At 67.0% G+C, this 47334-nt stretch carries 28 protein-coding genes; 10 read left to right on the forward strand and 18 right to left on the reverse strand.

All coding sequences use genetic code 11. The features are described 5' to 3' along the window. Positions 1–12: 12 nt before the first annotated feature. The 3 genes from VF167_14715 to VF167_14725 form a co-directional block, all read right to left on the reverse strand. Positions 13–2211 (reverse strand): glycogen debranching N-terminal domain-containing protein, encoded by a 2199-nt coding sequence (locus VF167_14715; protein HEX6926671.1) that lies wholly within the window; start codon positions 2209–2211, stop codon positions 13–15. A gap of 18 nt (positions 2212–2229) precedes the next feature. Further along, on the reverse strand, positions 2230–3288 hold the full coding sequence (locus VF167_14720) for a glycosyltransferase family 4 protein (protein HEX6926672.1): 1059 nt from the start codon (positions 3286–3288) through the stop codon (positions 2230–2232). A 270-nt stretch (positions 3289–3558) separates the two neighbouring features. After that, complete coding sequence (locus tag VF167_14725; GenBank protein ID HEX6926673.1) at positions 3559–4281, reverse strand: hypothetical protein; 723 nt, start codon at positions 4279–4281, stop codon at positions 3559–3561. Between the two features lie 358 nt (positions 4282–4639). Here VF167_14725 and VF167_14730 point away from each other — a divergent pair, with 358 nt between their 5' ends. From VF167_14730 to VF167_14740, 3 genes are all read left to right on the forward strand, one after another. Further along, the gene (locus VF167_14730; GenBank protein ID HEX6926674.1) at positions 4640–5515 is read left to right on the forward strand and encodes an NAD-dependent protein deacetylase; all 876 of its coding nucleotides are present in this window, start codon (positions 4640–4642) and stop codon (positions 5513–5515) included. Between the two features lie 130 nt (positions 5516–5645). Further along, positions 5646–8987 (forward strand): PAS domain S-box protein, encoded by a 3342-nt coding sequence (locus tag VF167_14735; protein ID HEX6926675.1) that lies wholly within the window; start codon positions 5646–5648, stop codon positions 8985–8987. 105 nt (positions 8988–9092) lie between these two features. Beyond that, positions 9093–10808, forward strand: a complete 1716-nt coding sequence (locus VF167_14740) for a tetratricopeptide repeat protein (protein HEX6926676.1) — start codon at positions 9093–9095, stop codon at positions 10806–10808. A 272-nt stretch (positions 10809–11080) separates the two neighbouring features. Here VF167_14740 and VF167_14745 read toward each other — a convergent pair whose 3' ends face one another. After that, a complete protein-coding gene (locus VF167_14745; protein HEX6926677.1) occupies positions 11081–13516 on the reverse strand; it encodes a TonB-dependent receptor in 2436 nt (811 codons plus the stop codon). 197 nt (positions 13517–13713) lie between these two features. On the opposite strand from VF167_14745, the gene VF167_14750 reads away from it, so the two are divergent. Beyond that, positions 13714–14607 (forward strand): PIG-L family deacetylase, encoded by an 894-nt coding sequence (locus VF167_14750; protein HEX6926678.1) that lies wholly within the window; start codon positions 13714–13716, stop codon positions 14605–14607. A 168-nt stretch (positions 14608–14775) separates the two neighbouring features. On the opposite strand, the gene VF167_14755 is transcribed toward VF167_14750, so the two are convergent. Beyond that, positions 14776–16404, reverse strand: a complete 1629-nt coding sequence (locus VF167_14755; protein HEX6926679.1) for a beta-N-acetylhexosaminidase — start codon at positions 16402–16404, stop codon at positions 14776–14778. Positions 16405–16790: 386 nt separating this feature from the next. Here VF167_14755 and VF167_14760 point away from each other — a divergent pair, with 386 nt between their 5' ends. From VF167_14760 to VF167_14770, 3 genes are read left to right on the forward strand one after another with little or no spacing between them, the layout of a single operon-like run. Then, positions 16791–17852 carry an ABC transporter permease gene (locus tag VF167_14760; protein ID HEX6926680.1) on the forward strand — a complete coding sequence of 354 codons (1062 nt, stop codon included), beginning with the start codon at positions 16791–16793 and terminating at the stop codon, positions 17850–17852. A gap of 22 nt (positions 17853–17874) precedes the next feature. Beyond that, positions 17875–18948, forward strand: a complete 1074-nt coding sequence (locus VF167_14765; protein HEX6926681.1) for a substrate-binding domain-containing protein — start codon at positions 17875–17877, stop codon at positions 18946–18948. Then, on the forward strand, positions 18945–20450 hold the full coding sequence (locus tag VF167_14770; GenBank protein HEX6926682.1) for a sugar ABC transporter ATP-binding protein: 1506 nt from the start codon (positions 18945–18947) through the stop codon (positions 20448–20450). The genes VF167_14765 and VF167_14770 overlap by 4 nt, the downstream gene beginning before the upstream one ends. A gap of 85 nt (positions 20451–20535) precedes the next feature. Here VF167_14770 and VF167_14775 read toward each other — a convergent pair whose 3' ends face one another. From VF167_14775 to VF167_14785, 3 genes are all read right to left on the reverse strand, one after another. Next, positions 20536–22443 (reverse strand): gamma-glutamyltransferase, encoded by a 1908-nt coding sequence (locus VF167_14775; protein ID HEX6926683.1) that lies wholly within the window; start codon positions 22441–22443, stop codon positions 20536–20538. A 99-nt stretch (positions 22444–22542) separates the two neighbouring features. Beyond that, positions 22543–24174, reverse strand: coding sequence for a hypothetical protein (locus tag VF167_14780; protein ID HEX6926684.1), 1632 nt, complete (start codon positions 24172–24174; stop codon positions 22543–22545). A 201-nt stretch (positions 24175–24375) separates the two neighbouring features. Further along, entirely contained in the window at positions 24376–25341 is a 966-nt protein-coding gene (locus VF167_14785) for a hypothetical protein (protein HEX6926685.1), read from the reverse strand. Between the two features lie 352 nt (positions 25342–25693). Between VF167_14785 and VF167_14790 the strand changes: the two genes are divergently transcribed. Together VF167_14790 and VF167_14795 are read left to right on the forward strand one after the other, a co-directional pair. Continuing rightward, positions 25694–26470, forward strand: coding sequence for a TIM barrel protein (locus VF167_14790; protein HEX6926686.1), 777 nt, complete (start codon positions 25694–25696; stop codon positions 26468–26470). A gap of 278 nt (positions 26471–26748) precedes the next feature. Then, a complete protein-coding gene (locus tag VF167_14795; protein ID HEX6926687.1) occupies positions 26749–29019 on the forward strand; it encodes an adenylate/guanylate cyclase domain-containing protein in 2271 nt (756 codons plus the stop codon). On the opposite strand, the gene VF167_14800 is transcribed toward VF167_14795, so the two are convergent. From VF167_14800 to VF167_14835, 8 genes are all read right to left on the reverse strand, one after another. Then, positions 29016–29504 carry a hypothetical protein gene (locus tag VF167_14800; GenBank protein HEX6926688.1) on the reverse strand — a complete coding sequence of 163 codons (489 nt, stop codon included), beginning with the start codon at positions 29502–29504 and terminating at the stop codon, positions 29016–29018. The genes VF167_14795 and VF167_14800 overlap by 4 nt on opposite strands. Before the next feature lie 480 nt (positions 29505–29984). Beyond that, entirely contained in the window at positions 29985–31157 is a 1173-nt protein-coding gene (locus VF167_14805; GenBank protein HEX6926689.1) for a sialidase family protein, read from the reverse strand. 275 nt (positions 31158–31432) lie between these two features. Further along, on the reverse strand, positions 31433–32584 hold the full coding sequence (locus VF167_14810; GenBank protein ID HEX6926690.1) for an AGE family epimerase/isomerase: 1152 nt from the start codon (positions 32582–32584) through the stop codon (positions 31433–31435). Between the two features lie 59 nt (positions 32585–32643). Further along, positions 32644–33570, reverse strand: a complete 927-nt coding sequence (locus VF167_14815; protein ID HEX6926691.1) for a dihydrodipicolinate synthase family protein — start codon at positions 33568–33570, stop codon at positions 32644–32646. Positions 33571–33618: 48 nt separating this feature from the next. Continuing rightward, the gene (locus VF167_14820; GenBank protein ID HEX6926692.1) at positions 33619–36258 is read right to left on the reverse strand and encodes a sodium/solute symporter; all 2640 of its coding nucleotides are present in this window, start codon (positions 36256–36258) and stop codon (positions 33619–33621) included. Between the two features lie 4 nt (positions 36259–36262). Then, a complete protein-coding gene (locus VF167_14825; GenBank protein HEX6926693.1) occupies positions 36263–37738 on the reverse strand; it encodes a RagB/SusD family nutrient uptake outer membrane protein in 1476 nt (491 codons plus the stop codon). A 38-nt stretch (positions 37739–37776) separates the two neighbouring features. Further along, positions 37777–40959 carry a TonB-dependent receptor gene (locus tag VF167_14830; protein ID HEX6926694.1) on the reverse strand — a complete coding sequence of 1061 codons (3183 nt, stop codon included), beginning with the start codon at positions 40957–40959 and terminating at the stop codon, positions 37777–37779. 124 nt (positions 40960–41083) lie between these two features. Next, positions 41084–41785 carry a FadR/GntR family transcriptional regulator gene (locus VF167_14835; protein ID HEX6926695.1) on the reverse strand — a complete coding sequence of 234 codons (702 nt, stop codon included), beginning with the start codon at positions 41783–41785 and terminating at the stop codon, positions 41084–41086. A 117-nt stretch (positions 41786–41902) separates the two neighbouring features. Between VF167_14835 and VF167_14840 the strand changes: the two genes are divergently transcribed. Continuing rightward, positions 41903–43813, forward strand: coding sequence for a pyrroloquinoline quinone-dependent dehydrogenase (locus VF167_14840; protein HEX6926696.1), 1911 nt, complete (start codon positions 41903–41905; stop codon positions 43811–43813). A 159-nt stretch (positions 43814–43972) separates the two neighbouring features. On the opposite strand, the gene VF167_14845 is transcribed toward VF167_14840, so the two are convergent. Both VF167_14845 and VF167_14850 read right to left on the reverse strand, forming a co-directional pair. Then, on the reverse strand, positions 43973–45184 hold the full coding sequence (locus VF167_14845; protein HEX6926697.1) for an ABC transporter permease: 1212 nt from the start codon (positions 45182–45184) through the stop codon (positions 43973–43975). A gap of 1 nt (position 45185) precedes the next feature. Next, positions 45186–46496: an efflux RND transporter periplasmic adaptor subunit gene (locus VF167_14850; GenBank protein ID HEX6926698.1), complete on the reverse strand. Its 1311-nt coding sequence runs from the start codon at positions 46494–46496 to the stop codon at positions 45186–45188. Positions 46497–47334 lie beyond the last annotated feature (838 nt).

The raw sequence follows: 47334 nt of genomic DNA on the forward strand, positions 1-47334 counted from the left end.
CCCCCCTCTCCTTCAGTTCAGCTCGATCCTCACCTGCAGCGGCGCCCCCTCCAGAGAAAGCAGATTGGCCAGGGTCCGGTCGCGGTGACGGCGGAAGCGCAGCGCGATCCGGGAGCCGCCGATGCGCAGGTTGGTAAGGGTCAGCTCGCGCATGAAGCCCGGCAGCCGCGGATCACGAATGTGCAGCAGGCGCTGCCCGGCGTCGGGAAAGATGCCGAGCACGCCCTGCAGGAGCATGAAGAACGCCCCCGACGCCCACGCCTGGGGCGAGCAGCTCACCGGATAGAGCACTGGCCGCAACCCTCCCGACCGCTGCATGCCGCAGAACAGCTCCGGCAGACGATGCGCCCGCATGTGGATGGCCGCCTCGTGCAGCGCGGTGAGCACCGGCAGCGCCCGGTGCGCGTGGCCGTAGAGAGAGAGCCCGAGCACCACCAGCGCGTTGTCGTGCGGCCAGATGGAGCCGTTGTGGTAGCTCATCGGGTTGTACACCGGGTGCTCCGCGCTCAACGTGCGAATCCCCCAGCCGCTGAACATAGAGGGCGCGAGGAAGACATCCGCCATCCGCGCAGCCTGCTCGTCGGTGGGGACGCGACTCCAGAGCAGGTGCCCGGCATTGCTCGTGACCGTCGGCAGCGGTCTCTTCTCCCCGTCCAGGGCCAGAGCAAACGTCCCCAGCTCCTCCAGCCAGAATCTCTCCAGGATCCGCTCGCGCAGGTTCGTGGCCTCCCGCCGGAGCCGTTCCGCATCCGTGCGGCGTCCGAGGGCCTCGAAGAGCTGCGCCATGCGGAGCTTCGCGTCGCAGACATAACCCTGCACCTCGACCAGGGCGATCGGGGGGACCGGTAGCCGGCCATCGGGGTAGGGCACGCCGTCTCCCGAATCCTTCCAGCCCTGGTTCACCAGGCCGCGGTCCGAGGTGCGCGCGTACTCCACGAACCCGTCCCCGTCGAGATCGCCGTACTCGTCGATCCAGCGCAGCGCCCGCTCGGCGTGGGGCATGAGCTGCCGCGCCAGTGCCTCGTCGCCGGTCCAGCGCCAGGTCTCGTGCAGGAGGATCAGCCAGAGGGGCGTGGCGTCGACCGTCCCGTAATATGGTACGTGCGGGATCTCGCCGGAGCGCGCCAGCTCACCCCGTCGCAGCTCGTGCATGATGCGCCCGGGCTGCTCCTCCGTGTACGGGTCCTCCTTGACCCCCTGGTGACGCGCGAGGTACTGCAGCGTGTCGACCGCGATGAGGGGGTTGAGCGGCAGCGTCTGCAGCGAGGTGATGATCGAATCGCGGCCGAACGCGGTCGTGTACCAGGGGATGCCGGCGGAGATGATGTGCTCGCCGTCGGCGTGGATGTAGAGCGACCGAAGGTCGTTGACCGACTGGGCGAGGGTCGCATTGAACTCCGCGACGTCGGTGCTCCACCCCGAGCACTGCGAACGCCACTCCGAGTACTCGCTCGCGAGCCGATTGCGCCTCTCCCGAAGGGGAGACGGTGCGCTCCTGCTGGTGCGCGCCGGACCCGGTGAGACCTCCCACTGCAGCACCTGTCGTACTCCTGGCTCCAGCCGCAGCGTCCACCGCGCTCCATTCTCGTCCAGCGTGGTGGGCGGCGACTTGAAGGAGACGTGGGAGTACACCGTCTCGCCGTCGAGCCCCTGGTAGGAAAACTCGAGCAGGCGACCATTCAGCACCCGCGGACGATAGAACTGCCCCCTCTTCGGGCGCTTCCACCCCCGCACCTCGAAGATGTCCGCGAAGTCGCTGCCGAGGTCGAGCCGAACCCAGAAGTCGACCGGCCGGGTGAGGAAGTTGGTGATGGTCACCTGCTCCGCGAGGTGACCCTCGACGACGATCTCGCGGCGAAGGTGGATCACGTTCTTCGGATCCCAGGGGTCGCCCCCTAGCGTCTGATCGGTGACCGCCAGATCGATGCGCGCCTCGTACGGCCTGCTGGTCTGTGCCGAAAGGAGTACGGGCTCCCCGCCCGCGAAGCGCAGCATGTAGTGGCTGAGGATGCGGGTGTCGTCGTGGAAGAGCCCGAGACCGCAACGGCCTGGAGGGGTGACGTTTCCGTTGCGGTCCAGCAGGAGAAAGAGGCGGTTGTGCTTGAGAACGAGGGCATCCTCGACCGGCGCCTGGTGAGCGCAGTCGATCGAGGAGTAGCCCACCGCCTCGGTCATCGAGATCGGCGTACGTGCTTTCGTCTGCGTCGACATGTAGCGCGTTCACGATGATCAGGCGATGCGGATCCGCTGGCGCCGGGCCGCGGCAGCCGCGCTGATGAGTCGCTGGTAGAGCGCCTCATGCTCCGCCACCATGCGCGATCGGTCGAACCGTTCGACAGCGCGGGCTCGACAGCGCTCGCGGTCGAAATGATCGACGGCACCGCCGGGGCGGATCAACTCTACCATCTCATCCTGGTCACGGGCGATGAATCCGGTCACCCCCTGCTCCACCAGCTCCGGTACGCTTCCGCGGGCAAAGGCGACGACCGGGCATCCCGAGAGCATCGCCTCGATCAGAATCAATCCGAAGGGCTCGTCCCACTCGATCGGCGCGAGCAGCGCTCGGGCATCGCGCAGGAGCGGCACCTTCACTCCCATGCCGACGGGCCCAAGGTAGTGGACGTGCGGGCGCGTAAGCCGCGGGATCACCTCCCTCTCGCCGAACTCGCGGTCGACAACGTGAACGTCCCCCCCGACGCGGATCTGAACACCCGCTCGTTCGGCGACGTCGATAGCCGTGTGCGGCCCCTTTACCCTGGCGAGGCGTCCTACGAAGGCTACGTAATCACCCGGCGTGCAGGTCCACTGGTACTTGTCCGGATTGAGCCCGTGGTGGATCACGTGGACATGCGGAAGCGGCACCTCGCGCGACCGCTGGTCGGCCGAGATCGCCACGTAGTTCACGTCCGGGAAGTAACGATAGAAAGCCGAGAGCTGCTCGTCACGGTCGTGGTGGAGAGTGTAGACGAGCGGGATCTCCGGGATCAATCGGGAGATCGCGAGCGCCACGGCCGAGTGGCCGTGAATGATATCGAAGTCGCCCTCCTTCGCTTTCTGCATTGCCCACGAGACGTGGTTCAGGTCGGTGAGCAGCTCGGGGGGCCACTGGGCCTGGGGGTAGAGAGACTTGAGCTCTGCGCTGGTTTGCGAGTCGCCCGTGGCGAAGAGGGTGACGTCGTGTCCTCGCTCGATCAACCCTTCCGTGAGCTCGTGGACCACCAGCTCCGTGCCGCCATACTCTCGCGGAGGGACGGACAGGAAGGGAGTGGAGATCATCGCAATGCGCATAGCGGTACTACCTCCTTCTTCTTTCCTCTCTCCTTTCGCTTTCGGACAATGAAATGGACGGGCCCGCAGGGCCCGTCCGCCGCAACAAATCCGAATGCATCCTCGATGCCACCCGAAGGCCGGCCGTAGCGACGCATTCCGTGCCCGAAGCGGCAGAGCTGCTGCCCGTTCGGCAGGCGCCCTGGTGAATCGGATTCGCTCGCCCGGGCGGCGACGGCAGGCCATGCAGTGCCCTGCCGCCGCAGTGTCTGTTGAGTCGAAGGCGCCCCGTCAGCTTTCCGTGATATCCCCCCGCTCGAAGACGTAACGGGTGGACTCGCTGCTCGAGTCGTGACCTCCGCTCTCCTGAGCTCGGAACTCCTCGTGAAGCTCGGGCTCGACCTCCTCGGAGGGCCGGCCGTCGAAATCGGGGTTCCTGCCGGCCACGTAGCCCACGGAGGGCGCGGGCCGGGTCTCCTCGTAGCTCATTCCCGAAGACGGTGCTGCGACCTGCCCGAAGTGATCCTGAGTCGCCTCGTCCTCGCGCCGGGATGTGCCGCGGCGCTCTTCGGCGGCCTTGCGCCACCATCCGCCCAGCCTGCCCGCGATGCTCCCGAGCACCACCCCGGTGGGATGGGAAATCGCCTGCAGCGCTTCCCCGAGCTTCTCCGCGGCGCGCTCGGTCCCGCGCCCGATGGTCGGTGCCGCGCGGGTCAGCGCCTCACCGGCTCGACCGATCGAACTTTCGGTGCGATGTGTTACGGTCTGTCCGAGCTCCACGTTCGTTTCAGCATCGCGCACGAACTCCGCCGCGCGTGAGGCACGTTCGCGCGCGCCGACCACTACATGCCGACCCACCTCCGTCGCGCTCGTCGCGCCGGCAGCCAACCCTTCTTTCGCCCGCCCCAGCTTCTCACGGGCCACCTCGCGCGCCCGCTGCATGCGTCCGTGCCCCTCGTCCGTCCCCGGTTCGCGGTAAGAACCTGCCATCTCGTGCCGCTGGTCGTTCTCCATCACGCCTCCTCCTGAGGATCGGGTCGCCTTCCGTCGCGATCGCCCTGGCAAGGCGCATGTCTCATGCCACTTAAATTGTTTGTGCATGTACATTTACGATTTTTGTAAGACGGCTCACGAAGGATCGATCGTGATCGATCCACTGAGCTGGAGAGGGCGGATTCCGGGGCGGCGCTGCCGGAAGAGGCCCTTGCGGGAAGGTTGCCGCGCGGCCGTACCAGAGTTCCAGCGCACTCCCCATTGACAGATCTCGTCGGATCGGAGGAATGAGAGTAGGAGGATCGGGGGGGAGGCGTCGCGGAGGTCTTGCGGCGATAGGCGCTGGTGTTCGAGGTCCCCGGCCGGTTACCTTTAAGGCATGGATCTGCTTACCGTTTCCCGTGCGCAGGGCGACGTCGAGGCGCTCGCGGATCATCTTCGCGACCGGCGAGTGGTTGCCCTGGTCGGCGCGGGATGCAGCACGGAATCCGGCATCCCCGACTACCGCGGTCCCGAGTCGATCAAGCGGGAACGGCGGCCGATCCAATACCAGGAGTTCGTGGGCCGCCCGGCGGCCCGGGTGCGGTACTGGGCGCGGAGCATGATCGGCTGGCCGCGCATCCGCGCGGCGCGGCCGAACGCGGGCCACTTCGCGCTGGCGGCGATGGAGGGGTCGGGCCTGCTCCACGGGGTCATCACCCAGAATGTCGACGGCCTCCACCAGGCGGCGGGGAGCCGCCGGGTGGTGGAGCTCCACGGCTCCCTCGACCGGGTGCGCTGCCTGGACTGCGGTGGGGTGGTTTCGCGCACGCAGTACCAGTCACAGCTGCTCGACCTCAATACCGCCTGGATCGAGCGCTTCACCATCCAGAGCGGGCCGGGGGATGCGGAAGCCGCGCCGGACGGCGACGCCGAGCTGCCGGCAGAGGCGATGGAGCAATTCGCTGTCCCGCCCTGCGATCACTGCGGTGGGGTGATGAAGCCGGATGTGGTCTTCTTCGGGGAGAACGTGCCCGCGGAGACGGTGGCCTCCGCGTGGGAGCTCTTCGAGGCGGGCGACGCGCTGCTGGTGCTCGGCTCCTCCCTCACGGTCTACTCCGGCCGGCGCTTCATCTACCGCGCCCAGAAAGAGGGCGTGCCGATCGCCATCGTGAACGTCGGTCCCACCCGCGCGGACGAGGCTGCCGTGGTGAAGGTGGAGGGTCGGACCGGCGAGGTGCTCCCGCGGCTACACCACCTGCTCCTCCAGAGCTGAACCGCCACCATCAATATCCTTGCCTGGCGAACGCCCCGATTTAATGCTTGATTGGGGCCGGATGACTTCCCTTTCCGGAACCTCCCCGCCGTCCGCCACCCATCCCCCTTAAAGGAAGTCCTGCAGTCGGATGAACGGACCTGGTCGTGCTAGTGGTTCGCCTCGGCCGGCAGAGCCCACGCGTTCCCTCGATCCGCAGGCGGATGCCCTGCGTCGGTCGGAGGCTCGCTACCGCACCATCTTCGAGATGGCTAGCGACGCCATGTTCGTTCACGACGCGGAGACCGGTGCCATCGTGGACGCGAACCGACAGGCGTGCCGGCTGGTGGGATGCTCGCAGGCCGAGCTGACGGCCAGCGGTCTCCTGCGCATCGCCAGCGGGGGCGAATACGACGAGGATCAGGCCCTGGCGCTCATCCGGAAGGCGGCTGCGGGTGAGCCCCAGCAGTTCGAGTGGCGGGTCCAGAACCCTCCGGGTCGGCACCGCTGGGTGGAGGTAAAGCTCCAGCCAATCGATTTGCTCGGCCGCAAGCACGTGCTGGCGACCGTCCGCGACATCCACCAGCGAAAGACGGCCGAGGAGGAGCTGCTGAGAGCTCGAGAGGAGCTCGAGCGCCGAGTGGAGGAGCGTACCGCCGCGTTGGCTGCGGAGGTGGCGGAACGGCAGCAGGCCCAGGCCGAGCTGCAGCGGCGGGAAGAGCACTTCCGCCTTCTGATCGAGAACTCCTCCGACGTGGCGAGCATTCTCGATCCCCAGGGCATCAACGTATACCAGAGCCCGTCCGGGGAGCGAGTCCTCGGCTACAAGCCCGAGGAGGTGGTCGGGACCAGCACGTTCGAGCGCATCCACCCGGACGACCGGGAGATTGCTCGCCAGGCCCTCGGTCGGGTGGCCGCCAACCCGGGACGAATCGAGACGGTCGAGCTGCGCTACCGGCACAAGACGGGGGGCTGGCGGATCCTCGAGGCGAGCGGCCGCACCCTTCTCCCCGACTCACCGCGCGCCGGCATCATCATCAACGCGCGCGACGTGACCGAGCGCCGTCGCGTCGACCACCAAGTCCGCTTCCAGAAGGCGCTCCTGGAGGCGCAGGGGGAGTCCTCCCTCGACGGGATCCTGATGGTCTCGCCGACCGGGGCGATCCTCTCCTGCAATCGGCGCTTCCGTGAGATCTGGGGGATTCCGGACGAGATCCTTGAAAAGGGTTCGGCCGAGGCGGCGCTGAAGCAGGTCGCCGACCTCCTGGTCGATCCGGACACGTTCCTGGAGCGCGTGCAGTACCTGTACGATCACCCGGAGGAACAGAGCCGCGACGAGCTGGTGCTCAAGGACGGCCGTGTCCTGGATCGCTACAGCGGCCCGGTGCGTTCTCCCGACGGGGAGATCTACGGGCGCATCTGGTTCTTCCGCGACATCACCGAGCAGCGCCGGGCGGAGGAGGCCCTGCGCTGGAGCGAACAACGCTTTCGTTCGGTGGTGGAGAACGCCTCCGACCTAGTCACCCTGCTGGACCCCGAGGGGATCGTCCTGTACCAGAGCCCGGCGCTCGAGCGCACCTACGGATATCGGCAGGACGAGCTGGTGGGGCGCAGCGCGTTCGAGCTCCTGCATCCGGACGACGTCGAGCCGGTGATGAGCCGCCTCGCCGATCTGGTTGCGCACCCCGGAGAGACCCGTTCGGCCGAGTTCCGCTTCCTCCACAAGGAAGGCCACTGGGTGCATGTGGAAGCGGTCGGTACCACGCTCTCCCCGACCACGGCGGCGGACGGGGTGGTGGTGAACAGCCGGGACATCACCGACCGGAAGCGCACTGAGCTGCGATTACGGGAGACGACCCGGTTTCTCGAGAATCTCATTGCCTCGAGCCCGGGGGTGATCTTCCGCGGCTCGGGCAAATCATTCCACACCACATACATCAGCCCCAACGCCGAGGCCGTGCTCGGCTTCTCCGCCGAGGAGTTCCTGTCCGATCCCGACCTGTGGCTGGAGCGCACCCATCCGGACGATCGCGAGCCGGTCACGCGGAAGCTGGGCGAAGCCATGAACAGCGGAGCGGTGCAGCTCACCTACGAATACCGGTTCCGCAACCGCCGCGACGAATATCGAAACCTGCTCGCCAGCGTGCGCTTCGAGCGAGACCCGGCTTCCGCGGACATCGAGGTGCTGGGTTATACCTTCGACGTGACCCCATTGAAGGAGGCGGAGGCCGCGCTGCGGGCGGCCAAGGAGGAGGCGGAGGCGGCGCGCGAGGTGGCGGAACAGGCGGACCGCGCCAAGAGCGAGTTCCTCTCGCGCATGAGCCACGAATTGCGCACGCCGATGAACAGCATCCTCGGCTTCGCGCAGCTCCTGGCGCGTCGCGATCTCCCACCAGACCAGGCGCGCAGCGTCGATCACATCATCCGTGGCGGGCGCCACCTGCTGAACCTGATCAACGAGGTGCTCGACCTCGCGCGCATCGAGGCGAACCGGCACACGCTCTCGCTCGAGCCAGTCCACGCTGGTAGCCTGCTGAGCGAAGCGTTGAGCATGATGCGGCCGACGGCCGCACAGCACGGCTGCCACCTGGACGAGACCGTTCCTCCCGAAGCGGACCGGTACGTCCGCGCGGACCGGCAGCGGCTCACCCAGGTGGTGCTGAACCTGCTCTCCAACGCGATCAAGTTCAACCGCGCAGACGGCCGGGTCTGGCTGGTGGCGGAGGCGCGCGAGGACCCGGACGGGGGTGGCGTCCTCTCCATCGGCACGTGCGATTCCGGCATGGGGATCCCCAGAGCCCGCATGGCCGAGCTGTTCCTTCCCTTCTCGCGCCTGGAGGCGGACGAGGCGGGGATCGAGGGTACGGGCCTGGGGCTGACGCTCTCCCGCCGCCTGATCGAGGCGATGAATGGGCAGATGCGAGTGGAGAGCGAGGAAGGGGTGGGGAGCACCTTCTGGATCGACCTCCCCGTCGCCGCCAGCCCTCTGGTCGAGCTTCCGACCAAGGAGACCGCCGACGGGGCAGGTGATGTGCGACCGGCCGGGGGGCAGCCGGCAACCATCCTCTACATCGAGGACAACCTCGCCAACCTCAGCCTGGTCGAGACGATCTTCGACGACCGGCCCGAGATCCAGCTCATCCCTGCCCTGCAGGGCCGTCTGGGGCTGGAGCTGGCGCGGCAGCATTCTCCCGACCTGGTCCTCCTCGACCTCCACCTTCCCGACGTGAGCGGCGAGGAGGTGCTGCGACAGCTGAGGGCCGACCCCGCGACCCGGTCGACTCCCGTCGTGGTGGTCAGCGCGGATGCCACTCCGAGGCAGATCGCGCTGCTCAAGCAGTCGGGCGCGATCGAGTACCTGACCAAGCCCATCGATATCGACCGATTCAGAGAAGTAGTCGACCTTGCCCTGGCGGCGCGCGAAAGACCGCGCAACCGCGACACATCGCCGGGGCGCAACGCTACATCCTCCGGAGGTGAGACCGCCGAGTGACGAAACGACTGTTGAATCAGCAACGTTGAGCCGGCGCGAGGTTCACGACTCGGACGTTCGGCGTGACTCGCGCACTGGAGTGAAACCCACGCCACTGAGGCCACTATGTCACAGTCACAGCGATCCTCCTTGTTCGCGGTCTGTGGTTTGGTTCTCGTCGGTTCAGCTCTGTTCTCCACATTCGTCGCGGGCGCCCTCCCGGCGCAGGAACCCGCTCATACGAATCACGCGAATGAACCCGCGGCCACGGCGGACACGGTCCCGCTGTTAACCAACCTGGGCGATCATCACTACCCCATCTCCAGCAATGTCCCCCGCGTACAGGAGTATTTCGACCAGGGATTGAGGCTCTATTACGCCTTCAACCACGCCGAGGCGGTCCGCGCATTCGAGCAGGCCACCCGCCTGGATCCCGAGTGCGCGATCTGCTACTGGGCGATTGCCCTGGCGTACGGGCCTAACATCAACGCCCCCATGGATTCGGCGTCGGGGGTGGCGGCGTACCAGGCGATCCGTCGCGCGCAGGAGCTGCAGGATGGGGCTGGTCCGGTCGAGCGCGGGCTGATCGCCGCCCTCGCGACCCGCTATGCCGAGGTGCCTCCCACCAACCGCGCGCCGCTGGACAGCGCCTACGCCCGCGCGATGGGAGATCTGGCGGCTCAGTACCCGGACGACGCGGAGATCGCGACGCTACACGCCGAGGCCCTGATGGACCTTCGTCCCTGGCAGTACTGGATGGACGACGGCTCACTGCAGCCGGGCACGGACGTGATCCTGGCGAACCTGGAAGGGGTGATCGAGCGCAACCCGCGTCACCCCGGTGCGTGCCACTTCTACATCCACGCGGTGGAGGAAGTGGAGCCGGCGCGCGCCGTACCGTGTGCGGAGCGCCTGGCGGCGCTGATGCCCGGTGCGGGGCACCTGGTGCATATGCCGGGTCACATCTACATCCGGGTGGGGCGATACGTCGACGCCATCCAGGCCAACGTCCACGCGACCCACGCGGACGAGACGTACATCCGCGACCAGGCACCCGCGCCGGGGATCTACACCCTTGCCTACTACCCGCACAACTACGACTTTCTCGCCTTTGCCGCGAGCATGGCGGGTCGTCGGCAGCAGTCGCTGGAGGCCGCGCGGAAGATCCCCTCGCTGTTGCCGAGCGAGTTCCTCGGTACGCCGGGGATGGACTTCATGCAGCACCACCTCACCCGCCCGTTGCAGGTGGCGGTGCGGTTCGGCGAGTGGGAGGAGATCCTGGCGTCCGAGGCGCCCCCGGAGAACCTGGTGCACGCTCGGGTGATCTGGCACTACGCGCGCGGGCGGGCGATGCTGGGGCGAGGTGATGCGGCGGGTGCGGAGCAGGAGCTCGCGGCGCTGCGTGCTGAAATGCAGCGGCCCGAGACTGAGGGAATGCGACTCGAGTTCAACGAGGCGCGGCCGGTGCAGGGGATCGCCGCGGCGGTGCTCGCCGGCCATATCGAGGCCGCGCGCGGCAACCACGACGCGGCCATCGAGCACCTGCGCGAGGCCGCACGCCTGGAGGACAGCCTGGTCTACGGAGAGCCCCCGGAGTGGACCGTCCCCGTGCGCCAGGAGCTAGGCGCACTGTTGCTCGTCGCCGGCCGCGGAGAGGAGGCGGAGCAGGCCTACCGCGAGGACCTCGCGCGCTTCCCCGACAACGGCTGGTCGCTGCACGGCCTCGCTCGCGCCCTCGAAGCCCAGGGCCGCACCGCCGAAGCCCAGGAGGCCATGGCAGCCTTCCGCCGCGCGTGGGAGGGAGCGGACGCGCAGATAGCGGTGGCCCCCAGCGCAGGGTGAGAGCGAGGTACTGTTAATTACGAATTACGAATTACGAATTACGGTTAACCGCATAGGCTACAGAGGGTTACACAGAGAGCGCAGAGGATTTGGGGCGCTGATCATTCGCGATAGGGCATGTGAGATCGGGGATGGTCTTCTCACCCAAAGTCCCACATTTGATCTAACCCGCATTTGATCTGACGCCGTCTTCCGCGCTCTCTGTGTAACCCTCTGTGGCCCCTGCGGTTAGGTTCTAGGGCTCGATGTAATTCGTAATTCGTAATTCGTAATCAATCCCCATCCCACCCGCCGCGCCCGCGCCACCCCCTCTCCCCGCCGCCCCGGCCGCGGCCGCCGAAGCTGTAGGAGAGGCTCAGGGAGGCGCGGCGGATGCTCACGCGCTCGCGGCCGCTCTCGCGGAAGCCGCGGTCGAAATAGGTGACGGAGGGCCGGTAGAGGTCGAAGGGGTCGGTGACGTTCAGGTTGATGCTGGCGCGGCCGTCCAGGAAGCGCTTGCGCAATCCGGTGTTGATCATGACGGTGCCGGACCTCCGGCCCTGGGCGAACTCGCGCGGCGGGTCGTAGTTCATCGTCCCCTGCAACGTCAGGCTGGACCCCACCTGGGCATGCAGGTTGGTGCGCAGCGACCAGCGGGTGGAGCTTCTGCGGTGCTCCTCCTGCAACCAGGTGTCGTCGCGCTCCTCGCGGCGTCCGTTGAGGTGGATGGAGCCGCCCAGCCCATGCCAGTCGCGGATGGACAGCGAGACGGAGGTGCCATAGGAGGAGCTGGAGGCCAGGTTCTCCCAGGTAGTGGTGGAGACACCCAGCTCGTCGACGGTCTTGTGCTCGGTGAACTCGTTTTCGTTCCGTTGATAGAATGGAGCTACCCGCAGGGTGGCAGGACCCCGCCTCCAGCTAGCGTCGAAGCTGAACGAGTGGGTGTACTGCGGTTCGAGGTCGGGGTTGCCGACCCGCCGGTTCATGGGATCGGTCGATCGGTTGGTCGGGTTGAGCAGGTTCGCCGACGGGCGCCTCACCCGCATTGAGTAGGAAGCGCGCAACCGGGAATCGCGGCCGAGCTGATAGGTGAGGTTGGCGCTCGGGAAGAAGCTCAGGTAGTCGCTCCCGAACTCCAGTCCGTCCACGTTCAGGCGGTAAGAGTCGTCCGTGCTCTCGGCGCGGACGCCCAGCTGCGCGCTCAGATCCCCGAAACGGCGCATGGCGGTCAGGTATCCGGCGTGCACCCGCTGACGCTGGGTGAAGCCGCGATCGATCAGCTCCATGTCCTCCTCGGGTGACCCGTCGATCCCGATCCGTCGGAGCTGCCCATCGACGCTTTCCCCGAGCTCGGCCTGGTAGCCGACCTCGATCTGCCCGCGCTCTCCCACGGGGCGGCTGTAGTCGATGCGGATGCCGGTCTCGTTCTCGTTCTCGTTCTGGTCGTCGAGGGTGAGCTCGATGGCTGGATCTTCCTCGGCGAGCTCCTCGAGCAAGCGCTGACGAATGAGGCTCTCCTGCAGGTCGCGGTTGCGCTGGTACTCGACCTCGACCCGTAGGTCGTGCCCCCGCGGCTCGAAGTCGTGCCGCAGGTCGAAAGCGAGATCGACGGAGTGGCCACGCGAGTCATCGGCCGCGATGCGATCGTACTGGTCGGTGATCGTACGATCGACCTGCATCTCCGTGTAGCTGGTGGTCCGATCGGCGTCGAAGAGGTTACCGTTGAAGCGCGACTCGACCGTGAGTCGAGTCTGCTCCGAGAAGGAGTACTCGACCTCGAGGTCGACATTACCCGACCCGCCGGAGCGATTGGAGAATGTCTCCTGCTCCAGCAGGGTGACGGGATCGGCGAGCAGATTCTCGCGCAACTCCGCGGAGCTGGTCTCGGTGCGGGTGTAGCGCGCCGAGGTGCCGGCCTGCACGGTCAGGTCGCCGGCCATGTAGGTGGCCCGTGCCCCGGTTCCCAACTCGCCGCGGGTGCCGACGTTGGCGAAGACGTTCCCGGTGAGTCCGAGCCGGACGCCGCGCTTCAGCACGATGTTCACGATGCCGCCCGCCCCCTCAGCCTCATAGCGCGCCGAGGGGTTGGGCATCACCTCGATGCTCTGGATGTTCTCGGCGGGGAATTGCTGGAGGAAGAAGGCGAGCGATTCGCCCTGCATCGGCGCTGGCCGACCGTTGATGTAGATGGTCGGCGTGTTGCCGCGCAGGGTGACCTCACCGTTGATGTCGACCTCGAGGTCCGGGACCTGGGCCAGAGCGTCGGTGGCCGTACCGCCGGCCGCCGCCGGCATGGCATCCACCGCGTAGATGTCGCGGTCGGGGGCATAGATGACAGGCTCGACCGGCGCGGTGACCGTCACCTCGTCGAGGGTGACCGCCTCCAGGCTCAGCGGCACCCGACCCAGGTCGACCACCGGCGTTGCGACCGCGGTCGAGATGGTTCGTTCCGCGCGGGCGAAGCCAATCAGGCGAAAGCCAATACGGTAGCTCCCCGCGGGCAGGCCCGTGATGGTGAACCGCCCCGCGGAATTGCTGAGGACGCTCGCGACCACCGCCGAATCGGCAATGGTATGCGCCGTCACCTGTACATTGGGGAGCGGCTCCCCCGTGAGGGCGTCGTAGACCGTACCGGTGACGGTGGTTGGAGCCTGCGCCAAAGCGACGGTCTGCGCCACCGCCAGCAGAAGAGCCACCAGGCAGGCCTGCCGAAGGAGTTTATCGATCACGAATTCCGAGGTTCACGAGATCAGGTTGATTCCTGCTCTATATGACAGGGATGGTCGGGTTGGCGTTGGGTGGGGTTTAATGCTCTGGCGCTTCCGGAGAGAATGACCTAAACATCCTCCCATCCCCCCTCCGCCCGGTGGCTCGACCATTTCCGTGTGTTGAAGCCCTTTCGTCCTCATCCCCAGGAGCCCTCCCCATGCGAAGACCGGCCGTGTTCGCGATCCTTGCGATTCTCGCCTTCGCCGCCATCGACCTCCCCGCAGCACACGCACAGGCCCAGCGTCCACTGCGCATCATCGCCTTCGGGGCGCATCCCGACGACAACGAGCTAAGGGCGGCGGGGATCGCTGCCATGTGGGCAGCGCGCGGCCACCAGGTGAAGTTCGTGGCCATGACCAATGGCGACATCGGGCACTTCTCCATGGCGGGTGGGCCGCTGGCAAAGCGCCGGCGCGCGGAGGTGGAGGAGTGCGCGCGCATCCTGGGGATCGAGACGGAGGTGCTCGACATCCATGACGGCGAGCTGATGCCGACGCTGGAGAACCGGCGCACGGTGGCGCGCCTGATTCGGGAGTGGCAGGCGGATATCGTGCTCGCGCATCGGCCCTACGACTACCACGCGGATCATCGCTACACCGGTGTGCTGGTGAACGATGCCGCAGTGATCGTGGCCGCGCCCTTCTTCACCCCCGACACCCCGCCGGTCGAGCGGAACCCCGTGATCCTCTACTACTCGGACTCCTTCCAGAAGCCGTATCCCTTCGAGCCGACGATGGTGGTGGGGATCGACGAGACCGCGGAGAAGAAGTGGCAGTGCATCTCCGCCATGCCTTCTCAGTTCGGCGACGCCGATTCCTGGCAGGCGCGCACCCGCCCCGACGTCCCGAGCGGCGATGCCGAGCGCGCCGCCTTTCTGCTAGAGGGCGTCAAAGAGCGCAGCGCTGCCGTAGCCGACCAGTACCGCGACCGCCTCGTCGAGCTCTGGGGCGCGGAGGTGGGCAACAGCGTGCAGTTCGCCGAGGCGTTCGAGCTATCGGAGTACGGGAGGCAGGCGACGGAGGAGGAACTGAGGGAGATGTTCGGGCAGTAGCGACGAACTACGAACTACGAATTACGGGTGGTTGCCAGGTTTGCAGCCAACCTCCAGGCGCGCCGGCGCTGTCCCACGCAGTCGTTAGGTCCGGAAGGCGACCCGCCAGCTCGGCCTCTACTCGACTGGCAACTCCGTAATTCGTAATTCGTAATTCGTAATTCCTCCCTACCGCCAGTCGATCTCCGGGGCGCGATAGTAATTGATCCCCAGTATCCTCCAGCGCGGCGCGTGGGCCGCCAGCCGCGCCCGGTAATCCTCCCAGTTCCGCTTCGCCTGAGGGCTCCAGGCGATCTCGGCCACACCGGGGAGGCGCGGGAAGGCCATATACTGTGCGGAGGGAAGGTTACGGAGGGTCTCCGCCCAGAGCGGCGCCTCGACGCCAGCAATGTTCTCCTCGCTCAGCTCGTCCAGGAAATTCGCCGGGTCCCAGTCGTATGCCTCGCGCACGTCCGTTAGGCCAGCCCAGCTGAGCCCCAGCTCCGTGTGCTCGTCGTACTTCATGTCCAGGTAGACGCGGGAGGCGGGAGAGACGACGATCTTCGCTCCCTGCCGCAGCGCGTTGGCCACCGATTTCCCGGCCCAGAGCTGGACCAGGGTGGTTGAGTCGAGGCGCGCTTTGCTGATCTCGTCCCACCCTACCGCGCGCTTGCCGAGGTCGGTGACCACCTGATGCACGCGCCCTACGAAGCGGGCGTACTCCTCGTCGGTGAGCGCCTCGACCTCGTCCCCGCCGATATGGAGGTAGTCGCCGGGGGTGAGCTGGGCCAGCTCGCGCAGCACGTCGCCGATGAGCTCGTAGGTACCCGGGTTGTCGACGCAGAAGGTGCTGAAGCCCACGTCCGTCCCGGTGTAGAGGGCCGGCGGACGCGTCCCGCAGCTCAGTTCCGGGTAAGCGACCAGCGCCGCGTTCGTGTGGCCGGGGAGGTCGATCTCCGGCACGATGGTGATGAAGCGGGACCGCGCGTAGCGCACGATCTCCGCGTAATCCTCCTGTGTGTAGAATCCCCCCGGCCCACCTCCCACCTGCGTGACGCTCCCAACCTCCGTCAGCCGCGGCCGGGAGCGGATCTCGATGCGCCAGCCCTGGTCATCCGAGAGGTGCAGGTGCAGCACGTTGATCTTGTAAAGCGCCAATCCGTCGATGTACTCCTTGACCTCGTCCACCGTGAAGAAATGGCGCGCCACGTCGAGCATGGCGCCGCGCCAGGCGAAACGGGGCCGATCGACGATGGTCACGGCCGGCACCGTGATCGTGGCGTCGCGGAGCGGCCCGTTGTAGTCGTGCTCGATCTCCGGCGGAAGGAGCTGTCGCAGCGTCTGCACGCCGTAGAAGAGGCCGGCCGGCGCGGCGGCGGTCAGCTCAATTCCCCCCGCGCTAACCTCCATCCGGTATCCTTCCTCCCCGAGGGAGGCATCCCCGCCGAGCCGCAGGCGGATGCTCCCCTGCGCCGGAACCTCGGCCACGGGGTGGATCGGGAGGTTGAAGCCGGTCGACGGCCGGAGCAGGGCCGCGAGGTATTCCCCGACCGATGCGGCCGCTGAATCGGTCGTCTCCACCCCGATTGCCGTCTCCGCGCTGAGCGTGAATGGGGGGCCGCCAGTGAAGTCGAGCTGGGCTGGAGTCGGGATGATGGCGTGGGCGGGTGCCTCGGCGGTGATCGTCTCGGCAGGGGCGGGCGCCGCTTCATCCCCTGGGGATGGCGGAGCAGCGGGTTCCACGCGGGCGGCGGGTGCGCAGGCGAGGAAGAGAAGGGCGGCGAAGGAGTACGTGCGCGCACGGCGGATGTCGTGCATGGCAGCGGGCCTGGTTCGCATTCGTGGACGCGGTTTGGGGATTCTGAAAAGAGTTGATGTCCAGGACACGCACGGGCGGCCAATGCGGAGGTAAGGCGTTGTCGGCTGAATGTTGCCGTCGGCCGCATAAAGATCAATGTGGCTGTGAACGACACGCCGGCAAGCAGTCGCCACGCGGTCTCAGGAGTCCGCTGTAACTCAGCCATCCCAACGGTGTAGCATGCTCCACATCGACTTGCGGTCCGGGTCGAGCGGAGTACAATAGACGCCAACCCGGGCGCGGGCCATCGCTCGCCGGAGCCAGCCACCAGAGGCCCGCGCCATCCGACCCGACCATTCCCGATCCATCCTTGTCCCGAACCGAATTGCTGTCCGGACCCGCACCCGTGCGCAGCTCCCTGGGCCGCCACGCGCGCCGCCTGCTCGCGACCCAGGAGCTGGGCCTGGTGCTGGTGATCGTCGCGCTGCTCATCCTGCTCACCTCTCTCGCGGGATCGCATTTCGACCGGCGGTCCGGCGAGATGGTGAACTCCTTCTGGAACTCGTACACCCTCCTGCAGACGGTCACCGACGCGAGCTTCTTCGCGATCATGGCCGTCGGCGCCACGGTGGTGATCATCTCGGGCGGGATCGACCTGTCGGTGGGCTCGATCTACGCGCTCGCCGGTGTCAGCATGGCGCTGATCTACCGGGCCGTGGGCCCGATGGACGCCTTGCCGCCCGTGCTGTTAGGGCTGGCGGTCTGCCTGGTGGTGGGTACGCTGGCGGGCCTCCTGAACGGGGTGATGGTGGTGGGATTGCGCGTCCATCCGTTCATCGTGACCCTGGGAACGATGTGGATCCTGCGCGGCATCGCTTTCGTGGTGAGCCGGGCGGAGAGCATCCTGGTGCCGCAGGCCGTCACCGCCGCGGTCAGGTCGCCGCTCGGACTGGACCGGGCGCTCACCCCGGTGCCGATGCTGGTGATGCTCCTGGTCACCGCCGCGGGGTCGCTATACCTGCTGCGAACGGTGATGGGCCGGCACATCTTCGCCTTCGGGGGAAATCCCGAAGCTGCCCGGTACTCCGGCCTGCGACTCGACCGGATTCAGGTAGGCGTCTACGTTGTCTCGGGAATCACGGCGGGGCTCGCCGCCTTCCTGGGTGTCGCTTACTACGGCTCCGCCTCCTCGGGCGATGCGACCGGCTACGAGCTCTATGTGATCGCCGCCGCCGTAGTGGGCGGGGCGAGCCTGGTCGGCGGTAGGGGGAGCGCGCTCGGGGCGATGCTGGGCGCCTTTCTCATCATCCTCATCCGCCAGTCGATTCGCACGCTGCACTTCGACCAGAACTACGAGTGGATCATCATCGGCTGCGCGATCATCGTGGCGGTGGTACTGGACCGCTGGAGCAGCCACGCGACCGCTCGTCGGCTGGCGCGCGCCGCTCGAGCCGGCGGCACCGCCTGAACGTCAACTCACCGGGAGAGCCATGAAGAAGCGATCGATCGGAAATTGCGCTGCAGCGCTGCTGTTCTGTGGCCTCGTCGCCGCGTGCGGGGGCGGCGATGCGGGCGGTGAAGGAGGGGGCGACCAGTCCCTGGACGCGGCCCTCGGCGGTGACGGCAGGCTCACCATTGCGATGATCGCGAAGAGCTCCACCAACCCCGTGTTCCTGTCGGCGCGCACCGGGGCGGAAGAGGCGGCGGCCGACCTCTCCCAGGCGCGCGGCGTTCCGATCGAGGTCGTCTGGCTCACACCGCCGCAGGAGGACGGTCAGGTTCAGGCGCAGCGGATCACCCAGGCGGTGAACGAGGGAGCCGACGCGATCCTCATCTCTGCCTCCGATCCAGGCAAGGTGACCACGGCAATCCGCGACGCGGTCAACCGCGGAGTCCTGGTGATGACGTTCGACAGCGACGTCCCCGATTCCGGCCGCTTCGCCTACTACGGGGTCGACGACATCGAGACCGGGCGCCGGGTCATGCAGGAGCTGGCCGCGCAGATGGGGAGCGAGGGCGGGGAGATCGGCATCCTTGCTGGCAACCAGAACGCTCCGAACCTGCAGATGCGCGTCAGGGGGGTGCGGGAGGAGGCGGCCAACCACCCGTCGATCCGCATCGCCGGCGTCTTCAATCACATCGAGACCCCGCAGGACGCGGCGGCCGAAGTGATCCGCGTGATGAATGCCTATCCCACCATTAGCGGCTGGGCAATGATCGGCGGCTGGCCACTGTTTACCACCGCCTTGCTGGATGAGCTCGATCCTGAGCGGGTGAAGATCGTGGCGGTGGATGGCCTTCCGGCGGAGCTCCCGTACGTCGATCGGGGCCTCGCCCCCGTGTTGCTGGCGCAGCCCGTCTACCAGTGGGGCTACGTCGGGGTGGAGACGATCGTGAAGAAGCTGCTCGACAACGAGGATGTGCCGGAGCGCATCCCCATGGAGCTGGTGCGGGTGACGAAGGACAACCTCGGCGACTGGGCTCGTCAGCTTCAGGAGTGGGGCTTCACCGACGTCGATCAGAAGTACCTCGCTCTTCCGTCCGCGGACAGCGCCGCGCAGTGAGCACGCCAGCGGTTCGCTTCGAGGGCATCACCAAACGTTTCCCCGGCGTACAGGCGCTCACCGACGTCTCCTTCGAGATCTCGGTGGGCTCCTGCCACGCCCTGTGTGGCGAGAACGGCGCCGGCAAGAGCACGCTCGGCAAGCTGCTCGCGGGGATCCACAAGCCGGACGAGGGGAGACTCTACGTCCAGGGGAAGGAGGTGCGGTTCGAGAGTCCCCGGGAGGCCCTGGCGGCGGGGATCGGGATGGTGCACCAGGAGCTCGCCTTCTGCGAAAACCTGTCGGTCGCGGAGAACCTCTGCCTCGGCTCGCTGCCGACCCGGCGTGGCCTCCTCTCGCGGTCGGAGATGGCGAAGCGGGCAAAGGCCATGCTGGCGCGCATCGGTACGCGGCTGGACGTCACGCGTCCGGTCGGCGAGCTGACGGTGGGCCAGCAGCAGATGGTGCAGATCGCCGCCGCCGTGGGCAGCGGCGCGCGCATCCTGGTCTTCGACGAGCCGACCAGCAGCCTCAGCCAGCACGACGTCGAGCACCTCTGCGCCCTCATCGACAGGCTTTGCGCCGACGGGGTTACCTGCATCTACGTCTCGCACCGGATGCCGGAGATCTTCCGCCTCTGCGACACCGTGACCGTGCTGCGCGACGGGCGGCACGTGGCCACGAAACCGATCAGAGAGGTGGATGAGGCGCAGCTGGTCGAGCTGATGATTGGCAGGCGCCTGGCCGAGTACTTCCCCGGACACGCACACGCGTCGGACGGGCCGGTGCGCCTGCGCGTCGAAGGCCTCTCCAGCCCAGGCAAGTTCCAGGACATCTCATTCACTGTGCGCGCCGGCGAGGTGGTGGGGCTGGCGGGCCTGGTCGGCGCCGGCCGGTCCGAGGTCGCCACCGCGATCTTCGGGTTGGACTCGGAGGCGCGGGGACAGCTATGGATGGACGGGGAGCCGATGCCGATGGCCGGGGCGAAGAACGCGATGCGCCGGGGGATCGGGCTGGTTCCGGAGGATCGAAAGCGCGCGGGGTTGGTGCTGGGGATGAGCTGCCTGCACAACTTCTCCCTGCCCAACCTGGAGCGGCTATCGCGCTTCTCCTGGATCCGGCGGAGAGCCGAGCGCTCCGAGGCGGAGGCGCACTTCGGGCGCCTGCGAGTGCGCACCCCGGATGCTGACTTCGTCATCGCGGGGCTATCCGGAGGGAACCAACAGAAGATCGTGCTGGCGAAGTGGCTCGCAGCCAACGTAAAGCTGCTCATCCTGGACGAGCCGACCCGAGGCGTGGACGTCGGCGCCAAGGCCGAGATCCACGGCATCATAGATCAGCTCGCCTCTCAGGGAACGGCGGTGCTGCTCATCTCCAGCGAGCTCCCCGAGCTCATCAACCTCTCCAGCCGCATTCTCGTGCTGCGCGAGGGCCGGTTGGTGGGGGAGGTACCCCGCGAGCGCGCCACGCAACCCACCCTGCTGCGCCTCATGGCCGGGCTCGAGGTGGGGGCGGCCGCTTGACGGCACCCGATTGCGCACCGCGACATGTCGGGGCGTCTTCTGACGCGATCCTCCTTCCTCGCGGCGCGATCTCCCGCCCCGAGATCTACCAGGCGATCCCGTAATCCTCCCCGTGGTTGCTGGAGCCACCCCACATGGTTCCGTGCTCCCGATCGAAGAAGATGGCGTTGATCGGCCCCGAGGTCCGCTCTTCGAAAGTGAGCGTGTACCCCATTTTCCGTAGCTCGTTGCGGACCCAGGGCGGCGTGTCCTCCTGCAGGAGGAGGCGGCCCGGCTGGATCTCGTGCTGGCCGAAGGAGCCGCGCATCTGGAAGGAGTTGACGTTGGGCGCCTCGACCGCCTCCTGCACGGTCATCCCGAACTCGACCACGTTCAGGAAGAACTGCAACAGGTTCTGGTCCTGGCTGTCGCCGCCCTGCACGGCGAAGGAGAGGAAGGGCTTGCCGTCCTTCAGCGCCATGCTCGGCGTCAGCGTCACCCGCGGCTGTTTGCCGGGCGCGACCACGTTGAACGGGTTCTCGGCCGGGTCGGTGACGAAGCTCTGCATGCGCTGGCTGAGCCCGATCCCCGTCCGGCCGGCGATGACCGCCGGGATCCACCCACCCGACGGGGTGATGGAGACGACCCATCCCTCCTCGTCGGCCGCTTGTACGCTGGTGGTGCCGGCGTAGAAGGCCTCCTCGGTGGTCATTCCCCGCAGTGAGGTGGTGGCGGTGTCGGCGTCCTGCTTCTGGTCGTGCGCCGGCATGGGGGTGGCCCCGGCCGCTCCGGGAGGCGGGATGATCGCCGTCTCGTGCCAGCGCTCCAGCAGGTCGGTATAGGGGTTGGTGTCACCCTGGTAGGGGTAAGGGTCGCCCGGACCGGCCCCCGGGTCGTTGCGCACCCAGTCGATCTGCTGCGCCCTCGCGCGGGCGTACTCCTTCGAGAGCAGGCCCTCGATCGGTTCCTCCGGGGGCACGGCGGGGTCGCCGTAGTAGAAGTCGCGGTCGGCGTAGGCGAGGTTCATCGCCTGGTACAGCGCGTGGATGTAGCGCGCGCTGTTGTAGCCCATCGATTTCAGATCGAAGTTCTCCAGGATGTTCAGTGCCTGGAGCATGACCGGCCCCTGCGTCCAGTGGGTGAGCTTGTAGACCTCGATCCCTTTATAGGTGGACGAGACCGGCTTCTCTAGCTTGACCTCCCAGTTCGCAAGGTCTTCCAGGGTGATGAGGCCGCCCTCCTCCTGCACGCCGCGCACGAACTCGCGCGCGATGTCACCGCGGTAGAAGCGATCGTAGGCCGCCATGATCGCTTCCTCGCGGGAGCGTCCCTGCCGCAGCGCCTCGCGCTCCGCCTCCACCAGCTTCATGAGCGTGGCGGCGAGATCGGGCTGTCGGAAGATCTCGCCGGGGTAGGGGGCCTCCCGCTCCTCACCCAGGTGGGGCAACATGACCGCGGGGGAGTAGCGCCACTCCTTGATCCACTCCTTCTCCCGCTCGATGGAGTTGGCGGTCTCGGCGTCGATGGGGTAGCCGTTCGCGAGCTGGATGGCGGGAGCGAGGACCTGCTCCAGCGACATGGTGCCGAAGCGGGCCAGCATCACCATCAACCCGCCCGGCGTGCCCGGGGTGGTCGCCGCGAGGGGGCCGTACTCCGGGAGATAGCGCATGTCCCGGGCGAGGAAGAATTCCGGGGTCGCCCCGGTGGGCGCCACGCCCATCGCGTTGATCCCGATGACCTCGTTGGTGTGGGGGTTGAAGATGAGAGCCTGCGTCTCCCCGCCCCAGCTCAGCACGTCCCACATCGTAGCCGTGGCCGCCAGCATGGCCGCCGCCGCGTCGACCGCGTTGCCCCCTTGCTGGAAGATCATCGCTCCCGCGGTCGCCGCCAGCGGCTTGCCGGTGATGGCGACCCAGTGTCTCCCATGCAGGGGTGGTTTCTGCGTCTGCTGCCCCGGGAGCTTGGTGGGAAGAGTGAGGATCAGCAGGGCGGCGACCAGACCGGCTCGGAGCATGGTGGATCTCCCTGGATGATTTGCGGTCTTGAGGCGGGGGCACGAACGCCTCAAAGAATGAGGGCAGGGACGCCCGCGGCGCCAGGGGGTGGCACGGCGCTATTCTCCGGCCGAAGCGAGGAACCGATCCGCCTCGCGGGGCTCCGGCCGGGTGGCGTCAGCCTCCTCCATCAGGGTCCGGAGGGCCGTGTAGTGCGCGCGGGCCCGTTCGACATTCCCGGCCGCCTCGGCGGCTCGGGCGGCGCCGAACAGGGTGCGGGCCCGGTTGGGCTCGCGCTGCAGGGTGATCTCATAGGCGCTCAGCGCCTCCGCGGGGCGGTCCAGCTCGAGCAGGAGATCGCCTTCCAGTTCCCGCGCGGGGAGGATCGGGCCCGGGGTGACCGGGTGCTTCTCCACACTCTCCTCGACCTCGGCGGCTTCGCGCGCCAGGCGCAGCGCCGCTTCGTCGTCGCCCAGGGCGTGGGCGACCCACGCCTCACCGGCCAGCCGCTGGGCCTGGACCACGGTGGCCCAGTAGCTGTCGCCGCGCTCGCGCAGGGTGGACTCGAGCTGCGCCAGCACCGCCAGGTCGACCTGCGCGGCGTCAGGATTCCCGGAACGCGCCGCCCCGATCGTCCGGGCGAAGCGCGTCACCCCCTCGACAAAGGGGAGGGCGTCGACCGGGACGCGGAGGGAGGCGGCCGCCGCCCAGTCGTTGCGCTCCAGTGCGAAGCGCGCGGGCATCGCAGTGAAGTTGTAGCCGAGCAGCCCGGCGTAGAAGCGGTCGGGGTTCTGCACGGCGCGCTCGACGACCTGCCGGGCCGCCTCGTCCTGCCCGAGCTGGAGGTGGGCGTAGACCAGGTAGTCCATGGGGTGAACGGCCGCGTTCGAGTCCGGCTCCGCGCGCGCCGATCGAGCATTGGTCTCGATCGATTCGTGCCAGTCGCCCAGCCGGGTGAAGATGTGCGAGGGCATGTGCAGCGCGTGCGGGGCCGACGGCGCGATCTCGGCGTATGCTCTCGCCGCGTCGCGTCCGCGCGCCGCCAACGCCGGTGCATCGTAGGCGTGAATGAGGTAGTGGGCCAGTCCGGGGTGGTCGGGCTGGGCGTCGAAGAGCGGCTGCATCATCTCCGCCGCGGCGAGCTGGCGGGCGAAGGTGAGGTCGTCGGGTGGTGAGTTCGCGATCATTGCGCGCCCATAGAAGATCGCCGCCTCGTGGTCCTCGGGGTGGGCGGCGTACAGGGCGGCGAGCGCCTCCTCCTGAGCGGTGATGCGCGAGCCGAAGTCGCGATCGGCCGGACCCGAGTAGTAGGCGACGACCGCATCGGCATACATCTGCTCCCGATGGGACTGCGACGCCGCCAGTCGATGTGCCTCTTCCGCCGCTTCGAGGCCGGCGCGGAGCGCGTCTTCGGGGGGCACCGCGCGGGTCATGGGGTTCCCCATCAGCGTCATGGCTAGGCCCCAGTGCGCCATGGCACAGGTGGGATCCGCCTCCGCAAGTTGACGAAATGCTTCTTCCGCCACGGTGAACCAGAGGGAGTGAAGCATGGCGACCGCCCGGTTCAGCTCGTCCGCTACCTCCGCCGCACAACTGGAGGCGAACGTGACGGTGCCGAGTGTCTCCGGATCACCGGCGGGATGATCGTGTTCCTGGGCCCCGGCGACGGGGACATTGAAGAGGACGAGGAGGACGGCGGCGGTCGCGACCTGGTGGGCGCGGCCACGGGCGGAGCGGGGGAGGAGAGACATGGCGAACCTCCGGAGCTGCGGTGGAGGCCGGCGATCCGGGCGGAGGGGTACGCGCCCGGGGGTGTGAGCGACGCTCGATCGAGGATGAGCGCGCTGGATCAAAGGATGTGTGTCGTGCGCGGTGGGGGCAACGATCATGCGACGGCAAGACGGATCCCACCGCAAATGTTCTCGCGATGGGATCCGTGCGGGACGGGGTTGCTACCAGGAAGCGAAGTTCCCGCAGAACGATGCCTTGTCCGTTCCGCGCAGTGACTGCAGCGGCTCCACATACGCCGCATTCATGACCGCCCGCGGAGCGAAGTGGAGCTTCCCGTTGGCGTTGGTCACGAAGATCTTGCCGAAATGGTCGATGCCGAGCGCGTGGCCGTTCTCGTGGATGGCGACCGACTGCAGATCGATCGCGTCCACGGCACTGGGGTCATTGCCCACCCAGAAGTAGCCGAGGTTGTACCAGATCTCGGCGAGCGCCGCGTCGGCTCGGCCGTTGTTGTCGATGTCGGTGGCGTTCCCGTTGTCGTCGACGAAGGCGTAGGTGAACGTGACCCCGAGCACCTCCGGCGGCATCAACATCCAGCCCGCCAGGATGATGTCCGCGGCCCAGTCCACTACCAGGGAGTCCTCGACCACGATAGGGGGTGTTCCGTCGTCGGGCACGCGCACCAGGTCGACCTCGCCACAGGGGAGTGCTTCCCAGGGTTCGAAGGTGGAGGCGAGGAAGTCACCGAGGTATTCGACGCCGGGGAAGCTCGCGCGAGTGAAGGCGAAGGCCGCGCTCTCGTCGATCAGGTAGGTGAGCTCCTTCCCCGTTGCTCCGCGTCGCGGGTCGCCCGGGACCCAGAAGATGGACATCCGCTTCGTCCGATCGTTGGCGAAGATGGTCGTGCCAACGTCGGCCGGTGCGCCGGGAGCGAGTAGCAGGTCGGCGCTCTGCACGCGCAGAGTCGCTCCGCTCGCGGTGAGCCTGGCGTTGATCTCCGCCAGGCGGTTCTCGAAGAAGCCAGCGACCTCGCCGGTCGCCTCCGCGGGCACCGCGAGGAACTCCGGGTTCAGGGCACGAGCCAGGTTCGGATCGCCGGGCACCAGCCCCGTGCTGGGGAGGTCCGAACAGGCGGCGAGGACGAGGACGCCCGCAGCGGTCAGCGCGGCACTTCGGATCGGGTGCATCGAGGACTCCTGTCGGTCGGTGGGGGAGGAGGGCTCCCGACAACTGCGCTCCGGAAAGAGCGGCAGGTAGATGGCGACAGCTCGGGAGGGCTGGAGTGTCGCCTGCGTCACCCTGCGCCTAAAACGTACGTTTGTCAAGGCGCTCGGCGAGGCGTCGGCCTCGAGCGGGAAATGCTGGATTTTCGCGCCGCACCGTCCCAGACTAAGAGGAAGATCCTACCCACTCCCAACCCCCAGGCGAGATCCTGCGATGCGGCGTAGACAATTCCTTCGTTCCGGGGTCGCGGCAGGAGCCACGGCCCTCGGCGCCCTGAAACTTTCCCCTGTCGAGGCCCTGGCCGAGGAGATGCGCATGACCACCGGTTCCGGTTCGGCGGGCGAGATCAAGCAGTCGGTATGCAAGTGGTGCTATCCGGACATCCCGCTCGACGAGTTTGCCGCCGCGGTCAAGCAGATCGGCATACAGTCAGTGGAGCTGCTCTCCCCGGACGACTTTCCTATCCTGAAGAAGCACGGCCTGATCTGCGCAATGGTGAACGGCCCCAGCGCAATCAACAACGGTTGGAATCGCCTGGAGAACCACGACCGTTTCGTCCCCGCCTTCGAGGAGCGCATCCGCCAGGTGGCGGAGGCCGGTTTCCCCAACGTGATCTGCTTCTCCGGCAACCGGGACGGGATGGACGACGAGGAGGGGCTGGAGAACTGCGTGGTGGGGTTGCGGCGGATCCTTCCCACCGCGGAGCGCTACGGCGTGACCATCTGCATGGAGCTGCTCAACAGCAAGGTCGACCACCCCGACTACATGTGCGATCACACCGCCTGGGGGGTCGAGCTGGTGAAGCGGCTCGACTCAGAGCGCTTCAAGCTGCTCTACGACATCTACCACATGCAGATCATGGAGGGGGATGTCATCCGCACGATCCGCGAGAATCACCAGTACATCGCGCACTACCACACCGCCGGTAATCCCGGCCGCCACGAGCTCGACGAGTCCCAGGAGCTCTACTATCCCGCCATCATGCGGGCCATCAAGGAGACCGGCTTCCAGGGTTACGTGGCGCAGGAGTTCGTGCCCACGCGGGAGCCGCTGGTGTCGCTGGCGGAGGCGTATCGGGCGTGTGATGTGTGAGGGGGCAAGGTGACAAGGTGACAAGGTGACAAGGTGACAAGGTGGCAAGGTGGCAAGGTGACAAGGTGACAAGGTGAGGGGCGGGGCAGGCTCGCCTGTACCGGCAGGCCGAAGGCAATCTGGATTCCGGCAGCTTCGTTCATCCGTGCACCCGTTCACTTGTCACCTTGTCACCTTGTCAGCCTGTCACCCCCTACCCGGCCCCCCACCGCCGTCCTCCTTGTCTCCAGCAGGCTGCCGACCAATCTTACACCCAGCCTCCCGCCACCCCTCCGCACATGGGAAGCTCCACTCCGTCGCAGCGTCGGCAGCTGGTCGCCGTCTGGTTCGCGGACATCGTGGGCTTCAGCGACCTCGCCTCCGCCAACGAAGATGATGCCGTCCGGCTGGTCGACGCCTTCCAGGCCTGCGCCTCCGAGCACGTGCAGCGCCAGGGCGGGCGCATCGTCAAGTACGTGGGCGATGCAGCGCTGGCGGAGTTCCATAGTACCGAGCAGGCGGCCCACTCGGCCTGCGACCTCGTTCAGGATTTCGTGACGCGCTTTGGCGCCCAGCTCCGCGTAGGACTCCACGTTGCGGACGTCGCCGTCGGCAAGGACGAGGATCTGCTGGGCGACGGGGTGAACCTCGCGGTGCGGCTGCAGGCGGAGGCGGATCCGGGCGAGGTGGTGGTCAGCGAGGATGCCTGGCGCCAACTGCGGCAACGCGAGGGGTTCACCTGGGAGGAGATCGGCGAACGCCGCGTGCGCGGGCAGGTGGAGCCGGTGAGGCTCTTCCGCGTGCGTCTAGCGGAGGAGCCGGTCGTGCCTTCCGAGCCCCGTCCGCCCGACGCCCTCGACCGCGCCCGCCGCGGTTTCCGACGCCGCGGCGGCTCGCGCCTCCGCCTGCCGGACGCGCGACGGATGACGGTGGGAATCGCGACCGCCGTGCTCATCGGTGTTGCCGGGCTCGCAATCAGGGCGCGATCCGATGGATGGCTCGCCGCCCTGGGCGGGTATGGCGGCTCCTCCGACCCTTCCGCGGACAGCCTCGCCGACATTCCTTCCTACGATCCGACCCGCATCGCAGTCCTCTACTTCGACGACTACAGCGACGACCAGAGCCTCGGTTACATGGCCAGTGCCGCGACAGAGGCACTGATCAATTCCCTGGACGACGTGGAGGGGCTGACCGTCGTCCCGGAGGTCGCGGTCAAGCCTTTCCGTCACAGCGACATTCCACTGGACTCCATCATCTTCGCCCTGAAGGTCGGGACCGTCATCGACGGGAACCTGACCAGGTCGGGCGATCGCATCCGTGTGACGGCGCAGCTGATCGACGGCAACTCCGGCGAGCAACTGGGCAGCGGCAGGCTGGACTACGTTGGCACCGACGTGCTCGAGCTGCAGGAGAAGGTGGTCGACCTGCTCGGCAGGGTGCTTCGCTCCCAGCTGGGGCGCGAGATCCGGATGCGGGAGATCGAGCGCTCGACGGATAGCCCGCGCGCGTACGAAGCATTGATGCGGGCGGAATCGTACCGGGAGGAATATCAGCGGCTGAGGCGATGGGACGACGAAGCCGCTCGGCGCGCCCTGCATCGGGCCGACACCATGGTGGCTCGCGCAGAGTCGCTCGATCCCCGGTGGGCGGAGCCCGTGATCCGGCGAGCCTGGTACCTGCGGGATCTTTCCATTCTGGAGGGACCGCTTCCGGGATATCTGGATGACTACTGGAGTGGGCAGGCGCTCACGCACGCCGAGCGCGCGGTAGCCCTCGACGGCGCGGCGGCGTACGAGATTCGTGGACTGCTTCGGTTCGGTCTGGCGATGAATGCGACGGGGGAGGAGCGCCAGCGACTGTTCAGTCAAGCGGAGGCCGATTTGAGGGAGGCCACGGCACTCGACGAGAGCCGCACGGTGGCGTGGGTGAAGTTGAGCGAACTGCTCGTAAGCCAGGGACGCTTCTCCGAGGCCGTCCTGGCGTCCGAACGGGGAAGTCGGGCAGACGCCTTCCTGAGCAACAACGTCGACGCCCTTCACCAGGCCTATTACAGCGCTCTGCAGATTGGAGCCACCGAAGAGGCGAACGATCTATGTTTGCAGGGCAGGGTGCGCTTCCCCACCTCCGCCGACTTCGTGCTCTGCCGCCTCTTCGCGTTGGCGTCCTTCCCCGAAGTCGAGCCTGACCTCGCGCACGCCCAGGCGCTGGTGGACACGCTTGCGCAGCTCGTTCCACAGGACGATCAGAGCGTGTTTCGTGCTTACGGTATCATGCTCAGCGCCGAGGTCGCAGCTCGTGCGGGCCTGCGCGACAGCGCGGAAGCGCTAATTCGTCAGTCCCGCTCGGTAAATGATTTCCCTATGCTCAGCTATAACGAGGCGCACGCGAGGCTCTTGCTCGGCGAGCAGCAGGAGGCCGTGCAGCTCCTCGAAAAGTGGCTCGAAGTCGATCCGGACACAGCGTATCTGGCCGGCGACTGGTGGTTCGAAGGGCTGCACGACAACTCCCGCTTCCGCGCGCTCCTGGGCCGCCACGACCCCCGGTTAATACCCGGGTCGCGGCCACGCTAGGCCGGTGTGCGACTCGCAACGTCGAGCTGGCGTTCGAGCGCGAGCAAGTCCAGGTAGGCTGCGTCCGCCACCTCCGCAGCCTGCCGAAGCTGGGCGGTTGCTTCCTTCAGGTTGGCAGCCTGGGTGCTGACCGCCTCCCGCGTGATCAGCCCCGAGCGGATGATTAGCTTGGGGTCTACATACAGCGCCTGCCCCGGGGCGTCGGTCAGCTGGGCGAATACCCAGAAGTAGTACTCCTCCGGAGCGTGCCGCGTTTTCCCGGTGTCGGTCGTGTGTGTCGAGCCGGAGAAGTAGCGCTTGTTGCCAGTGAAGGGCACCTTGTTCATGTCGGGAAACCCGACGCTCCACTGACCGACCGGCGGATCCGCCCGCCAGATGACGTTGTCCCCAGGGCCCGCCTCGAAATTCTGCTCCTTACCATCCTGGTCCACCACCTTCAAACCGTTGTCCACGATACGGATGGTGAGCGTGATCGTGTCAGGCATGGGGCACCTCCGGAGGTGGGATTGTTAACAGCGCCGCCCAGTGGGAGCGGCCGGCGGGGATGTCACGGATCGACCAAAAACGGGCAGGTCCGCGGGTGCGGATTAGCGGTCGAGAAAGGAGGAGCGGCAACGACGCCGGCGTGAAAGAGGAACTACCCGGGGGTGTGTGCAGAATGTTGGGGCCAAGATGCGCTAAAGCAAGGATCTCGCGCGGGCACAAGACGGCGCAGAGGAAGGAGTGTGAATTGCGAATTGCTGGACGGCAATTTTGATTTTTGCTTGTATCCTCACCTGATGAGCGCGTCATGCTGAGCAAAGCGAAGGATCGCAAGCCGAAACCGTGCCTTCCGGCGATCCTTCGCTGTCGCTCAGAATGACATTGCCCGCATTACCCAATTCAAAATTACAATTCAGAATTGAGCGGCGGTTATCCGCAATTCGTAATTCGTAATTCGTAATTCGTAATTCGTAATCGTCGTCTCACCCGCCACGAGTTTCTCCCAGCGCCCGCACCCGCGCGTCCAGCTCCTCCATCCGGAGGTGGACGGTGACGATGTACGGCTCTTCGCCCTCGGTCCAGTGGCCGTAGGTAGTGGCGACGATGGTTCCGTCGGGTAGCAGCTCCAGCGCCGGATAGGTCGAATCCCACTGGCGCTTGTTGTCCATGATGCGCACGCGATACTGCCCCTCGCGCCCCTCGAGCAGGTCCTCGTAGGTCCCCACCCAGGCGAGCCAGTCGCCTTTGGTCGGGGACTCGTGGCCCATATCGCGGAAGGAGATGAAGAGCCGCCCGTCGGGCGTGTAGATGGCCTGGTGACGGTCGCCGGTGAGCGAGCCGGGCAGCTGCACGGGCCTGCTCCAGGTCTCCCCTTCGTCGTTCGAGAAGGTGATGAAGGAGTTGAAGGTGCGGCTGTTCTCGCGCAGCAGCATCGCCAGCTGCTTCCCATCCGGAGAGCGGATGAGTCCTGGCTCGCAGAGGTCGGCGAGAGAGGCGGTCACCACCACCTCCGGCTCTCCCCAGGTGAGCCCCCCGTCTGTCGAGCGCGTCTTGTAGACCACGAATTGCCCGGCCTTGCCCGAGTTCCTGAAGAAGCGACCGTCGTCGTGGAAGAAAGCCAGATAGTCGCCGCTACTGGTGCGCACCAGGTCGGCCATGGCCACGATCCCTCCGAAGTCGCCGATCGGCTCCAGCGGTGTCCACGTCTGTCCGTCATCTTCCGAGTAGGACATACGGATCGGATAGAGCCCCGAGAACATGATCAGCCGACGCGTGCCGTCCGGCGCCACCACGCGGTAGATCGTCGGCGTCTCCTGCGAGGTGGCCCAGTTCTCCGGGACGGGCAGCCGCTCGCTCCAGCTGTAGCCTCCGTCGGTGCTGCGCTTCAGCACGACCGGCCCCTTTCCATGCCCCTTCGGATAAACCGCCAGCATCGTCCGCCCGTCCTCCAGCAGCACCGTGGTGGGATGACCGAGGTACTGCCCCGGCTCCCGGTCCACGATCACCTGCAGCTCCGTTTCCCCCGCCAGGTCGATCTGCGGAATGCTGAACCCCCGCGGCGGATCTGCGCGGTCGTACGGAGGAGAGGGGAAGGAATCCGCGCCGCCTGCGCAGGCGGAGAGCAAGAAGGCGAAGAGAACGAGTCTGGCAATCATGGCGGTGGTGGTTGGAATTACGGATTACGAATTACGAATTTTGGCATTCGGGAAATTGAAACCACAGAGGTCACGGAGGACGGCGCAGAGGTCGTAGAGGTTTGGCTCTGCCTGGTGAAGAGCGATAACATTTAATCCATTGTTAATAAATAACTTAATAGATATACGACTTGTATTCGATCTGAATGTTATCATCAGACTTCCTTCCTCTGCCCTGTGTGCAAACCACCATGACTTCTGTGGTTTGCCAGTAATTCGTAATTCGTAATTCGCGCTTACTGACCAGCAAGCGCTTTCCAGCAGTAGAGCAGCATGCGCGGAAGGTGGAACGGTCCCTTCCACACATTCCCTTTGAGGCGCACGGAGAGGCTGCCGTCACGGTGGAGGTAGCCGTACCATTCGCCGTATTCGGGGTCGGGAAAGTGGGCGAAGCTCCAGTCGTGGACCAGGCGATGCCAGCGGGCGTAGCGCTCCTCGCCGGTGAGCTGATAGGCGAGGAGGGTGGCGATGGTCGCTTCGCAGTGGGGCCACCAGAACTTCATATCGTGCCAGTATTCCTGTACGGGTAGGCCTCGCAGGTCACGGTAGTAGAACAGCCCACCATACTCGTCGTCCCAGCCGCGCTCCCACATCCAGTCGAGCATCTGCGTGCCGAGGCGGATCAGCTCCGGATCGCGACCGCGCAGCTTCGCCTCGTGCAGGATGAACCACGCCGCTTCGATGGCGTGTCCGGGGTTCAGGGTGCGGCCGTCGAAGTGGTCGATCAACTCACCCGTCGGGCCCACGCTCTCCATCACCACCTCGAGCTCCGGCTTCACGTGGTAACGCCGGATCTCCTCGATGCAGCGGTCGATCTCTGCCTCGCAGCGAGGGTCTCCGATGGTCTCCCGGATCACCTGGGCCAGGTTGATGGTGATCATCGGCACGCCGATCCCGCGCATCGGGCGCACACGAGGATCGACCTTGGGCTCCAGTAACCCGGGCGTGGTAGTGTAGCGCAGGAAGCTGCCGAAGATCTCCCGCGCCCGTGACGCGGCGGCTTCGTCCCCGGCGGCCCGGGCGTACGCCGCGAAGGCCGCGGCGGCGAAGGCCTCGGAGAACACGTAGCGACGCTTGCGCAGCGGACGTCCCTCGCGGGTCACCAGGAAGAACATCTGCCCGTCGTCGTCGAAGCCGCGCGCCTCGAGGAAGTCGAGCGTGCGCCGGGCCTGCACCAGCCACTCCTCCCGCGGCTCCACCTCCGAGTAGAGCGTCGCCATCATCCAGGCGAATCGGCCCTGCTGCCAGATCCCTTTGTCGGTGTCGATCACGGTGCCGTCCCTATCGAGCGCGGTCATGATCCCCCCGTGCTCGTAATCGACGCCGTGGCGAAGCCAGAAGGGGATGCAGTCCGTGAGCAGGGTGTCCCGATAGAGATCCGCGAGCATCGCTCGCTCTTTGGCGGATAGCCCGCCGCCATCCGAACCTACGGCCGCCGCATTCGTGCTCACCGCAAGCGCCCCCAGTCGAAGAAGCCGATCTCCTCCAGCTCCGCGCGCATCCGGGCGACGGCGTCGGCGGAGAGCGGGTCCTGCGGGAGGCGGCTCGGGCCGCAGTCGAGCCCGATCAGCGACATCACCGCCTTGAGGCCCGAGCGGCCACAATGGCGGTAGATCACGCGCACCATCTCGCCCGAACGGGCCTGGAGCTGCGCCGCCTCGGACAGCTCGCCGCGCTGGACGTGCTCGATCATCCGCAGGTAGAGCGGCGCGGCGAAGCAATAGGTGGAGCCCACGGCGCCGCGAACCCCGAAGGCCAGCGCCCCGAGCAGCATCTCGTCCACCCCGAAGACCACGTCATGCGCGCCGTGGTCGAATCGCTGCGCCACCTGCAGGTGGTGCAGGCGGGTGTCCGAGAACTTGATCCCGGCCATGTTGGGGATCCGCTCCGCCGCCAGCGAGAAGAGCTCCTCGAGGTCCGGGTCGACACCGGTGAGCGACGGGATGTGGTAGTAGTAGAAGGGCAGCTCTGGCGCCCCCCGGGCGATCTCCGCCAGCGAGTCGACCAGGGCCCGCGTACTGCCGGGTTTGAAGTAGGAGGGCGGCATGGCCGAGATCGCTTCGGCGCCGATCTCCTGCGCGTGCTCGGCGAAGCCGCGGGCTTCTGCGAGGCTGTTGTGCCCCACCTGGACGACGGTGCGCAGACGCCCCTTTGCCGCCTGCACGTAGGCCGCGGTTACCTCCCGCCGCTCAGCGGCGGAGAGCGAAGGTCCCTCCCCGGTGCTCCCCACGATGTACAGTCCGCTCACGCCGTCCGCCTCGAGCTGATCCACCAGGGCGGGAACGAGGTCGAGGTTCAGAGACCCGTCGGGGTGGAGTGGCGTGAAGGTGGCCGCGATCAGGCCGCGGAGGCGTCGTTCGGGGGGGAGGTTCATGTTCCCGGCAAGCAATCGTGACTGTGATCCTGAAGGTGTCTGCGCCGGTCAGGCGGTGTAAATTCCTGCGGTCTGCGGCCGCCCGGTCTCTAACGGATCGCCCGCTGCTCTGCGCAGCGTGTAAATGGTCAGCCCGTCGAGCGAGCGGGAAGGGCCGCCGGTGAGCACGCTCACTACGTACCCGACCACGACGCACACGATGATTCCCACGGCCGCGTAAAGGAAGAAGTGGACGGGAGTGTAAGTCCTCACCAGGTAAAGCACGACTGCGCTGGTGAGGGCGCCGACCAGGGCACCGGTCCCGTTCGCTCGCCGGGTGAAGATCCCCAGGACGAAGAGACCCGCAAGCCCTCCTCCGAAGAGGCCAAGCATCTCCAGGAACACGTCCCAGAGCGAGCCCACCTGCCAGGTGGCGAGCACTACTGCGCCTCCCGTGGCGATGACCCCCAGCAGCACCGACAACGAGCGCGCCAGCCATAGGCGCCGTGTGGCAGAGGATTCCGGCACGAAGCGGCGGTAGAAGTCGGTCACGATCGCCGAGCTGACGCTGTTCACGCTGCTGCTCAGCGTGGACATGGCCGCCGCGAAGACGCCGGCGATCAGCAGGCCGGAGATTCCGGCCGGCAGCTCCTGCACGATGTAGTGCGGGAAGATGGTGTCGGTCGCCAGCGGAGGTGCCAGCCGCTCGGGGTGCTGCTTGTAGAAGACGTACAGCGCCGTGCCCAGGCCGAAGAAGATGAACGCCGCCGGGATCGTCAGCAGGGCGTTGGTCCAGATCGAGCGCGCCGCCCCGGCCTCGTCGCGCGTGGTGAGGTATCGCTGCACTACCGCCTGGTCCGCCGTGTAGGGGACCAGATTGCCCAGCAGGTTGCCGACGAGCACCACCCAGACCGCGGTGGTGGTGTAATCCCAACTCCAGGTGAAGGTGTGGAACTTACCGTTCTGAGCCGCCGTGGAGATCAGGCCGCCCAACCCTCCGTCCACGGCGGTGATCATCAGCACCAGGCTGAGGAGCGCACCCCCTACCAGCACGACCACCTGCACCACGTCGGTCCATACCACCGCCTCGATCCCGCCCGCGGCGGTGTAGAGGGTGGTCACCAGCCCCATGAGCAGGATGGCCACGTAGAGGTCGAACCCGGTCGCCGCCGCGAGCGCCAGCGCCGGGAGCAGGATGACGATTGCCATCCGCCCGAGCTGGAGAAGGATGAAGGACAGGCTTCCGAACAGTCGCACGGGCAGGCTGAAGCGTCGCTCGAGGTACTCGTAGGCTGTCTTCACCCGCAGCCGGCGAAAGAAGGGCAGGTAGAGGAAGACGACGATCGGCGCGACCAGCACGATGCTCGCCTGGCCCAGGATGTAGACCCAGTCGGTGTCGTACGCCTTGGCCGGGATGGCCATGAAGGTGATGGCGCTCAGCTGGGTGCCGAAGATGCTGAGTCCGGCCGCCCACGGCGGGATGCCTCTGCTCAGGAAGAAGTCGTCATCGCTCTTGCCGCGGCCGGCGAAGTAGAAGCCCATCCCCGCCAGCCCCACGAAGTATCCCGCCAGCACGAGATAGTCGAGCCCCCCGAAGCCAGCCTCTCGAGTGTCCGCAGGCCGCTGCGTAGCGGCGAGGATCACCGGCGTGCGCACGCCCGGCCGGATCTCGCCGCTGGGAATGACGATGCGTCCTCCCCACGCCACGGTCGGGGTATTGACGTGGGCCGCGGGCAGGCTGTCGCCCCGCACCCAGGTGTTGGTGATCGTGTGATAGAGCAGCGCCTCCCGGCGAAATCCCGGGTGACGGTCACCCAACTCCTCCGTGCCACCGACCAGCGACCCATCGTTACCGCCGAAAATCATCAAGTGCGAAGGTCCCAGGGGAATCGCGGGAGAGGGTGCGGCGGCCACCGGCCAGGGCAGGTCCGCCAGACGCTCCCACCCCTGGCCGGGCCGGTACCGATAGGCATCCGTGAGGAAATTGTACGAGATCCCGCCGGCGGCGTCGGAATGCGGCTCCACTCCGCTGAAGAGGTAGAAAGCGCCGTTCAGCGAAGCAGCCACCGCGTCGTACCGCGCCGGCCCCGGCCAGGGCTCCAGCCGGCGCCAACCCGCCGAGGGGTTGGTCAGGTCCAGGCTCCAGAAGGTGCGCTGCGCCACCGAGTCGCCAGGGGCACGCACGCCACCCGCGATGTACAGCACCTCTCCCACCCGCGCACCGCTCGCGAAGGCGACCGGCTCGGGGAGCGGCGGCAGACGCTCCTCCGCCACCACCCGCCCGTTCACCCACCTGAGCGAGAGAACATCGGCGAAGTGCTCCTCGGCGTTCCCGCCTCCCAGGCAGAGGACCTCGTCCCCCACCGTGAAGGGTACCGCATACCCACGCGGCTGCGGCAGGGAGTCGCTCGTGTGCCACCTCAATTCCCCTCTGTCGGCGGAGGAGAGCGCCCAGGTGGCACGCGTCCACACCTTCGTGCCGCCGCTGAGCAGGGGCACGGGGAAGTGCGCTCCCCCCGCGACGACCAGGGCGCCGTTGGAGACTCCGGCGCACGGTCCGGCCACCCCGAGCGGTTCAGGTAGCTCCGCCAGCTGCTCCCAGCTGTACCACCCCCTGCTGGCGGGAGCGTCCTGGGCGCGCGCGTGATCGACCGTGCTGCCGAGGCCGATCATCAACGCCATTACGGGGGCGGTGAAGAGAGGACGCACGGGCTCAGTATCCGGGGTTCTGTTCCAGGCTCGAGTTGAGGCTCAACGTGCTCTGCGAGATCGGCCAGAGCAACAGGTGATCCTGGCCGGCCCGGTTCTGAAGGCTCGGGACGAGCTCGAACGCCTTGCCGAAGCGTACCAGATCCCACCAGCGCTTCCCCTCGAAGGCGAGCTCCAGCAGCCGCTCCCGTAGGATGGCTGCGTCGTTCTCCTCCTGACTGCCGCTGGTGAACCGGTGCTGCTGGAAGGCGTCGCCGTACGCCCGCTCCCGGACCATGTTGATCTCCGTGGACGGATCCTGGCCCAGCCCGTTCCTCGCCTCGGCGATCATCAGCAGCACGTCGGCGTAGCGGTACAGGATGACATCGTCGAGGAAGCGCCGGGCGCCCGCCTCCACGAAGCCCCTGAACTTGGTGACCGCCGAGGCATAGAAGGTCGAGTCTCCGTTTTCGTCGAGCGTGTACAGCTCGGCGAAGGTGGCGTCCTTGCGCGCGTCATCCTCACTGAACTGATCGCGCAGTACCTGGGAGGGAGCCCACCGGTTCAGCCCGCCTCCCACGCCAATGAGCTCCCTGGATTCGGGATCGACGTTGACGGGGATCTGGTCGTCGCGCAGGTACATGGAGTTGGCATACATCTCCGCCGACTCCAGATCCTGGAAGCGGACCGCCATCAGGATCTCCGCGTTGCCCTTGTTCTCGTAGCGGAAGATGTCGTCGAAGTCCTCGAGCAGTGCCACGTCGGCGTCCTGGACCTGCTGCAGGGCCTGCAACGCGGTGTTCAGGTCCGCGGCACCCCCACCCCCCCGCTTCGCCGTCCACAGGTAGACGTCTCCCTTGAGCGCGTTCACCGCCGCGCGCGACCACTGGCAGCGGCAGTCAGTGAATCCGTCGTCGGGGAAGAGCGCCAGCGCCTGCTCGAGGTCCGCCTTGATGAGGTCGAAGACCTGGCTCACCTCCGCGCGCTCGCGGAAGGCGCTCTGCTGGTCGTATCCCTCCGTGGGCTCCGTGACGATCGGAACGCCTCCCCAGGTGCGGGCCATGATGAAGTACACGTACGCCCGCATCGCATAGGCTTCCGCCAGGATCGCGTTCCTCTCGGCCTCGCTGCCGAACTCGACCTCGGGTACGTATTTGAGGATGAGGTTGGCGTCGTGGACGACGGTATAGAGTCGCAGCCAGTCGGGGCCGGCGCTGGTCGCGTCGAGGGTGTTCAGGAAGTAGCGCTCGCGCCCCTCGGAGGCCTGCAGCCCGTAGCTCAGCTCCTCGCTCCGCGCGCCTCCCCAGATGTAGAGGTTCTGGCTCGCCTGGTCGCGGAAGCGGGTGTACATGCCGTACAGCGCGCCCCGCGCGTCGTCGGAGGTCTTCCAGAATGAGTTGACGGTGATGATGCTGGTGGGATCCACGGCCAGTTCGTCCGTGCATCCCGCCGTGAGCAGAAGCCCGCAAGCCGCGAGTGCGGCAGTGATTGCGCGTTTCATCGGATGGCTCCGTTCAGAAGCGGCTGGTAGACGGTGCATCAGAACCCGAGGTCGAGACCGATGGCGAGATTACGCGGCAGCGGATAGCGGCCGCTGTCGGTCCCGCCGTCCTCGGGCAGCAGCCCCTTGTAGGCGGTGAAGTAGTGCAGGTTGCTACCGGCCAGGTAGATGCGCGCGTAGTCGACGCCCAGTCGCTCGAACCAGCTCGCCGGGGGACGATAGCTGAGGGTCACCTCACGCAGGGCGAGGTAATCGCCCTTCTCGTAGTAGTAGGAGGTCCCTCGATTGTCGCGGAAGATATTGTTCTGCGCGAGCTGGTCGGCCCAGTAGTAGCGTGGGATGTCCGTTTTGTCGCCCGGCTTCTGCCAGGAGCGGAGCACCTCCTTGGACATGCCGATGTCGCCCTGGGTCTGGCCGTTGAGCGCCAGGAGGGTCTGGTTGAAGATCGTGTGGCCGGTGGCGAAGTCCATCCGCACCAGCAGGTCCAGGTCCCCGTAGCCGAGTTGGGTGCTGAACCCGCCCGTCCATTTCGGGAAGATGTTGCCCACGTAGACCTGGTCGCGGGTGTCGATGATGCCGTTCTGATCGAGGTCCGCGAAGATCGCGTCGCCGGCTCGCTTGTGCTTGTCCTCGCGGGGGACGAGCATGTCCAGCGGCCCGGCGGCGGCCTCCTCGTCGGTCGAGTAGACGCCGAGCTGCTTGTAGATGTACAGGTCTCCCAGCCGCCCGCCCTCCTGCAGGCCACCTCTCCACACGTAGTCGCCCACGTCCGGGTCGTAGACCAGGATCCCACCGATCCGGTTGCGCTCGTTCCCGTTGTCCGGCAGGCGCAGGATCTTGTTCTGATTGGTCGCGGCGTTGAAGGCGACCGACCAGCGTAGCGGCGCACCGGGCGGCAACACGTCCACGCTCGCCTCCACCTCGTAGCCGCGATTCTCCAGTGACCCCAGGTTGGTGAGGATGCTGGAGAAGCCGGTGGACTGCGGCAGCGCCAGCGAGGTCAGCAGGTCGTCGGTGACGCGCCGGTAGTAGTCGAAGAGGACGGTGGCGCGGTCGTCGAAGAGCCCCAAGTCGAAGCCGACGTCGAAGGTCCGTGAGCGCTCCCAGCGCAGCTCCGGGTTGGCCATCCGGTTGTTCAGGATGGCGGCGTTGCCCGCGTACCTGGAGCCGACGTCGTACTCGCCCTGCGCGTGGAAATCGGAGAGGCCGCTGATGTTGCCGCTCGTGCCGTAGCTGGCCCGCAGCTTCAGCGTGGAGAAGGCGGGCGGCAGGTTCGCCCAGAAGCTCTCCTGGTGCAGGTTCCAGCCGGCCGAGATTCCGGGGAAGAATCCCCAGCGGTTGCTCTCTCCCAGGTTGGACGCACCGTCGTAGCGGGCGGTGAGGGAGAGCAGGTACTTCTGCGCAAAGTCGTAGTTGAGACGTCCGAAGAAGCCGATGATGACCTGGTCCGTCGCCGTGCTGGAGACGGAGGTCGGCTCGGAGGAGGCGTTCAGCGTCGGGATCAGGTCGGTGGAGGCGCCGCGGCCGGCGGCGGAGAGGCCATACAGCTTGCGATCGTAGTAAGAGGCGCCCCCCTTGATCTCGACATTATGACTGTCGCCGAACAGGTGATCGAAGGTGAGGACCGCGTCTGCCTGCCGCTGCCAGTGCGTGCTGTGCGACGCCGAGGCATCGCGCGAGTCGACGAACTGCGTGGGCGTGTTGAAGTAGGACATCTGGAAGCGGTTGTCGATGCCCTTGGTGGTGTAGAGCGCCACGGAGGGCTCGAGCGAGAGGCCCGGTACGATGTCCCAGATGCCCCGCAGACCCAGGCTGAAGCGGTCGAAGCTGTTCTTCGCCTTGGTCCGGCCCAGGTGGTACAGCGGGTTGCCGATGCTACGGTTCTGACCCGGCGCGAGGGTGCCGTCCTCATAGTACAGCTTGGCGGTGGGCGGCAGCGCCAGCGCGCGCTGGAAGATCTCGAAGTCGCTGAAGACGCGGTTATCACTCGAGTTGCTGAACCCCAGGTCGCCGTAGAGGGTGAGGTTGTCACGGGCGCGGACCCGCCCGCCCATGTCGAGGGTGAGGCGCTCGTACCCGGTGGTGATCGCCACCCCTTCATCCTTCAGGTAACCCACCCCGAAGTTGTATCCCACGCTCTCGGTCCCGCCGGCGACGGAGAGGTAGTGGTTCTGGGTCAGGGCGTCCTGGAAGAGCACGTCCTGCCAGTCCGTCTCCTTGAAGATGATGGTCTTCGAGGGGTCGAGCGGGTCGGGCATGCTCTCCCACCCCTCGTTCAGCTTGTGCTCGTTCTCGGGGGTGAGATACTGGGGAGTGAAGGCGGTGCGGTTACTCAGGTCGTTGCCGACGCCGGAGCCCGTAGGCAGGTCGAGCCGCGAGCGCCGCGAGGGATCCAGCTCCGCGGTCGCCGCGATGCCCAGGCGGTTGAAGTAGATGTAGTCGCGGGCGGAGGCGAGCGGCAGACGCTTCGCCAGTCCCGAGAACTGGAAGCTGGTCGAGTAGTTGATGCTCGGCTCGCCCTGGCCCTGCTTGGTCGTGACGATCACCACGCCGTTGGAGGCGCGGGCGCCGTAGATGGCGGTCGCCGCGGCGTCCTTGAGCACCTGGACGCTCTCGATGTCCAGCGGATTGAGGTCGTTGATGTTCGGCCGGATGATCCCGTCGACGATGTAGAGGGGAGTCGATCCGTTGGGGTTGTTGATGGAGGTGCCGCCGCGCAGGACGATGCGGGGTGCCTCTCCCGGCTGCCCGGTGGTGGACTGCACACGCAGCCCAGGGATCGTGCCCTTCAGTGCCGACGCGGGTGTGGCGTAAGGGATGTTCCGCAGCGTGGTGGTATCCAGCTTGGAGACCGAGGTGGTCAAGGTCGCGCGGCTCTGTTCACCGTAACCGACCACCACCAGTTCCTCGAGCTGGGTGACGTGGGGTGCCAGCACCACCTGCAGCATGGTGCGGCCTTCCAGGGCGACCGACTGCTCCTGGTAGCCGACGCGACGGAAGACCAGCGTGGCGTCGGGCGCCGTAGTGAGGCTGAAACGGCCCAGACTGTCAGTCAGAGCGGTGGTGGCGGTTCCCTGAACCGTGATGGTGACCTCGGCAAGGGGCTCGCCGGTCGCGGCTGACGTTACCGTTCCGGCGACGTTCTGCTGTGCCCGCGCCGGCAGCACGAGGGTGAGGAGCAGTACCGGCACCGGGCACGTCGCACGAAGCAGAGCTCTCATAGTCGACCTCCGCTGAGCATCTCCCGGGAGACCAGGAGAGGGAGAGTGAATGGACGACCGAATTCAGTGCATTATGTCCAACATATAATACGCCTGAGGGCGCTGGCGTCCCGATTTGAGGCGCTCAGAGCACCCGCCGAAAGTGGTTCTCCAGGTGTATCCGCATTCCCTCGCGGAAGCGCTCGGGGGAGCCGCTGCGAAGGATCTCCACCAGCTCGTGGTGGGTGACGAAAGGGGCGTCCGCCGGGCCGGGTTGCTCCAGCATGCCGCTGCGATGGACATAGCCGAAGACTGGCAGCAGCAGCGATTGAAAGCGTTGCAGTGTGCGGTTGCCTGAGATCTCGTAGAGCTTACCGTGGAAGCGGACCTCGAACTCCTGGTCGAAGACCGCGCTCGAGCCCTCCTTTTCCTCCGCGACGATGTTTTCGAGCTCCTCCAGCTGCGCGGGGGTCATGCGCGCGAACAGGAAGTCGGCCATGCCGACCTCGAGCACCAGGCGGATCTCGAAGATGTCGCGCAGCGTGTCCTCGTCGAGGATCTGCGGGTGGAGCATGCGCTCCAGCGGCGTGAGCACGTCCGGATGGGTGATGACGCTGCCCTTGCGCTTCACCGATTCGACCAGTCCTATGGCGCGGAGCCGCGTGAGCGCTTCGCGCACCACCGTGCGGCTGACGCCGAAGGCCTCGGCGAGCTCGACCTCCTTGGGCAGCGGATCCCCCGGCTTGAGGTCGTTGCTGGCGAGGAGCTTCAGGAGCGCCAGCTCCACCTCGTCCACCCGCGAGAGGTTGGCGAGCGGCTTGATGCGATCGCGAAGGGAAGGCGGCATGCGGCCAGACGAATGGTGCTCAGAAAGGAGTGCGTTATGTACTACATAATACGCTGCCTCGCTGGCGTCAAGGCTGTCGTACGGTTGGGCGCCCTCGTAGCGTGCCTCGGTGCGGTAGTGGCCTGCCCACTCCGGGCGCAGGAGATCCCCTGGGTGGCCAATGGAGGTGACGTACAGGGCACGCGCTTTTCACGCGCCGCGGTCATCAGCCCTGAGAACGTCTCCCGTCTGGAGCACGCCTGGACCTATCACACCGGCGAGCTCGATCCGCGGTATGAGACGGCCAAGCCGGCCGCCCTGGAGGCGACGCCCCTGGTCAGCGAGGGCGTCATGTACATCGGGACGCCGCTGGGGCGGGTGATCGCGCTCGACGCGGCCACCGGAGAAGAGCTCTGGGTCTTCGATCCGGAGATCCGACGCGACATCGAATACGGAGATTTCGCCAGCCGCGGCGTGTCGTTGTGGGTCGATCCGCAGGCGGTGCCAGATGCGGCCTGCCGCCGCACCATCTTCATGGCCAACGCCCAGTCCCAGCTCTGGGCGCTGGACGCCGCTACTGGCGAACCGTGCGAACGATTTGGAGAGGGCGGGATGGTGGACCTGCTGCGCGGCCTGCGCATCCCTCCCAAGGAGCCGCACGCCTACACGGTCACCTCGCCGCCCGCGGTGGTGCACGGTCTGGTGATCACCGGGTCTTCGGTGGGTGACAATACCTGGCCGGACCTGCCCAGCGGCGAGGTGCGCGCTTTCGATGCGCGCACCGGGGAGCTGCGCTGGAGCTGGGATCCGATCCCGCAGGACCCTGCCGACCCGGCCTACGACGAGTGGGGAGGGGCCATGGCGCACCGCACCGGCGCGGCCAATGCCTGGTCGATTCTCGTTGCCGATCCAGAGCGGGACCTGGTCTTCATTCCCACCGGCAGCGCCGCGCCCGACTATTACGGTGCGCTCAGGCTCGGCGACAACCGCTACGCCAACTCCGTGGTTGCGCTGCGAGCCAGCACCGGGGAGCTCGTCTGGTCCTTCCAGACCGTGCACCACGATCTCTGGGACTACGACAACGCGGCGCCGCCGGCGCTCGTCACCGTGCGGCGTGACGGTGCGGAAATCCCGGCGGTCGCCGCGGCGACCAAGACGGGAATGCTCTTCATCCTGCACCGCGAGACGGGCGAGCCGCTCTACCCGGTGGAGGAGCGTCCCGTCCCCGCCAGCCGGATCCCGGGGGAGCAGGCCTCGACGACGCAGCCGTTCACTACGGGGATCGCGCCGCTGAGTCCCCACTCGCTGACGCTGCAGGAGGTATGGGGTGCGAACGAGGGGGACCGCGATGCGTGCCGCGCCATGATCGAGCCCCTGCGTAACGAGGGCATCTTCACCCCGCCGGATCTGCAGGGAACGCTGGTGATCCCGTCCAACGTGGGTGGCGCGCACTGGGGAGGACTGGCCTGGCATCCGGAGCGGCGGATCGCCGTCGTTCCGGTCAACCGGGTCGCCGCCGAGGTGCAGCTCCTGCCGCGGGATTCGGTGGACCTCTCGAACGCGGTGGCGGAGAGCGACCGGCTGGGCCTCGGCTACGAGTACAATCCAATGCACGGGACGCCGTACGTGATGCGGCGCCGGATCCTGCTCTCACCCGGCGGGCTCCCCTGCTCGCCTCCGCCCTTCGGGACGCTGGTGGCGATCGACCTCGATACCGGGGAGCGGGTCTGGGAGGTGCCGCTCGGCTCGGTCGAGGCGCTGGTGCCTGAAGGAACCGAGCTGCCGCCGACCTGGGGCTCGGTGGGGCTGGGCGGGCCGATCGTGACAGCGACGGGGGTCGTATTCATCGGCGCGTCGCTCGATCGGTCGTTGAAGGCGTATGACCTGGGAACGGGTGAGCTATTGTGGCGCGGCGAGCTCCCCTCGAGCGCGCGCTCCACGCCGATGACCTATCAGCTCGACGGAACGCAGTATGTGGCGATTGCGGCGGGAGGGGGTGAGGTGTTTGGAGAGGGGGACGCGATCGTGGTGTTCAAGCTCAGTCCGTGACGACTTTTGGAACGGCAGAAGGCGCAGAGTAGGAATGGCGCAATTCGTAATTCGTAATTCGTAATTCGTAATTCATAATTCGTAATTCCCAGCCCCTCTGCGGTCTCGGTGTCATCCTCCGCGGCCTCTGTGTTCCCGTCTAAGCGGTAGGCAGGATGTCTATTCGTACCGCAGCGCGTCGATCGGCGCCAGCCGCGCCGCGCGCTGCGCCGGCCACAGACCGAAGAAGATCCCCACCCCGGCGGAAAAGAGGAGCGCCACCAGGACAGCCTCCGGCGACACCACCATACTCCAGCCGGCCATCCGCTCCAGCATGGACGACCCGCCGTAACCCAATGCCACCCCCAGGGCGCCGCCGGCCAGGCAGAGCACCAGGGCTTCCATCAGGAACTGGAGGAGAATGTCCCGCTCCCTCGCCCCCAGCGACTTCCTCAACCCGATCTCTCGTGTGCGCTCGGTCACCGACACCAGCATGATGTTCATGATGCCGATCCCCCCCACCAGCAGGGAGATGGCGGCTACCCCGGCCAGCAGGAAGGAAAAGGTGCGGTTGGTCTCCTCGATGGTGGCCATCAGCGAGGCCTGGTCGTGAACGTTGAAGTCCGCCTCCTCTCCCGGCCGCAGCCGGTGCTCGCGTCGCAGAATGCGATGGATCTCCGCCATCGTGGCGAGCATGGCCTGCTCGCTGGGGGCCTGGACGGCGATGGTGCGCAGCCGGTCGCTCCCCATCACCCGCATCTCCGCCGTCGACAGGGGGATGTAGACGTTCTCGTCGGTGTTGAACGGCCCGGGAGCTCCCTTCTCGGCGAGCACGCCCACCACCTCGAAGGACATTCCCTGAATCCGGATCTTTTCGCCGATCAACGCCGTGGGCGATGAGAGCCCCAATCGCCCCGCGACCAAGGCGCCCACCACGGCCACCCGCCGACGCCCTCTCTCCTCGGCTTCGCTGAAGAATCTCCCCGCGTACAGCTTGTGGTTGTTGACGCTGAAGTTGGTCGGCCAGGTCCCCACCACCGCCAGGTTGGCGTTGTCACTGCCGTGTTCGACCTGGAAGAGATCCTCCATTTCCGGGGCAACACCCCGAATGAGCCCGCCGGCCTGCCGCAACGCCTCCGCGTCCTCGACCGTCAGTCTCCCCACCCCGATGTCGACGCCCAGGATCAGGTTGGGACCGGGGCGCACCGTGAGCACGTTGGCTCCCATTGCCCGCAGCTGATCCGCGACCCTGCGCTGCGCTCCTTCTCCCAGAGCGACCATGGTGATGACGGCCGCGATGCCGATGATCACACCCAGCATGGTGAGCAGCGAGCGCATCTTGTTCGCCGCCACCGCGTCCAGGGAAACGCGAATGGTCTCCATGATCCCCATGTCAGCCTCCGCCGCCCGGGATGCGCCCGCCTCCCAGCACGCCGCCGGTCGGGCGGCGACGCTCCGACTCCTGCTGCTGCGCCTGCATGAGCTGCGGACCGGTGACGTCGAGCACCGTCTCTCCCTCCCCCAGTCCCGCGACGACCTCGGTGTACTCCCAATCGCTCGCGCCCACCGCCACCCGTCGCGGCTCGGGTCCCTGAGCCCCCTGCACGAAGACCACGGCCGGCCGCACCCCCTCGGCCGCGATGTGGACATCCCCATTGCCGCTGCCCGAGTCGGACGCCGCGGGTGCCAGCGCCGCGATCACCTCTGCGGGCGGCGCAAGCCCCTGCATGACGCTCGGATCCAGTCCCAGTGCGGCGGCCGCGGCGGCCGCGTCGCGCGGCAGAACCACCGCCCCGTTGGGCACCACGAGGGCATTGCGGCGCACGCTGATCTCGACCGAGACCTCCGCGTTCATCCCCGGCTTCAGCAGCCCCTGCGGATTGGGCAGGTGCACCAGCACCGGGAAGGTGGTCACGTTCTGCTGCACCACCGCCTGCGGCTCGATCTTGTAGACTTCCCCCCGGAAGACTCTCCCCGGGTAGGCCTCCACCGTGACCTCCGCACCCTGGCCCGGGCGGATCTGCCCGATGTCCGATTCGTCCACCAGCGTGCGCACCTGCATCTCCGAGAGGTCGGCCATGGTGAAGAGCAGGGTGCCTCCCGAAATGTTGTTGGTGGCGGAGGAGATGATCTGGCCCGGTTCGATGCTGTCGGTGAGGATGGTTCCGGCGATGGGCGCGCGGATGATCACGTCGTTTCGCTGCTCTCGAGCGAGCTGCAGGTTAGTCCGCGCCCGCACCACGGCGGCACTCGCGGTGGCGGCGGCCTGCAGGGCTGTCTCGTACTCCTGCTCGGTGATCACCTTCTTCCGGTACAGCGCCTCCATGCGTGCCCGGTTGGCTTCGGTGGTGCGCGCCTGGACCTCGGCCGACTCGAGGTCGGCGATCGCCTGGTCGAGCGCGTTCTGGACGTCGCGCGGATCGATCTCGGCCAGGAGCTGCCCCTGCTCCACCCGGTCTCCGGTCTCGACGTGAACGCGGAGCACCTCGCCAGACGCCCGGGATTTCACCTCTACCGTGCGGATCGGCTCGACGGCGCCCGGCGCCTCGGCGAGCACCTCCAGGTCCGTGCGCTGAGCGGGAACTGCCACCGGCTGGGCCGCGCCTTCCCGGGCCGGCTCGCGGGGGCTGGCCGACACGGCGAAGATCGCCACCCCGAAGCAAACGGCCGTTCCGCCGATCAGAATCACACCCCTCCTGGTCATCGTCGTCTATCTCCCGCCACGCTGGAGTGGGATGGGTATGTGGGAATGCGATGGCGCGACAGCGGTCCTCGAGAGGCGTACGCGCCGGCCCAGCGTGCGACTCGGGGTCGGCTGCTGGTGCGATGCGAATGCATGGGGCTTTCGGTAAGATGCGGATGCAGAGGCATGCCGGAGAGATACCGGCGCAGCCTCGGGCCCGTGACGGCCACTGGCGGTCGATCGCCGTGAGTAATTCCGCGATTGCATCCTCAGATCGACGGTCGGGTCGTCACATCTGGGAGGGCAGCCGCGCTTCATCGCCCGCGGGCGGAGCTCGAAGTGCCAGGGCTCGTTCGCGTAGACCCGGCATAGCCCGTATCTGGCGCCGTGCTCCGAGAGCCATGCGGCGGCATTGGCCGGTCCGATGTCGACGGCGTCGCCGGACACGTGCGCTGATGCCTCGGGCGTGGCGACCCAGCGGGCGGCCTCCTCTTCGGATCCGTACCTGGCGACGGCCTCGTCGAGCAGGTGCTCTTGATATTCCGGAGAGCGCCAGCCGCTGTTGACGAAGATATCGGCGCCGTCCGCCTCGGCGAACGGGCGAGGGGGCCGCCCACGACCGACATCGAGAGGAGGGTTGCCCTGCGGCCGCCCGGGGTGAGAGCGCGTCGGGCGGATCGACTCGCTGCCGCGGATGTTCGACGACACCCTCGGCGCCAATGAGGGCGCCAGGGAGGTCGCCGGCCTCGGTGAGGACGACGATGCCGGTGAGGACGATGACGGCGGCGTGGATGACGACCCCGCCAGAGACGAGTACCCGAAAGCTGCGGCGGCTGCGGCGATGACGACGATCAAACCG

This window comes from Longimicrobiaceae bacterium, assembly GCA_036375715.1.
In the GTDB taxonomy this organism is placed as follows: domain Bacteria; phylum Gemmatimonadota; class Gemmatimonadetes; order Longimicrobiales; family Longimicrobiaceae; genus DASVBS01.

Bases quoted from the DNA above. Each gene is read 5' to 3' on its own strand.
- VF167_14765 (HEX6926681.1), top strand. From the start codon at position 17,875: ATGAAGAAGCGATCGATCGGAAATTGCGCTGCAGCGCTGCTGTTCTGT.
- VF167_14790 (HEX6926686.1), top strand. From the start codon at position 25,694: ATGACCACCGGTTCCGGTTCGGCGGGCGAGATCAAGCAGTCGGTATGC.
- VF167_14805 (HEX6926689.1), bottom strand. From the start codon at position 31,157: ATGATTGCCAGACTCGTTCTCTTCGCCTTCTTGCTCTCCGCCTGCGCA.
- VF167_14730 (HEX6926674.1), top strand. From the start codon at position 4,640: ATGGATCTGCTTACCGTTTCCCGTGCGCAGGGCGACGTCGAGGCGCTC.
- VF167_14780 (HEX6926684.1), bottom strand. From the start codon at position 24,174: ATGTCTCTCCTCCCCCGCTCCGCCCGTGGCCGCGCCCACCAGGTCGCG.
- VF167_14795 (HEX6926687.1), top strand. From the start codon at position 26,749: ATGGGAAGCTCCACTCCGTCGCAGCGTCGGCAGCTGGTCGCCGTCTGG.
- VF167_14845 (HEX6926697.1), bottom strand. From the start codon at position 45,184: ATGGGGATCATGGAGACCATTCGCGTTTCCCTGGACGCGGTGGCGGCG.
- VF167_14835 (HEX6926695.1), bottom strand. From the start codon at position 41,785: ATGCCGCCTTCCCTTCGCGATCGCATCAAGCCGCTCGCCAACCTCTCG.
- VF167_14715 (HEX6926671.1), bottom strand. From the start codon at position 2,211: ATGTCGACGCAGACGAAAGCACGTACGCCGATCTCGATGACCGAGGCG.
- VF167_14755 (HEX6926679.1), bottom strand. From the start codon at position 16,404: ATGCACGACATCCGCCGTGCGCGCACGTACTCCTTCGCCGCCCTTCTC.
- VF167_14825 (HEX6926693.1), bottom strand. From the start codon at position 37,738: ATGAAACGCGCAATCACTGCCGCACTCGCGGCTTGCGGGCTTCTGCTC.
- VF167_14830 (HEX6926694.1), bottom strand. From the start codon at position 40,959: ATGAGAGCTCTGCTTCGTGCGACGTGCCCGGTGCCGGTACTGCTCCTC.
- VF167_14810 (HEX6926690.1), bottom strand. From the start codon at position 32,584: ATGCTCGCGGATCTCTATCGGGACACCCTGCTCACGGACTGCATCCCC.
- VF167_14775 (HEX6926683.1), bottom strand. From the start codon at position 22,443: ATGCTCCGAGCCGGTCTGGTCGCCGCCCTGCTGATCCTCACTCTTCCC.
- VF167_14750 (HEX6926678.1), top strand. From the start codon at position 13,714: ATGCGAAGACCGGCCGTGTTCGCGATCCTTGCGATTCTCGCCTTCGCC.
- VF167_14785 (HEX6926685.1), bottom strand. From the start codon at position 25,341: ATGCACCCGATCCGAAGTGCCGCGCTGACCGCTGCGGGCGTCCTCGTC.
- VF167_14800 (HEX6926688.1), bottom strand. From the start codon at position 29,504: ATGCCTGACACGATCACGCTCACCATCCGTATCGTGGACAACGGTTTG.
- VF167_14815 (HEX6926691.1), bottom strand. From the start codon at position 33,570: ATGAACCTCCCCCCCGAACGACGCCTCCGCGGCCTGATCGCGGCCACC.
- VF167_14720 (HEX6926672.1), bottom strand. From the start codon at position 3,288: ATGCGCATTGCGATGATCTCCACTCCCTTCCTGTCCGTCCCTCCGCGA.
- VF167_14850 (HEX6926698.1), bottom strand. From the start codon at position 46,496: ATGACCAGGAGGGGTGTGATTCTGATCGGCGGAACGGCCGTTTGCTTC.
- VF167_14735 (HEX6926675.1), top strand. From the start codon at position 5,646: ATGAACGGACCTGGTCGTGCTAGTGGTTCGCCTCGGCCGGCAGAGCCC.
- VF167_14725 (HEX6926673.1), bottom strand. From the start codon at position 4,281: ATGGAGAACGACCAGCGGCACGAGATGGCAGGTTCTTACCGCGAACCG.
- VF167_14740 (HEX6926676.1), top strand. From the start codon at position 9,093: ATGTCACAGTCACAGCGATCCTCCTTGTTCGCGGTCTGTGGTTTGGTT.